This window comes from Enterobacter cloacae complex sp. I1M (genome assembly GCF_014982425.1).
GTDB classification, from domain to species: Bacteria; Pseudomonadota; Gammaproteobacteria; order Enterobacterales; family Enterobacteriaceae; genus Enterobacter; species Enterobacter intestinihominis.
Window position 1 is genome coordinate 57672 of sequence record NZ_JADCLG010000003.1, and the last position, 57671, is coordinate 115342.

Annotated in this window: 52 protein-coding genes and 1 riboswitch (2 of these 53 cut by a window edge); of the genes, 29 read left to right on the forward strand and 23 right to left on the reverse strand. The window is 55.3% G+C overall.

Annotated elements, in window-relative coordinates; translation table 11 throughout:
- On the forward strand, positions 1-1075 hold the 3' portion of the coding sequence (locus INF86_RS01145; RefSeq protein ID WP_022648700.1) for an amino acid permease. Its footprint begins 395 nt before the window's first position; 1075 of the gene's 1470 nt are visible here — the last part of the coding sequence; the start codon falls outside the window, past its left edge; the stop codon is at positions 1073-1075.
- 54 nt (positions 1076-1129) lie between these two features.
- On the opposite strand, the gene INF86_RS01150 is transcribed toward INF86_RS01145, so the two are convergent.
- On the reverse strand, positions 1130-3115 hold the full coding sequence (locus tag INF86_RS01150; protein ID WP_023306610.1) for a ligand-gated channel protein: 1986 nt from the start codon (positions 3113-3115) through the stop codon (positions 1130-1132).
- Positions 3116-3376: 261 nt separating this feature from the next.
- On the reverse strand, positions 3377-4204 hold the full coding sequence (fghA, locus tag INF86_RS01155; protein WP_038416422.1) for an S-formylglutathione hydrolase: 828 nt from the start codon (positions 4202-4204) through the stop codon (positions 3377-3379).
- Between the two features lie 137 nt (positions 4205-4341).
- On the opposite strand from fghA, the gene INF86_RS01160 reads away from it, so the two are divergent.
- From INF86_RS01160 to mglC, 7 genes are all read left to right on the forward strand, one after another.
- The gene (locus tag INF86_RS01160) at positions 4342-5490 is read left to right on the forward strand and encodes a YbfB/YjiJ family MFS transporter (RefSeq protein ID WP_063841547.1); all 1149 of its coding nucleotides are present in this window, start codon (positions 4342-4344) and stop codon (positions 5488-5490) included.
- 102 nt (positions 5491-5592) lie between these two features.
- The gene (gene folE, locus INF86_RS01165) at positions 5593-6261 is read left to right on the forward strand and encodes a GTP cyclohydrolase I FolE (RefSeq protein ID WP_017383384.1); all 669 of its coding nucleotides are present in this window, start codon (positions 5593-5595) and stop codon (positions 6259-6261) included.
- An 18-nt stretch (positions 6262-6279) separates the two neighbouring features.
- Positions 6280-7437 (forward strand): DUF418 domain-containing protein YeiB, encoded by a 1158-nt coding sequence (yeiB, locus tag INF86_RS01170; RefSeq protein WP_193543145.1) that lies wholly within the window; start codon positions 6280-6282, stop codon positions 7435-7437.
- A gap of 155 nt (positions 7438-7592) precedes the next feature.
- The gene (gene galS / locus INF86_RS01175) at positions 7593-8615 is read left to right on the forward strand and encodes an HTH-type transcriptional regulator GalS (RefSeq protein ID WP_003859324.1); all 1023 of its coding nucleotides are present in this window, start codon (positions 7593-7595) and stop codon (positions 8613-8615) included.
- A gap of 295 nt (positions 8616-8910) precedes the next feature.
- Positions 8911-9909, forward strand: a complete 999-nt coding sequence (gene mglB, locus INF86_RS01180) for a galactose/glucose ABC transporter substrate-binding protein MglB (protein ID WP_022648695.1) — start codon at positions 8911-8913, stop codon at positions 9907-9909.
- 79 nt (positions 9910-9988) lie between these two features.
- Complete coding sequence (gene mglA / locus INF86_RS01185; RefSeq protein ID WP_003859320.1) at positions 9989-11509, forward strand: galactose/methyl galactoside ABC transporter ATP-binding protein MglA; 1521 nt, start codon at positions 9989-9991, stop codon at positions 11507-11509.
- Between the two features lie 15 nt (positions 11510-11524).
- The gene (gene mglC / locus INF86_RS01190) at positions 11525-12535 is read left to right on the forward strand and encodes a galactose/methyl galactoside ABC transporter permease MglC (protein ID WP_022648694.1); all 1011 of its coding nucleotides are present in this window, start codon (positions 11525-11527) and stop codon (positions 12533-12535) included.
- Between the two features lie 127 nt (positions 12536-12662).
- Here the strand turns inward: mglC and sanA are convergent, their stop codons facing one another.
- The 4 genes from sanA to INF86_RS01210 form a co-directional block, all read right to left on the reverse strand.
- Positions 12663-13373 carry an outer membrane permeability protein SanA gene (gene sanA / locus INF86_RS01195; RefSeq protein ID WP_022648693.1) on the reverse strand — a complete coding sequence of 237 codons (711 nt, stop codon included), beginning with the start codon at positions 13371-13373 and terminating at the stop codon, positions 12663-12665.
- 127 nt (positions 13374-13500) lie between these two features.
- The gene (gene cdd / locus INF86_RS01200; protein ID WP_022648692.1) at positions 13501-14385 is read right to left on the reverse strand and encodes a cytidine deaminase; all 885 of its coding nucleotides are present in this window, start codon (positions 14383-14385) and stop codon (positions 13501-13503) included.
- A gap of 128 nt (positions 14386-14513) precedes the next feature.
- A complete protein-coding gene (locus INF86_RS01205) occupies positions 14514-15209 on the reverse strand; it encodes a CidB/LrgB family autolysis modulator (RefSeq protein ID WP_022648691.1) in 696 nt (231 codons plus the stop codon).
- Positions 15206-15601: a CidA/LrgA family protein gene (locus tag INF86_RS01210; protein WP_022648690.1), complete on the reverse strand. Its 396-nt coding sequence runs from the start codon at positions 15599-15601 to the stop codon at positions 15206-15208. Before INF86_RS01210 ends, INF86_RS01205 begins: the two co-directional genes overlap by 4 nt.
- Before the next feature lie 168 nt (positions 15602-15769).
- On the opposite strand from INF86_RS01210, the gene dusC reads away from it, so the two are divergent.
- The 3 genes from dusC (at position 15770) to INF86_RS01225 (ending at position 19273) form a co-directional block, all read left to right on the forward strand.
- On the forward strand, positions 15770-16705 hold the full coding sequence (gene dusC / locus INF86_RS01215; protein WP_193543146.1) for a tRNA dihydrouridine(16) synthase DusC: 936 nt from the start codon (positions 15770-15772) through the stop codon (positions 16703-16705).
- Positions 16706-17039: 334 nt separating this feature from the next.
- Entirely contained in the window at positions 17040-18458 is a 1419-nt protein-coding gene (gene mdtQ, locus INF86_RS01220) for a multidrug resistance outer membrane protein MdtQ (RefSeq protein WP_193543147.1), read from the forward strand.
- 50 nt (positions 18459-18508) lie between these two features.
- Complete coding sequence (locus INF86_RS01225; RefSeq protein WP_022648687.1) at positions 18509-19273, forward strand: SDR family oxidoreductase; 765 nt, start codon at positions 18509-18511, stop codon at positions 19271-19273.
- A 101-nt stretch (positions 19274-19374) separates the two neighbouring features.
- Here INF86_RS01225 and INF86_RS01230 read toward each other — a convergent pair whose 3' ends face one another.
- On the reverse strand, positions 19375-19947 hold the full coding sequence (locus tag INF86_RS01230) for a DedA family protein (RefSeq protein ID WP_022648686.1): 573 nt from the start codon (positions 19945-19947) through the stop codon (positions 19375-19377).
- A gap of 157 nt (positions 19948-20104) precedes the next feature.
- On the opposite strand from INF86_RS01230, the gene INF86_RS01235 reads away from it, so the two are divergent.
- Together INF86_RS01235 and pbpG are read left to right on the forward strand one after the other, a co-directional pair.
- Positions 20105-20692: a Yip1 family protein gene (locus INF86_RS01235; RefSeq protein WP_003859296.1), complete on the forward strand. Its 588-nt coding sequence runs from the start codon at positions 20105-20107 to the stop codon at positions 20690-20692.
- Positions 20693-20859: 167 nt separating this feature from the next.
- A complete protein-coding gene (gene pbpG, locus INF86_RS01240) occupies positions 20860-21783 on the forward strand; it encodes a D-alanyl-D-alanine endopeptidase (RefSeq protein WP_006811291.1) in 924 nt (307 codons plus the stop codon).
- A gap of 105 nt (positions 21784-21888) precedes the next feature.
- Here pbpG and INF86_RS01245 read toward each other — a convergent pair whose 3' ends face one another.
- Complete coding sequence (locus INF86_RS01245; RefSeq protein ID WP_022648685.1) at positions 21889-22443, reverse strand: GNAT family N-acetyltransferase; 555 nt, start codon at positions 22441-22443, stop codon at positions 21889-21891.
- Positions 22444-22545: 102 nt separating this feature from the next.
- Positions 22546-24303: a D-lactate dehydrogenase gene (gene dld / locus INF86_RS01250; RefSeq protein WP_023330164.1), complete on the reverse strand. Its 1758-nt coding sequence runs from the start codon at positions 24301-24303 to the stop codon at positions 22546-22548.
- A gap of 189 nt (positions 24304-24492) precedes the next feature.
- Here dld and bglX point away from each other — a divergent pair, with 189 nt between their 5' ends.
- The 5 genes from bglX to INF86_RS01275 all read left to right on the forward strand — a co-directional run bounded on the left by bglX (position 24493) and on the right by INF86_RS01275 (position 30678).
- Complete coding sequence (bglX, locus tag INF86_RS01255; RefSeq protein WP_063146228.1) at positions 24493-26790, forward strand: beta-glucosidase BglX; 2298 nt, start codon at positions 24493-24495, stop codon at positions 26788-26790.
- Between the two features lie 136 nt (positions 26791-26926).
- Positions 26927-27844 carry an ABC transporter substrate-binding protein gene (locus tag INF86_RS01260; protein WP_022648682.1) on the forward strand — a complete coding sequence of 306 codons (918 nt, stop codon included), beginning with the start codon at positions 26927-26929 and terminating at the stop codon, positions 27842-27844.
- A gap of 12 nt (positions 27845-27856) precedes the next feature.
- On the forward strand, positions 27857-29014 hold the full coding sequence (locus INF86_RS01265; protein WP_193543148.1) for an ABC transporter permease: 1158 nt from the start codon (positions 27857-27859) through the stop codon (positions 29012-29014).
- On the forward strand, positions 29007-29957 hold the full coding sequence (locus INF86_RS01270) for an ABC transporter ATP-binding protein (protein WP_022648680.1): 951 nt from the start codon (positions 29007-29009) through the stop codon (positions 29955-29957). Before INF86_RS01265 ends, INF86_RS01270 begins: the two co-directional genes overlap by 8 nt.
- Entirely contained in the window at positions 29941-30678 is a 738-nt protein-coding gene (locus INF86_RS01275) for an ABC transporter permease (protein WP_022648679.1), read from the forward strand. Before INF86_RS01270 ends, INF86_RS01275 begins: the two co-directional genes overlap by 17 nt.
- Here the strand turns inward: INF86_RS01275 and INF86_RS01280 are convergent.
- Together INF86_RS01280 and mlrA are read right to left on the reverse strand one after the other, a co-directional pair.
- Complete coding sequence (locus INF86_RS01280) at positions 30653-30766, reverse strand: protein YohO (protein ID WP_022648678.1); 114 nt, start codon at positions 30764-30766, stop codon at positions 30653-30655. The two genes, INF86_RS01275 and INF86_RS01280, sit on opposite strands and share 26 nt — an antisense overlap.
- 69 nt (positions 30767-30835) lie before the next feature.
- Positions 30836-31576, reverse strand: coding sequence for an HTH-type transcriptional regulator MlrA (mlrA, locus tag INF86_RS01285; protein ID WP_022648677.1), 741 nt, complete (start codon positions 31574-31576; stop codon positions 30836-30838).
- Positions 31577-31794: 218 nt separating this feature from the next.
- On the opposite strand from mlrA, the gene INF86_RS01290 reads away from it, so the two are divergent.
- Genes INF86_RS01290 through INF86_RS01300 form a run of 3 tightly spaced genes read left to right on the forward strand, consistent with a single transcriptional unit; the run spans position 31795 to position 34710 of the window.
- A complete protein-coding gene (locus INF86_RS01290) occupies positions 31795-33480 on the forward strand; it encodes a sensor histidine kinase (RefSeq protein ID WP_063199057.1) in 1686 nt (561 codons plus the stop codon).
- The gene (gene btsR / locus INF86_RS01295) at positions 33474-34193 is read left to right on the forward strand and encodes a two-component system response regulator BtsR (RefSeq protein WP_022648676.1); all 720 of its coding nucleotides are present in this window, start codon (positions 33474-33476) and stop codon (positions 34191-34193) included. Before INF86_RS01290 ends, btsR begins: the two co-directional genes overlap by 7 nt.
- Before the next feature lie 46 nt (positions 34194-34239).
- On the forward strand, positions 34240-34710 hold the full coding sequence (locus INF86_RS01300) for a DUF1456 family protein (RefSeq protein ID WP_015572337.1): 471 nt from the start codon (positions 34240-34242) through the stop codon (positions 34708-34710).
- Between the two features lie 108 nt (positions 34711-34818).
- Here INF86_RS01300 and metG read toward each other — a convergent pair whose 3' ends face one another.
- On the reverse strand, positions 34819-36852 hold the full coding sequence (metG, locus tag INF86_RS01305; RefSeq protein WP_193543149.1) for a methionine--tRNA ligase: 2034 nt from the start codon (positions 36850-36852) through the stop codon (positions 34819-34821).
- A gap of 137 nt (positions 36853-36989) precedes the next feature.
- Between metG and apbC the strand changes: the two genes are divergently transcribed.
- Positions 36990-38099, forward strand: a complete 1110-nt coding sequence (apbC, locus tag INF86_RS01310; protein ID WP_023300574.1) for an iron-sulfur cluster carrier protein ApbC — start codon at positions 36990-36992, stop codon at positions 38097-38099.
- An 89-nt stretch (positions 38100-38188) separates the two neighbouring features.
- Here the strand turns inward: apbC and INF86_RS01315 are convergent, their stop codons facing one another.
- Both INF86_RS01315 and INF86_RS01320 read right to left on the reverse strand, forming a co-directional pair.
- Complete coding sequence (locus INF86_RS01315) at positions 38189-38665, reverse strand: GNAT family N-acetyltransferase (protein WP_045620917.1); 477 nt, start codon at positions 38663-38665, stop codon at positions 38189-38191.
- Entirely contained in the window at positions 38616-38948 is a 333-nt protein-coding gene (locus INF86_RS01320) for an RcnB family protein (RefSeq protein WP_022648672.1), read from the reverse strand. The genes INF86_RS01315 and INF86_RS01320 overlap by 50 nt, the downstream gene beginning before the upstream one ends.
- Before the next feature lie 455 nt (positions 38949-39403).
- Between INF86_RS01320 and INF86_RS01325 the strand changes: the two genes are divergently transcribed.
- From INF86_RS01325 to INF86_RS01335, 3 genes are read left to right on the forward strand one after another with little or no spacing between them, the layout of a single operon-like run.
- The gene (locus INF86_RS01325; RefSeq protein WP_193543150.1) at positions 39404-40534 is read left to right on the forward strand and encodes a polysaccharide export protein; all 1131 of its coding nucleotides are present in this window, start codon (positions 39404-39406) and stop codon (positions 40532-40534) included.
- Positions 40534-40983, forward strand: coding sequence for a phosphotyrosine protein phosphatase (locus INF86_RS01330; RefSeq protein WP_022648670.1), 450 nt, complete (start codon positions 40534-40536; stop codon positions 40981-40983). Before INF86_RS01325 ends, INF86_RS01330 begins: the two co-directional genes overlap by 1 nt.
- Positions 40983-43172 (forward strand): polysaccharide biosynthesis tyrosine autokinase, encoded by a 2190-nt coding sequence (locus INF86_RS01335; protein WP_126315027.1) that lies wholly within the window; start codon positions 40983-40985, stop codon positions 43170-43172. The genes INF86_RS01330 and INF86_RS01335 overlap by 1 nt, the downstream gene beginning before the upstream one ends.
- 52 nt (positions 43173-43224) lie before the next feature.
- Here INF86_RS01335 and INF86_RS01340 read toward each other — a convergent pair whose 3' ends face one another.
- The 4 genes from INF86_RS01340 to INF86_RS22595 form a co-directional block, all read right to left on the reverse strand.
- On the reverse strand, positions 43225-44691 hold the full coding sequence (locus INF86_RS01340) for an aspartate aminotransferase family protein (protein ID WP_193543151.1): 1467 nt from the start codon (positions 44689-44691) through the stop codon (positions 43225-43227).
- Positions 44692-44709: 18 nt separating this feature from the next.
- Complete coding sequence (locus INF86_RS01345) at positions 44710-46086, reverse strand: diaminobutyrate--2-oxoglutarate transaminase (RefSeq protein ID WP_032623920.1); 1377 nt, start codon at positions 46084-46086, stop codon at positions 44710-44712.
- A gap of 311 nt (positions 46087-46397) precedes the next feature.
- Complete coding sequence (locus INF86_RS01350; RefSeq protein WP_022648666.1) at positions 46398-46841, reverse strand: hypothetical protein; 444 nt, start codon at positions 46839-46841, stop codon at positions 46398-46400.
- 206 nt (positions 46842-47047) lie between these two features.
- Complete coding sequence (locus INF86_RS22595; protein ID WP_154051440.1) at positions 47048-48277, reverse strand: YadA-like family protein; 1230 nt, start codon at positions 48275-48277, stop codon at positions 47048-47050.
- A 680-nt stretch (positions 48278-48957) separates the two neighbouring features.
- A riboswitch (TPP riboswitch) is annotated at positions 48958-49054 on the forward strand.
- 35 nt (positions 49055-49089) lie between these two features.
- Here INF86_RS22595 and thiM point away from each other — a divergent pair.
- From thiM to INF86_RS01370, 3 genes are read left to right on the forward strand one after another with little or no spacing between them, the layout of a single operon-like run.
- Positions 49090-49860 carry a hydroxyethylthiazole kinase gene (gene thiM / locus INF86_RS01360; protein WP_046619145.1) on the forward strand — a complete coding sequence of 257 codons (771 nt, stop codon included), beginning with the start codon at positions 49090-49092 and terminating at the stop codon, positions 49858-49860.
- The gene (gene thiD / locus INF86_RS01365; RefSeq protein ID WP_023300565.1) at positions 49857-50657 is read left to right on the forward strand and encodes a bifunctional hydroxymethylpyrimidine kinase/phosphomethylpyrimidine kinase; all 801 of its coding nucleotides are present in this window, start codon (positions 49857-49859) and stop codon (positions 50655-50657) included. The genes thiM and thiD overlap by 4 nt, the downstream gene beginning before the upstream one ends.
- A 41-nt stretch (positions 50658-50698) precedes the next feature.
- Complete coding sequence (locus INF86_RS01370) at positions 50699-51445, forward strand: GntR family transcriptional regulator (RefSeq protein ID WP_022648658.1); 747 nt, start codon at positions 50699-50701, stop codon at positions 51443-51445.
- Here the strand turns inward: INF86_RS01370 and INF86_RS01375 are convergent.
- From INF86_RS01375 to INF86_RS01385, 3 genes are read right to left on the reverse strand one after another with little or no spacing between them, the layout of a single operon-like run.
- Positions 51419-52372 (reverse strand): PfkB family carbohydrate kinase, encoded by a 954-nt coding sequence (locus tag INF86_RS01375; protein ID WP_023306586.1) that lies wholly within the window; start codon positions 52370-52372, stop codon positions 51419-51421. The genes INF86_RS01370 and INF86_RS01375 overlap by 27 nt on opposite strands.
- Positions 52369-53373: an ADP-ribosylglycohydrolase family protein gene (locus tag INF86_RS01380; protein ID WP_023300562.1), complete on the reverse strand. Its 1005-nt coding sequence runs from the start codon at positions 53371-53373 to the stop codon at positions 52369-52371. Before INF86_RS01380 ends, INF86_RS01375 begins: the two co-directional genes overlap by 4 nt.
- A complete protein-coding gene (locus tag INF86_RS01385) occupies positions 53370-54647 on the reverse strand; it encodes a nucleoside permease (RefSeq protein WP_022648655.1) in 1278 nt (425 codons plus the stop codon). Before INF86_RS01385 ends, INF86_RS01380 begins: the two co-directional genes overlap by 4 nt.
- 248 nt (positions 54648-54895) lie before the next feature.
- Here INF86_RS01385 and fbaB point away from each other — a divergent pair, with 248 nt between their 5' ends.
- Positions 54896-55948: a class I fructose-bisphosphate aldolase gene (gene fbaB, locus INF86_RS01390; RefSeq protein ID WP_022648654.1), complete on the forward strand. Its 1053-nt coding sequence runs from the start codon at positions 54896-54898 to the stop codon at positions 55946-55948.
- 88 nt (positions 55949-56036) lie between these two features.
- Here fbaB and yegS read toward each other — a convergent pair whose 3' ends face one another.
- Together yegS and yegQ are read right to left on the reverse strand one after the other, a co-directional pair.
- Positions 56037-56936, reverse strand: coding sequence for a lipid kinase YegS (gene yegS / locus INF86_RS01395; protein ID WP_038416387.1), 900 nt, complete (start codon positions 56934-56936; stop codon positions 56037-56039).
- 248 nt (positions 56937-57184) lie between these two features.
- A protein-coding gene (gene yegQ, locus INF86_RS01400) for a tRNA 5-hydroxyuridine modification protein YegQ (protein ID WP_038416385.1) crosses the window boundary here: on the reverse strand, positions 57185-57671 show its 3' end. Its footprint extends 875 nt past the window's final position; the window shows 487 of its 1362 coding nt (coding positions 876-1362); its start codon lies beyond the right edge, outside the window; its stop codon occupies positions 57185-57187.

Below are 57671 nucleotides of genomic sequence, written 5' to 3' on the forward strand. Positions count from 1 at the left end.
CTGGAGCGCCCTGTTCCTGGCGGTCATCTTCCTGCTGAACTACATCTCCGTGCGCGGTTTCGGCGAAGCGGAATACTGGTTCTCTTTGATTAAAGTGGCAACCGTCATCATCTTTATCGTCGTCGGTGTGGCGATGATCGTTGGTATTTTCAAAGGGGCCGAACCGGCGGGCTGGAGTAACTGGACAATAGGCGATGCGCCGTTTGCCGGGGGCTTCTCGGCGATGATTGGCGTGGCGATGATTGTCGGCTTCTCCTTCCAGGGCACCGAACTGATTGGCATTGCGGCCGGTGAATCCGAAAACCCGGAGAAGACCATCCCGCGCGCGGTGCGTCAGGTGTTCTGGCGTATCCTGCTGTTCTATGTGTTCGCGATCCTGATTATCAGCCTGATCATTCCGTATACCGACCCAAGCCTGCTGCGTAACGATGTGAAAGACATCAGCGTCAGCCCGTTCACCCTGGTCTTCCAGCACGCGGGTCTGCTCTCTGCGGCGGCGGTGATGAACGCGGTGATCCTGACGGCGGTACTGTCTGCGGGTAACTCCGGGATGTACGCCTCTACCCGCATGCTTTACACCCTGGCCTGCGACGGTAAAGCGCCACGTATTTTCTCGAAACTGTCTCGCGGTGGCGTGCCACGCAACGCGCTGTATGCGACCACGGTGATTGCGGGTCTCTGTTTCCTGACCTCCATGTTCGGCAACCAGACGGTCTACCTGTGGCTGCTTAACACCTCTGGTATGACGGGCTTCATTGCCTGGCTGGGCATTGCCATCAGCCACTACCGTTTCCGTCGCGGGTACGTCAAGCAGGGTCATGATCTGAATAATCTGCCGTACCGGTCAGGGTTCTTCCCGCTGGGGCCGATCTTCGCCTTCGTTCTGTGCCTGATCATTACCCTGGGCCAGAACTATGAGGCCTTCCTTGCGGACACCATTGACTGGGGCGCCGTCACGGCCACCTATATTGGCATTCCGCTGTTCCTGATCATCTGGTTTGGCTACAAACTGACGAAAGGAACGCGCTTCGTTCGCTACAGTGAAATGGATTTCCCGGAACGATTTAAACAATAACCGCACTTCCTCTCTTTTAGCCCGCTCAATCGAGCGGGCTTTTTTATGGGCAGATCAGAAGCTGTAGGTCATGCCAACGGTATAGCGACGGCCATCCAGCACGGTGTCATACGTATCGTAATCAATCTGCTTATCGAGCACGTTATACACACCGGCAGTAACCAGCAGGTTTTTGTTGGCGTTGTAGCGCATACCGACATCCACCTGAGTGTAGGACGGTGTACCCTGGGACATTGACGTGCGGCTCAGGTACTCAGACGTTTTACCGCGCAGGTTCAGACGGCTCCAGAAGCCGACGTCGGGCGTCGCCTGCCAGTCCAGGGTGGTGTTGAACATGTGTTTTGGCATTTTGTTCAGTGGCTTGCCGGAGAACTGGCCGCTCTTCTGCTCGGATTCTGTATAGGTGTAGTTTGCAGTCCAGTTCACATCGCGCGTGATTTTCCAGCCGAAGGAGGACTCCACACCGCGCATATTGGCTTTGTCCACGTTGACGCGATCGCTGACGAAATCATAGCTATGATCGCCAATCGTACAGGCGGGATCGGCGCTGCTGTTACAGCGGCGAACTTCCGTAATTTTATCCTTGAAGTCGGTATTAAACAGCGTCACACCGGCATTAAGGTTATCGTTGTTATCCCAGAGCAGGGCGAGCTCTTCGCTCAGGCTCTTCTCGGGTTTCAGATCCGGGTTGCCGACGATGATACCGTCAAGACGGCCGCCACCTGTCACCTGGCCCCAGCTGGCAGACGACTGACGCAGATCCGGCGCACGATAGCCAGCAGAAACCCCGCCTTTCAACGTCCACTGATCGGCCAGGTGCCATACGCCGTAACCGCGCGGCGTCCAGTTCGTCCCGTAGTTTTGGTCTTTATCCATACGCAGGCCGCCGGTCAACGTAAAGCTTTCCGTCATTGACCATTCATCTTCGGCAAACAGGGCCCAGCTCCAGCGCGTCAGTTTGTTCAGGCCGTCAGCAGCTTCCAGCTGATTACCGTTGTCGCGCAGTTTCTCATAGCGGTACTGCCCGCCGAGGGTCAACGTATGATCGCCGAGGAAGATCTGGTTCTGGTTGTTAAAGGTGGTGTTGTAGGAACGCATTTTGCGACCTGGATTATTGGTCTCTTCCTGCTGGATATAGCTGGTGGTATTGAAGTCGTCGTAATAACCACTGTGGGTTAACGAGTAGGTCGTGTGCTCATAGCGCGAGTCGCTTTTGGTATTTGGCGTACAAGTTGTTCCCCGGCAGGTTTCAGCTGCTTTCGACATCCCCGGGGTGCTGTTTCTGTCCTGAAGCTCGCGAGCAAAGTCGAGGTCGAAATCATTCTTCTCGTCCGGCGTGAAGTTCAGCGTAATGCCACCGTTACGCATTTTCTGCTCGTTATAGCCGTTCACGATTTTATCTTCTGCGCGGCGTGACAACAGCCCCGTCACTTTTGCACCCAGCAGCCCGTCAATCAGGGGACCAGAGGCGTAGGCGTTGGTCTGGAAGATATCGCCGGAGTCATGATTTTCCTGGAAGGTTGCATCGCCATGCAACGAACCGGTCCAGGCTTTGGTGTTCGAGACTTTTTTGGTAATGACGTTAATGACGCCCCCCATAGCATCGGAGCCGTAAAGCGAGGACATCGGGCCGCGGATGACCTCGATGCGCTCAATGGACTCCAGCGGCGGCAGCCAGCCTTGTTCAATACCCGAGTTGTCGCTGTTTGGGCGGGTGCTTCGCGTACTGACGCGTTTGCCGTTCACCAGGAACAGGGTGTACTGAGAGGCCATGCCGCGAATACTGATATCACTGCTACTTCCACCGCCGGTGACGACGACGCCCGGGACATCTCTCAGGGCATCGGTAACATCACGGTAGGCTTTATCTTCAATCTGCTGTTTTGAAATCACAGAGATGGAGGCGGGGGCATTCTGGATCTTTTGTTCAAAACCCGTCGCGGTAACGACAACGGTGTCCTGATCGGCTGCGTGAACGAAGGGGGAACATGTGGCAGCGCCAATGGCGACGGCCAGGAGCTTAATGCGTGGTATTGTCATTTGTACATTCCGTATAAAAATGAAAAAAACTCCATCGGGATAACCCTGAGAACTGTATGTTTTTGTCTTGTAAGAACTCTTTGAGATGGAGAAGAGCCTGGAATTGTACAAAAGAATGTAGAATTGTAAACACAAATGATAATTGAAATCATTTGTGTTTGAGTGAGGGCGACGGAAAACAGGCTGGATTCAAGCGGATAGGATTATGTAAATGAGGGGAAAGGCCCGACAGGCGAGAGGCTATCGGGCAAACAGCTGTATTTACGCGAACAAATGTGTCGCATGGAAGCGAAGATGATCTTCAATAAAGGACGCCATAAAGTAATAGCTGTGATCGTATCCCGGCTGTATGCGCAGAGTCAGCGGCCAGTCCTTCTGGCGCGCGGCTTCCGCCAGCACCGCAGGCTGTAACTGCCCGGCGAGGAACTGATCGGCATCACCCTGATCCACCAGCATCGGGATAGCGTCTTCTGGCTGGCTTGCCAGCAACAGCGCACAGCTGTCCCATTCCTGCCATTTCTCTGCATCCTCACCCAGATAGTGCGTGAAGGCTTTTTGCCCCCACGGCACCTGCGTTGGGTTCACAATCGGCGCAAATGCGGACACGCTGGTGTATTTCCCCGGATTTTTCAGCGCCATTATCAGCGCCCCGTGGCCACCCATCGAATGTCCGCTTATCGCGCAGCGCTCGCTGACCGCGAACTGAGAGTGCACCAGGGCAGGCAGTTCATCGCGAATGTAGTCATACATGCGGTAATGGCTCGCCCAGGGTTGTTCCGTGGCGTTGAGATAGAACCCGGCGCCTTTACCCAAATCGTATCCGGCATCGTCGGCCACGTCATCGCCACGCGGGCTGGTATCTGGCATCACCAGCGCAATGCCCAGTTCGGCAGCAATACGCTGGGCGCCCGCTTTGGTGGTGAAGTTTTCGTCGTTGCAGGTCAGGCCTGAAAGCCAGTACAGCACCGGTGGATTGTCCGCAGGGGGCAGGAAAATACTGAACGTCATAGCACAGTTCAGCGTGGTGGAGTCGTGCCGCCAGCGCTGCTGTCGACCTTCAAAACAACGATGCTCTTCGAGCAGTTCCATGCAGGGCTCCTTATACGAAAGACTATTCATTAAACGCATAATACAGAGTTTTCATTGACCTGTGAGCAACTTTCACTTTCGCAGGACGGCGAGATGTTGCATCATAAATTTACTTTTCTTTAACAATTGGAGCGATCATGGCGCTGCGTATCGCGCTCAGCGGATTTGTGGTTCTGGTCGTGGCGATGGGGATAGGGCGCTTCGCCTTCACGCCTCAGGTGCCGCTGATGATTGCCGCCGGGCAACTCACGCTCACCAGCGCGGGGCTGGTGGCGGCAATGAACTACCTGGGCTATCTGGTGGGGGCATGGGATGCTATGCGCGCTCATCGCTTCGTTGAAACGCGCCTCTGGCTTGGCATCACTGGCGCGGTGGCGCTGACGCTGCTCTCTGCGGCGGCAGATAATGCTGTCGTTCACGGCCTGCTGCGCTTTGTGATCGGCTGCATGAGCGGCTGGTCGATGGTGCTGATTGCCGCCTGGACCAACGAGCGGCTGGGGCAGCTGGGCAAGCCGGGGCTTAGTGCAGCCGTCTTTGCCGGACCCGGGGCCGGTATCGCCCTGAGTGGCCTGCTGGCGGTCTATATTCAGGCGAAATCCTTGTCCGCCGGGGCGGCATGGCAAATCTACGGCGTACTGGCGTTGGTGCTGATTGCGCTGGTGGCGCGCTACCTGCCGCGCGCGGGCCAGCTTCATCGCCCCGGTACCGCGCCTGAGCCGCTGTTGTTGACCGCGGATCTCAGGCGTCTGGTCTGGAGCTACAGCCTGGCAGGGTTCGGCTATATCCTCCCTGCGACCTTCCTGTCGCAAATGGCGGCGGTGCGTTTCCCGGGCAGCCTGTTTGCCCAGTTTGTCTGGCCAATATTTGGCGCCGCCTCGGTGGTGGGGATTGCGCTCAGTATTGCCCTGCGGCATACATCAAGCGCTAACCGCAGGCTGGCGATTGTTCTCTGGTTACAGGGGATAGGCGTGCTGGCGGCCTGGCTGCTGCCGGGCATTGGCGGCTTGCTGACGGGTGGGCTGCTGGTGGGCGGCGGGTTCCTCTGCGCCGTGCAGCTCTCTCTTCTGTACGGTCGCGAGCTGGCGCCAGATCATACGCGTTATATGGCGGGATTGCTCACCACCGGGTATGCCATTGGTCAGCTGATTGGTCCGGTCACGTCGGCACTCTCGACCTGGCTCACGCACCGGCTGGAACCCGCGCTGGGGCTGGCGGGGATCGCGCTGTTCGCTGGCGGAGCGTTAGTCTGGAACCGTCAGGCTGAAAGGCAACAGCAATTGCAATAATTATCGACGTGAATACTGGATTATGTGCGTCGCCTCACGCACAATGAGCGCACACTTTTGCCACAACGAGGGCAAAAGACGCCACACCTGCAGGAGAAAAGAATGTCATCACTCAGTAAAGAAGCAGCCCTTGTCCATGAAGCGCTGGTTGCGCGCGGTCTTGAAACGCCACTGCGCCCGCCCGTGCAGGAGCTGGACAATGTTACCCGCAAGAGTCTGATCGCCGGCCATATGACGGAGATCATGCAACTGCTGAATCTCGATCTGAGCGACGACAGCCTGATGGAGACGCCGCACCGCATCGCGAAAATGTACGTCGACGAAATTTTCTCCGGCCTGGATTACGCGAACTTCCCGAAAATCACCGTCATTGAAAACAAGATGAAGGTCGATGAGATGGTGACGGTACGCGATATCACGCTGACCAGCACCTGCGAGCATCACTTTGTGACCATCGATGGTAAAGCGACGGTGGCCTATATTCCAAAAGATACGGTCATTGGCCTGTCCAAGATCAACCGCATCGTGCAGTTCTTTGCCCAGCGTCCTCAGGTGCAGGAGCGTCTGACGCAGCAGATCCTGACCGCACTGCAAACCCTGTTAGGGACTAACAACGTGGCGGTGTCTATCGACGCGGTTCACTACTGCGTGAAAGCGCGTGGCGTGCGTGATGCAACCAGCGCGACTACCACCACCTCGCTGGGCGGCCTGTTCAAATCGAGCCAGAACACCCGCCAGGAGTTTCTGCGCGCCGTGCGCCACCACAACTAATCAGACAGGGCAGGGACCATGGAGCGAAACGTCACGCTCGATTTTGTTCGCGGCGTCGCCATTCTCGGTATCCTGCTGCTGAATATCAGCGCCTTCGGTCTGCCGAAGGCCGCCTATCTGAACCCTGCGTGGTATGGCGACATCACGCGCAGCGACGCCTGGACGTGGGCAATCCTTGATCTCTTCGCACAGGTTAAATTTCTGACCCTCTTTGCGCTTCTGTTTGGCGCGGGACTTCAGCTTCTCCTCAAACGCGGTACGCGCTGGATCCAGTCGCGTTTAACGCTGCTGGTTATCCTCGGTTTTATTCACGGGCTGCTTTTCTGGGACGGCGATATTCTGCTCGCGTATGGTCTGGTGGGCCTGATTTGCTGGCGGCTGATCCGCGACGCGCCCGGTGTAAAAAGCCTCTTTAACACTGGCGTGATGCTCTATGTCATGGGACTGACCGTGTTATTGCTGCTTGGCATGATCGCTGATGCTTCCACCAGTCGTTCGTGGATCCCGGATGCGGCCAATCTGCAATATGAGCAGTTCTGGAAGCTGAAAGGCGGCATAGAAGCGATCGGCAACCGGGCCGATATGCTCGGCGATAACCTGCTGGCGCTGGGGGCGCAATACGGCTGGCAGCTGGCGGGGATGATGCTGATGGGCGCAGCCCTGATGCGCACCGGCTGGCTGAAAGGAGAATTTAGCCTGCGACACTATCGTCTCACAGGCGCTGGCCTGGTACTGCTCGGCGTGATGATTAACCTTCCGGCGGTGATCTTACAGTGGCATCTTCAGTGGGATTACCGCTGGTGCGCCTTCCTGTTGCAGGTGCCGCGCGAACTGAGCGCGCCGTTCCAGACCATTGGCTATGCGGCGCTGATCAATGGCTTCTGGCCCCGGCTTTCACGCCTGTGGATCGTCAGTGCGGTGGCCTGCGTTGGACGGATGGCGTTAAGTAATTACATCCTGCAAACGCTGATATGCACCACGCTTTTCTACCGATTCGGCCTGTTTATGAAATTCGATCGCCTGACGCTGCTGACGTTTGTTATTCCGGTCTGGATTGTTAACGTGGTGTTTTCAGTTATCTGGCTGCGTTTTTTCCGCCAGGGCCCGCTGGAGTGGGTATGGCGACGGTTAACCGCCCTTGCGTCGGGCGTGTCATTGCGTAATACATCCAGATAACGATCTGGATCACAATCATTAACAAAACGGATGTAAGCGTTTTCATCTGTGTGAGCTTCTTCACGTAGTCTCTTCTCTCTCGCTGCCAGAATAGCCACCTTGCTAAACACAGGGGGTGTCTGTGAGTTGCTGCAATCCTTTTAAGGGTGGTGAATATGATCACCATTCGTGACGTCGCCCGCCAGGCGGGTGTTTCTGTTGCTACTGTCTCCCGCGTGCTGAACAACAGTGCGCTGGTCAGCCCTGAAACGCGTGAAACCGTAATGAAAGCCGTGACCCAGTTGGGGTACCGGCCAAACGCCAATGCTCAGGCGCTGGCGACGCAGGTCAGCGATACCATTGGCGTCGTGGTGATGGACGTGTCGGACGCCTTCTTCGGCGCGCTGGTCAAAGCGGTGGACGTCGTTGCTCAGCAGCACCAGAAATATGTGCTGATTGGCAACAGCTATCACGAGGCTGAAAAAGAGCGTTATGCCATTGAGGTACTGATCCGCCAGCGCTGTAACGCCCTGATTGTGCACTCAAAAGCCCTGAGCGATGAAGAGCTGGCCGGGTTTATGGAGCAGATCCCCGGTATGGTGCTGATCAACCGTATCGTCCCCGGTTATGCGCACCGCTGTGTCGGTCTGGATAACATCAGCGGCGCGATGATGGCGACGCGGATGCTCATCAGTAACGGCCATCAGCGCATTGGTTATCTGGCTTCCAGCCACGGTATTGAAGACGACATGATGCGCCGTGAGGGCTGGCAAAACGCCCTGAAAGAACAGGGCATTGCGCCGCTGGAGAGCTGGGTTGGTACCGGTTCGCCGGACATGCAGGGCGGTGAAGCGGCAATGGTGGAACTGCTGGGGCGTAATCTTCAGCTGACGGCCGTGTTTGCCTATAACGACAGCATGGCGGCAGGTGCGCTTACCGCGCTGAAAGATAATGGCATTGCGGTGCCGCAGCATTTATCGCTGATCGGTTTTGATGATATCCCGATTGCCCGTTACACCGATCCGCAGCTGACAACGGTGCGTTACCCTATTGCGTCGATGGCGAAACTGGCGACAGAGCTGGCGTTACAGGGGGCGGCAGGACTGTTAGATCCTGACGCAACGCATTGTTTTATGCCGACTTTAGTACGCCGCCATTCGGTCGCTATCCGACAAACTGTGGCTCCGATCACTAACTGATAACATCACGTGATGTAACCGTTTTCAATCTGTGAGTAAATTCACAGTATCTTAACAAGCCGCTGTCTATGATGTCAGCGTTTTAGGGGCTGAAACACAATGTAACGGTGATTATTCACTTTTACCGTTACCAGAATGCCTCAAACAACGAATAAAACGCATTTCTGGAGCGTTACCGAACACGGAAGCTGGACATTTTATAAGTGAACTTCGGCGATCAGTAACGTTTTATTAACATCTGCCCGCCGACCGTTTTTCACAAGAACTACCCTGCATAAAAAAAACCGGAGATACCATGAATAAGAAGGTGTTGACTCTGTCTGCTGTCATGGCAAGCATGCTTTTTGGCGCAGCAGCACACGCAGCGGATACCCGTATTGGCGTGACTATCTATAAATACGACGACAACTTCATGTCCGTTGTGCGTAAAGCAATTGAAAAAGATGCTAAATCAGCGCCAGACGTGCAGCTGCTGATGAATGACTCCCAGAATGACCAGTCTAAACAGAACGATCAGATTGACGTTCTTCTGGCAAAAGGCGTGAAAGCGCTGGCTATTAACCTGGTTGACCCGGCTGCGGCAGGTACGGTGATCGAGAAAGCACGCGGCCAGAACGTGCCGATTGTCTTCTTCAACAAAGAGCCTTCCCGTAAAGCGCTGGACAGCTACGATAAAGCGTATTACGTGGGTACTGACTCCAAAGAGTCCGGGATTATCCAGGGCGATCTGATTGCGAAACACTGGGCGGCGAACCCAAACTGGGATATGAACAAAGATGGTCAGATTCAGTTCGTTCTGCTGAAAGGCGAACCGGGCCATCCGGATGCTGAAGCACGTACCACCTACGTTATTAAAGAGCTGAACGACAAGGGCCTGAAAACCCAGCAGCTGGCGTTAGACACCGCAATGTGGGACACCGCTCAGGCGAAAGATAAGATGGATGCGTGGCTCTCTGGCCCGAACGCCAACAAAATTGAAGTGGTCATCGCCAACAACGATGCAATGGCAATGGGTGCAGTTGAAGCGCTGAAAGCACACAACAAATCCGCCATTCCTGTATTCGGTGTGGATGCCCTGCCAGAAGCGCTGGCGCTGGTGAAATCTGGCGCAATGGCCGGTACCGTGCTGAACGATGCTAACAACCAGGCGAAAGCCACCTTCGATCTGGCGAAAAACCTCGCTGATGGTAAAGGCGCTGCTGACGGCACCAGCTGGAAAATTGAAAACAAAATCGTTCGCGTTCCTTATGTGGGCGTAGACCAGTCCAACCTGGCTGAGTTTATCGGTAAATAAGTTATCTGAATTGTCTTCACTGGGCGCAATTCGTTGCGCCCTTTTATAACGCGATATGCGAGGCCAACAAGGTATAATTATGGTCAGCACAACTACTCAGTCGTCCGGTGAATACTTGTTGGAAATGACCGGTGTTAACAAGTCATTCCCCGGTGTTAAGGCGCTCGATAATGTTAATTTAAAAGTTCGTCCTCACTCTATTCATGCGTTAATGGGTGAAAACGGTGCGGGTAAATCAACATTATTAAAATGCCTTTTTGGGATCTATCAAAAAGATTCTGGCAGCATTCTTTTTCAGGGAAAAGAGATCGACTTCCATTCAGCGAAAGAAGCGCTGGAGAACGGTATCTCGATGGTACACCAGGAATTAAACCTGGTTCTGCAACGTTCAGTTATGGATAATATGTGGTTGGGCCGCTATCCAACCAAAGGTGTCTTTGTCGATCAGGATAAAATGTATCGCGACACCAAAGCCATTTTCGATGAGCTGGATATTGATATTGACCCGCGCGCACGTGTCGGGACATTATCCGTTTCCCAGATGCAGATGATCGAAATTGCCAAAGCGTTCTCCTATGATGCGAAAATCGTGATCATGGATGAACCGACATCGTCATTGACGGAAAAAGAGGTTAACCACCTTTTTACCATCATCCGTAAGCTGAAAGATCGCGGCTGCGGCATTGTCTATATCTCACATAAAATGGAAGAGATCTTCCAGCTGTGCGATGAAATTACCATCCTGCGCGATGGCCAGTGGATTGCCACCCAGCCGCTGGAAGGGCTGGACATGGACAAGATCATCGCCATGATGGTTGGCCGTTCATTGAACCAGCGCTTCCCGGATAAAGAAAACAAGCCGGGCGAAGTGATTCTGGAGGTGCGTAACCTGACCTCACTGCGTCAGCCGTCCATCCGCGATGTCTCTTTCGATTTGCACAAGGGCGAGATCCTTGGTATCGCAGGGCTGGTGGGCGCTAAGCGCACCGATATCGTGGAAACCCTGTTTGGTATCCGTGAGAAAGCCGAGGGCACCATTACCCTGCACGGTAAGAAAATCAACAACCACAACGCCAATGAAGCCATTAATAATGGTTTTGCGCTGGTGACGGAAGAGCGGCGTTCCACCGGTATTTACGCTTATCTTGATATTAACTTTAACTCGTTAATTTCTAATATTCGCAATTACAAAAACAAGGTCGGGTTGCTGGATAATTCCCGCATGAAGAGCGATACCCAATGGGTGATTGACTCCATGCGCGTGAAAACGCCGGGCCACCGCACGCAAATTGGCTCACTCTCGGGAGGGAACCAGCAGAAAGTCATTATTGGTCGCTGGCTATTAACCCAGCCTGAAATACTGATGCTGGATGAACCTACGCGCGGTATCGACGTGGGTGCAAAATTCGAGATTTACCAGCTGATCGCAGAGCTGGCGAAAAAAGATAAAGGGATCATTATTATTTCTTCCGAAATGCCGGAATTGTTAGGGATCACAGACCGTATTCTGGTTATGAGCAATGGTCTCGTTGCCGGTATTGTTGAAACCAAAACGACAACGCAAAACGAAATTTTGCGTCTTGCGTCTTTGCACCTTTAAGATCAGGGGCTCCTCATGAGTGCGTTAAATAAAAAAAGTTTTCTCACTTATCTGAAAGAAGGCGGTATTTACGTTGTTCTTTTAGTCTTGCTGGCGATAATTATTTTCCAGGACCCAACGTTCTTAAGTCTGCTGAACTTAAGTAATATTCTGACCCAGTCTTCCGTACGTATTATCATCGCGTTGGGCGTGGCAGGGCTCATCGTTACCCAGGGGACAGACCTTTCGGCAGGGCGCCAGGTGGGTCTGGCGGCGGTTATTGCGGCAACCCTGTTGCAGTCGATGGAAAACGCCAACAAGGTGTTCCCGGAGATGGCGACCATGCCGATTTTCGTGGTGATCCTGATCGTATGCGCCATCGGCGCGGTAATTGGCCTGATTAACGGCATCATCATTGCTTACCTGAACGTGACGCCATTCATCACCACGCTTGGCACGATGATCATCGTTTATGGTATCAACTCCCTGTACTACGATTTCGTCGGCGCGTCTCCAATCTCTGGCTTCGAAAGCGGCTTCTCGACCTTCACGCAGGGGTTTGTTGCGCTGGGCAGCTTCCGTCTCTCCTATATCACCTTCTATGCGCTGATTGCGGTGGCGTTCGTCTGGATCCTGTGGAACAAAACCCGCTTCGGTAAAAACATCTTTGCTATCGGCGGCAACCCGGAAGCGGCGAAAGTCTCCGGCGTCAACGTGGCTCTGAACCTGCTGATGATTTATGCCCTGTCCGGTGTGTTCTACGCCTTCGGCGGGATGCTGGAAGCAGGCCGTATCGGCTCTGCCACCAACAACCTCGGTTTTATGTACGAGCTGGATGCGATTGCGGCCTGCGTGGTCGGCGGCGTCTCCTTCAGCGGCGGCGTGGGTACCGTGCTGGGCGTGGTGACCGGTGTGATCATCTTCACCGTGATCAACTACGGCCTGACCTACATCGGCGTGAACCCGTACTGGCAGTACATCATCAAGGGCGCGATCATTATCTTCGCGGTTGCCCTGGATTCACTGAAGTACGCGCGTAAGAAATAAGTTCTTCAGAATGGAAAGGCCCGCTCACGTAGCGGGCCTTTTTTTGCCCGGTGGCGCGACGCTTACCGGGCCTACAAAATCGCGATCGTAGGTCGGGTAAGGCGAAGCCGCCACCCGACATCAGTTATTACTTCTTCTGCATTTCCAGCAGCTGCTCCGGCGTCACCGCCGGATAACCTTGCGCATTTTCAGGCACTTCGTGCATCGTTGGGATCGGCACCAGCGGGCCTAAAAAGCGCGGTTCACGTTTGAACAGATACAGGTCAGCCAGCGCGCCAAAACGGGCGCCAAACTCACGTACGCGTACGCTCAGCATATCTTTTGGCGACGGCACGGCGTAGCACTGGGCCTGGATCCCCATATGCAGGGCGATAAACAGCGCCCGCTCGCAGTGGAAACGCTGGGTGATGATGATGAAATCGTTGGTGTCGAACACCTTGCGGGTGCGCACGATGGAATCAAGGGTGCGGAATCCGGCGTAGTCGAGCACGATATCGGCCGGGTCGACGCCTGCGGCAATCAGATCTTTGCGCATCGTCACCGGCTCGTTATAGCTTTGCAGGGCGTTATCGCCGCTCAGCAGCAGATAGTTCACCTTGCCGCTGTTATAGGCGTTCAGCGCGCCCTGAATACGATACCGGTAATACTGATTGATGACGCCGGTGCGGTAATACTTGGCGGTGCCAAGCACCACGCCAACCTGGCGGTAGGGGAGGTCCTGTAGGTCGTCAAAAATGTAGGGAGCTGTTTTCCAGCTCATCCAGCGGTCGAGACCCAGCACGATCAACAGCAGTATGCCGACCAGGACAGACAGGCTGTAAAACACGCGCTTTAACATGCAGATGGCTCGTACCGATGATGAAATTTCCCTCAGGCTACTGTACCCGCCTGGTTAGCGCAAGAAACAGCGATTCAACTGAGGGGTTTTTCGTCAGACTGGCGGGCAGATCTGCCCGCCGAACAGATTATGCCAGCAGCACGCGGTCGATGGTTGAACAGCCCAGCGCTTTCAGCGTGGCTGCGGTCGCGTCCCACTGGATCAGCGGTGCATCGGCCTTTTCAGCGAGGATCGCGCGCTGAATATCCGGGTAGTCATACCCGTTCAGGCTGAGCAGGTTCAGGGCGCCCTGGAGCGGAGGCAGCGTCGGGTTAAACGCGGCGTTCTCTGCATAGCTGCCGGTGAAGATGCGGCCGTCGCGGCACTGAAGGGCGACGCCGCTTGGTGATTTGCTGTATGGCGTGTGGCTTTTATTGGCGGCGGCAATGGCCGCTTCGCTGAGCGCATCCCCTGAGAGCGCGTAACCGTGGTCCTGCTCGTCCATCAGCAGGGTTTTGATCTCAAGATCTTTAGGGCCAAAAGCATCCGGCAGGTAATCACCCAGCGTATGCGGCGCGCGTCCCGGCAGGTTGATACGCAGTTCAAGACCGCTGTTCAGCTCATTCATAAACTGGCGGCAGTGGCCGCAAGGGGTATAGTTGACGGTGATGGCGCGCAGGGCCTTTTCGCCGCGCAGCCAGGCGTGACTGATGGCACTCTGCTCCGCATGAACGGTTTGCTGCATGGTCGCACCGAGAAACTCCATGTTCCCGCCGAAGTACCAGGTCCCGCTCACGCCGCGCGCAATTGCGCCTACGTTAAAATGGGAAAGGTCAGCGCGGGCGCAAGCAGCCGCCAGCGGCAGCAGGGCGAAAGCCAGCGCGTCTTCGTCCAGCCCCGTTGCCTGTTTAAGCGTCGTGACCTGATCTGCCGTCAGCAGGGCGGGGAAATGCGCATCCGCCAGAACCGGAGCCAGGGCTGATTGCAAATTCTCTGCAAGCTGAGAGAAAGCAGCTTGAAAACGTGGATGCATGACGTTGCCTCATCAAGGTTAATGGATCGGTAGTGTACGGAGCCGTACGGCCTTTATATGTGATCCAAATCTCATTATGTATGCAACTTATGAAATGAAAATGAAATTTGCGCGACGCATCGCAAATTTTAGCCCATTACTGCCAGAATAATCGGGAAGATAAACGGCGCGAGCAGGGAGGTTATAATCCCGCAGATCACCAGCGCCAGCGAGCTGAATGCCCCTTCCTGATAATCCAGCTCCGCGCAGCGTGCGGTGCCCAGCGCGTGCGAGGCGGTACCCATCGCCAGACCGCGCGCCGCTTTGGTCCGAATTTTCATGATATTCAGCAGTGTATGACCAAACACCGCGCCCAGGATACCGACGAAAATCACGCACACGGCGCTGATGGCCGGAATGCCGCCGATGCTGCCGCCCACGGCCATGGCAATCGGCGTAGTAACGGATTTAGGCAGGATAGAGGCGGCGATCTGCGGCGATGCGCCCATCAATAAGGCCACCGAGGTACCGGTGATCATCGCAACAAGGCTACCCACAAAGCAGATAGTAATGATGGATTTCCAGCGCGCGCGGATCTGATGCAGTTGCTCATATAAAGGAAACGCCAGCGCCACCACGGCAGGCTGCAACAAATCGTTGAGGATCTTGCTCCCGGCGAAGTAACGTTCATAAGAAATGCCGGTGAGCAGCAGAAAAGGAATAATCACCACCATGGCGACCAGCAGCGGGTTGAGCAACGGCATTTTGAAACGAACCGCAAGCTTACGCGCAGCAAAGAACACCACCAGGGTTAACGGCAGGGACCACCAGATATTCGCCATCATTTTTTTGTTTTCTCCCCGATGACCTTACGTTCGCCATGCACAATATGTGAGCTCCAGCTGACGACCAGGAAAACCACCAGCGTACTGATGGCGCAGGAGACCACTATCGGGCCGAACTGCGCCTTAAGCACATCGTAATACTGCATAACCCCAACGCCGATAGGCACAAAAAGCAGGGCCATATAGCGAATGAGAACGAAGCACCCCGGGTTGACCCATTTCGCGGGCAGCACCTGTAATGCCAGCAGCACAAACAGGATCAACATGCCGATAATGCTGCCGGGGATGGTAATAGGCAGCAGCGACGCGATAAAAATGCCGGCGTACAGGCAGGCATAAATCAGGACGAAGGCGCGAAGGTATTGCCAGATAGTATTCAGTGATTTGCTCATGGTGAAAGTCCTTGCTGAGACGTATTCATCATACAATTAAACCTGAAAATGTGCCACGGATCACATCATGAATTTTGGGCATACCAGACATTCCAGAATGGAACGCCGGGCTTTCAACATACATAGAGAGCAGCTACTATAGCGCGTCTTTTTTCACAGGTACTCAGAATGCGTGTTTTACTGGCCCCGATGGAAGGCGTGCTCGACTCTCTTGTGCGCGAGCTGCTTACCGAGGTGAACGATTACGATCTCTGCGTGACGGAGTTTTTGCGCGTAGTCGATATGTTGCTGCCAGAAAAATCATTTTATCGTCTCTGTCCGGAACTGCATCGTCAGAGCCGCACCCCCTCCGGTACGCTGGTGCGCGTCCAGCTGCTCGGCCAGTATCCTGAGTGGCTGGCGGAAAACGCCGCCCGCGCGGTAGCGCTTGGCTCGTACGGTGTCGATCTTAACTGCGGCTGTCCGTCAAAGCTGGTCAACGGCAGCGGCGGCGGGGCGACGTTACTCAAAGATCCGGAATTGATTTATCGCGGCGCAAAGGCCATGCGTGAGGCGGTGCCATCGCATCTACCGGTGACGGTCAAAGTGCGGCTGGGATGGGACAGCAGCGACAAGCAGTTTGAAATTGCCGACGCGGTGCAGCAGGCGGGCGCCACCGAGCTGGTGGTGCACGGGCGAACCAAAGAGGATGGTTATAAAGCCGAGCGCATTAACTGGCAGGCGATTGGCGAGATCCGCAAACGGCTTACTATTCCGGTGATTGCTAACGGCGAAATCTGGGATTATGAGAGCGCGCAGGCCTGCCTCAAAGAGACCGGCTGTAATGCCGTGATGATTGGCCGCGGTGCGCTGAACGTGCCGAACCTCAGCCGGGTGGTGAAATACAATGAGCCGCGGATGCCGTGGGCGGACGTGGTGAAACTCCTGCAAAAATACACGCGGCTGGAAAAGCAGGGCGATACCGGGTTGTATCACGTCGCGCGCATTAAGCAGTGGCTGAGTTATTTACGGAAAGAGTACGACGACGCGCTGGGATTATTTCAGGAGATCCGTACGCTACAGACGTCGGCGGATATTGCCCGTGTGATCCAGTCGAAGCACTGAGCGAAGTGTGAATACGTTTGCCCGGCGCGGAGCCGGGCAAACGTATCAGAAAATCATTTTGAATACACCGGTTACCACCAGCAGCCCTATCAGAAATATAATCAAAATAACCCACAATAATATTTTCATTCGCCTCTCCTGCGTATGTCTGTCGTCAGTAAGTGTAGCAGTCAATTCATAATTGGTATGAATAGGTGAAATTAAATCATTCGCTTGGGGAATAAATTTCCGGATATGAAAATGTATAACAATATGCGGATTGCCACGCGTTACTAAAAAACGGAACGTCAGTAAGCGTAAGTTGCGCCTTTATTTTTTTTGAGTTTATGGCGTAATGAAACGTTCTCTTACTTTATCTCTGAGTGCTCCCCTTATTTTTATGCTGGCCGCCTGCGCGCCGGAACATGCCACGGTGTCTCCAGTGAAAACGCAAGCCGCCGACGCTGCTGTAAATACCCAACTAAGTCATGCCGACTGGCCAAAAAACGAATGGTGGAAAGATTTTAATGACCCTCAGCTCAACGCGCTGATTGCTAAAGCGCTGGCGGATGCACCGGATATGCAAATTGCCCGGCAGCGCATCACCCTGGCAGAAGCACAGGCGAAAGCCGCTGTCGCTGCTGATGGTCCACAAATGGATTTTTCCGCAGATGTGGAACGGCAAAAGATGTCGGCAGAGGGGCTGATGGGGCCATTCGCCCTGACTGACCCGGCGGCGGGGACAACCGGACCCTGGTACACCAACGGCACCTTTGGTCTGACGGCCGGATGGGATCTGGATTTATGGGGTAAAAACCGCGCCCAAATTGAGGCCCGCATCGGTAAAGTGAATGCGCAAAAAGCGGAGCTGGAGCAGACCCGACAGCTGCTCGCCAGCAGCGTCGCGCGGCTGTACTGGGACTGGCAGACCGAGGCCGCGGTGGGTGACGTGCTCGCGCAGATCAAACGGGAGCAGGAAAATATCATCGGTGCCGATCGTGAGCTTTATCAACACGGCATTACCTCCTCGGTGGAAGGCGTTGAAACAGATATCAATGCCAGCAAAACCGATGAACAGCTCGCTGACGTGCACGGCAAAATGAAGGCCATTGAGGCGCGTCTGAATGCATTGACCAATACCCCTTCAGTCACGCTCGCCCGGCATGCCTTACCTGACGCAGAGGCGTCGCTGCCGTCAACGCTCGGTTATGAGCTGCTGGCTCGCCGCCCGGATTTGCAGGAGGCGCACTGGTATATCGAAGCGTCCATGAGCGAAGTGGATGCCGCCAGAGCCGCGTTCTACCCTGACATCAATTTGATGGCGTTCTTGCAGCAGGATGCATTGCACCTTAGCGACCTGTTCCGCTCATCTGCTCAGCAAATGGGCGTAACCGCGGGGCTGACGCTGCCAATTTTTGACAGTGGTCGGTTGAATGCGAACCTGGATATCGCCCAGGCACAAAACAACCTCTCCGTGGCGAACTACAACAAGGCCGTAGTGGACGCCGTAAACCAGGTTGCCCGGACGGCCAGCGAAGTGGAAACCCTGACCGCCAAAAATCAGCACCAGCAGCAGATCGAAAAAGATGCGGCGCGCGTCGTTGCGCTGGCACAGGCGCGCTTCAGCGCGGGGATCATTGCCGGCTCGCGGGTGAGTGAAGCAAAAATTCCGGCGCTCAAAGAGCGTATTGCCGGGTTGATGCTGAAAGGTCAGTACGTGGATGCTACGCTCCAGCTCACCTCCGCGCTGGGTGGCGGATATCATCACAGCTAAAATCGCGCATTATCTATACTTACCTCTTTGCAGATTTTCAGGAGGTGAGTATGACGCGAGTCGCAATTGTTACCGCATCGGATTCAGGAATTGGCAAAACGACGGCCCTGATGCTGGCCGAACGCGGGTTTGATATCGGGGTGACCTGGCATTCAGATGAGGAAGGGGCGCTGGCAACCTGCCGTGAAATTGAAGCGCGCGGGCAGCGTGCCGAGGCCATCCAGCTCGACTTAAGCAATTTGCCGGAAGGCGCAAAGGCCATTGAAACCCTGATTACGCGTTTCGGGCGGCTGGATGTGCTGGTTAACAATGCCGGGGCGATGAACAAAGCGCCATTTCTGGACCTGTCGTTTGACGACTGGCGGCACATATTCACCGTTGACGTGGACGGCGCGTTTCTCTGCTCGCAAATCGCGGCGCGTCAGATGGTGAAGCAGGGAGAAGGGGGGCGGATCGTGAACATCACCTCGGTGCATGAACATACACCATTGCCGGACGCCAGCGCCTATACGGCGGCCAAACATGCCCTGGGCGGATTAACAAAATCGATGGCGCTGGAGCTGGTTAAACATAAGATTCTGGTGAACGCCGTTGCGCCTGGTGCGATCGCCACGCCGATGAATGATATGGACGACAGCGAAGTGAAAGAAGGTTCAATGCCGGAAATCCCGCTGGCACGGCCAGGGCATACCAAAGAAATAGCCAGCCTGGTGGCGTGGCTGTGTGACAGCGACGCCAGCTACACCACCGGGCAGTCGTTTATCGTCGACGGCGGTTTTATGCTGGCGAATCCGCAGTTTAAGCCAGCAGAATAAACATTCCCCTCACCCCAGCCCTCTCCCCAAAGGGGAGAGGGTGTATAGAGTTCCCTCTCCCCTTTGGTGAGAGGGGTAGGGTGAGGGGCAGCAGGCCGCACTCACTCTTCATCCCGCCGCTTTTCACGATGCTTGAGCCACAGCCGTACCCCAATCACCACCGCAACAACCAGGATCAACCAGGCCCAGTGTTTAAGATGCTGATCGAGATTATGCAGCCACGGGCCTATCACTTCGCCACCCACGTAGCCAAGCGTGGTAAAAATCAGCGCCCAGGCAATCGCCCCGATAATGTTCAGCGGCAGGAAAATTTTCGGCGGTAAGCGGCTCGCGCCAATCAGTATTGGCCCAATGATGCGAAAGCCATACATAAAGCGGGTGCCAATCACAAACATATAGGGATGCCGCTGGATAAGCCGCTGAGCACGACGAATTTTCTTTTGATGCTTAGCAAAACGTTGTAAAAGCGTCGGACCAAAGCGCAGACCCAGAAAGTAGAGCAGCTGGTCGCCAATCATACCGCCCAGTGCGACGGCGGCGACCACCAGCGGGAATTTCAGCAATCCCTGATGTGCGGCCACTCCGCCCAGCAGCGTGATGGTTTCACCCTCTGCCACGCTGCCGATGACCAGCGCGGCGTATCCATATTGTTCAATAAGACCGTTGATATCCATTAAGTAAATGTCGTCTCCCTTACTGTGCCTGCGTTAATCATATACCCCATCCATCAACCACGCGGCAATCAACGGAAATTTCCCACTGTACATAAAATAATCTAAAGCCTGCATTATACTTTAGCTATCGCTGACGGGCCGACAACAAGGGGGCGTTATGAACCATGTCTGGGGACTTTTCTCCCATCCCGATCGTGAAATGCAGGTCATCCGTAACGAGAACGAAACGGTCGCGCATCACTACACCCACCACGTCCTGCTGATGGCAGCGGTGCCGGTGGTCTGCGCGTTTATTGGTACTACACAAATAGGCTGGAACTTTGGTGACGGCACCGTGGTTCAGCTTTCCTGGTTTACCGGACTGTACCTGGCCATTCTGTTTTATGGCCTGATGCTGGCCGGGGTGGCGGTAATGGGGCGGGTCATCCACTGGATGGCGCGCAACTATCCGCAACGCCCGTCGCTGGCACACTGTATGGTCTTCGCCGGATACGTCGCGACCCCGCTGTTCTTAAGCGGTATTGTTGCGCTCTATCCACTGGTCTGGCTGTGCGCGCTGATCGGTACGGTTGCCCTCTTTTACACCGGTTATCTGCTGTATGTAGGAGTGCCAACCTTCCTCAACATCAATAAAGAAGAGGGCCTGAGCTTCTCCAGCTCTACGCTTGCCATCGGCGTGCTGGTCCTTGAGGCGCTACTGGCCCTGACAGTTATTCTTTGGGGTTATGGATACCGTCTCTTTTAAGTCCCCTGCATTGCTGGCGTAAATGCCAGCAATGCAGCATCTGGTTATGATTCTCCGCTGGCGACAACGCACGGTGACCGCTATGATGCCGAAGCCAGCCTGTGTTTATCCGTCGACACAGGCGGTGTACGTCATAACGTGCGTGAATCATTATCAGAAGTCTCATCATGCTGAAATTTCGAGTGTCACTCCTTAGTCTTGCGCTACTGTTGGGCGTCTCCGCTACCGCGCCAGCCATCGCCAAAACGCCCGCAGTTGCCACCGCTGCTGCGCAACCCCAGATTGCGTCCGGCAGCGCGATGATCGTTGACCTGAATACCAACAAGGTGATCTACGCCAGTCACCCGGATCTGGTGCGCCCGATCGCTTCCATAACCAAAGTCATGACCGCGATGGTGGTGCTTGATGCACGACTGCCGCTGGACGAAAAGCTAAAAGTGGATATCAGCCACACGCCAGAGATGAAAGGGATCTACTCTCGCGTGCGTCTGAACAGTGAAATCAGCCGTAAAAATATGCTGCTGTTGGCGCTGATGTCCTCAGAGAACCGCGCGGCGGCGAGCCTTGCCCACCATTATCCTGGCGGTTACGACGCGTTTATCCGCGCGATGAATGCCAAAGCCAAAGCGCTGGGGATGAAAAATACCCATTTCGTGGAGCCAACCGGTCTGTCGATCCATAACGTCTCGACGGCGCGTGATTTAACCAAGCTGCTGATCGCCAGTAAGCAATACCCGCTGATTGGTCAGCTCAGCACCACGCGTGAGGAGATGGCGACATTCTCGAACCCGGCGTATACGCTGCCGTTCCGCAACACTAACCATCTGGTGTATCGCGATAACTGGAATATTCAGTTAACCAAGACCGGATTCACCAATGCGGCAGGGCACTGCCTGGTGATGCGCACCGTGTTTAACGGTAAACCAGTGGCGCTGGTGGTGATGGATGCCTTCGGCAAATATACCCACTTTGCGGATGCCAGCCGCCTGCGCACCTGGATTGAAACCGGGAAAGTGCAGCCGGTGCCGGCTTCAGCGCTGGCGTATAAAAAGCAGAAAGCGGAACAGATGGCGACGGCGCAGAACGACTGAATCGCCTGTCTGTGCCGGGTGGCGGCTTCGCCTTACCCGGCCTACGGCCCTAAAGCGGCCCCGATACGTAGGCCCGGTAAGCGGAGCGCCACCGGGCGAAAGCGCCTACTCCGGCAGCGTCCAGTCACCATCGTTGAGTGGACGCTGCATGATCAACGTATCCCGCCAGTCGCCCTTCTTATACCCTACGCTGCGCAGTTGACCGACAACCTCGAAGCCATGTTTTTTATGCAGCCGTAACGATCCCGCATTATTGTTTCCGTCACCGACCACAGCAATCATCTGCCGCCAGGGACCTTGCTCACACCGTGCAATCAGGGCATCCATCAGCGCCGAGCCAAACCCGCGCCCGGTGGTGCTGGCATCCACATAGATGGATTCCTCAAGGGTGTACCGGTAGGCCTGACGTGGACGATAAAACGTGGCGTAGCAGTAGCCGACGACAATGCCGCGATACAGCGCAACCAGCCACGGTAAACCGCTGTCGGTCACACTCTTCATCCGCTGACGCATCTCATCGACGGTGGGGGGAACTTCCTCGAAGGACGCACGGCCATGAAGCACATGCCAGGCGTATATCGCCGAGATGGCATGTGCATCGTCAGGAAGGGCGTCGCGCACCTCGATTTCAGTTTCGGGTAAAATCTCTACAGCCGACATGTTCTGCCCGCTCCTTGTTTGGAAAGCCAGAGAAACGTTTCTCTGGCAACAGGCAGATACTCTAGTACGATTGAGGAGAGCTTAACAATCTCTTAAATTTGGCTATAGGCGTTCATCAGAGGCTTGCGTATTGTGCTCCTCTGTTTCGGCACTCTCTTTCCAGTATTTCTTCCGCGTTGTCTTACCAATGCCGGGGTTCATACTGTTTGTAGGGTCATTTTTGCGATAAAACTGTTTAAGCGTCTCCGGCGCTTTGTACAAATGCCCCACGTTGTGCTCGGCAGGATATTGCGCGCCACGCTCGTGCAGCAACGCCAGCATCTGCTCTTTCAACGCATGCGCATCCACCCCTTTTTTGACGATGTAATCCTGGTGGAAGACATAGCACATGAAGTGGCCGTAATAGAGCTTGTGCACCAGCTTGCTGTCAATCTCCGGCGGCAGATGTTCAAACCACTCGGTATCGTTGCGACGCAGGGCAATATCCAGCGCCAGAATATCCTCTACCTCTTCGGAATGCACAGCCTGATAACGGATAGCCGCACCCGCCGCGGCGAAGCGGTGCAGGAAGGCTTTGCTGCCTTCTTCCGGCGTGCAGGCGAAGAAATCCCCGTCGGCAGTTTTGAAGAACTCGGTGAGCCAGCTCTGCGCTTCGGCAATTCCGTCCCCGGCCATTTTCAGCAGCAGGTGGTGCTCATACTTATCGCGCCAGGTCTTCATCCGCTCCGGTAAATGCGCCGGGAAGGCGTTGCCCAGTTTCTGCATAAAGCGGTCGGTGAAGTGCGGTTTGAACAGCGATACTTTCTCCAGCATCGCGTCGGTGCGGCCCTTCATGGTGAAGAAGAACGGCATTTTGTCGGTGCCGAGCTTGTCGATCATCAGGAAGGTATCTTTGCCGTAGCGCTCAGCGATGTCATAAATGTCCCGGTGCATATACTCGCCCGCCACCGGCAGGTGAGTGAACTCGGCCAGAATATGACGGCGGATCTCCGTCAGCACCTCCGGCTGATTGGTGCCAATGTAAAACACCTGCTGCTTTTTCTCTGCCGGGAAGGTATCGAGGCGCACCGCAAAAACGGCCAGCTTGCCCGCGCAGCCGGAGGATTCAAACAGGCGATCCGGATCGGCGTTATAGCGCGCTGGCGTATCGGCATTGATATCGCGCACGCGGGTGATGTAATCGTGGTCATGCGCGTGACGGCCATCGTGCTGAACGTCTTCGTCCTTCACGCGGTCATCGTCAAGTTTGCTGAGGATCTGCTCTGGCGTTACACCCAGATCGATCCCCAAATGGTTAACCAGCGTCAGCTTGCCGTTTTCATCGATACGGGCAAACAGCGACATCTCCGTGTAGGCCGGGCCGCGCTGCACCAGCGAGCCGCCGGAGTTATTGCAGATCCCGCCGATCACCGAGGCACCAATGCACGAAGAGCCGATCACCGAGTGCGGTTCGCGACCCAGCGGCTTAAGCGCCTTTTCCAGCGAGTAGAGCGTGGTGCCGGGGAAGGCGAGTACCTGTTCACCCTTGTCCAGCAGGTGCAGTTTGTCGAGGCGCAGGGTGCTGATAATCACGATGTCACGATCGTAATCGTTGCCGTTCGGCGTGGAGCCTTCAGTCAGGCCGGTGTTAGCAGCCTGCATTAAAATAATCTTGTCTGCCGCAACGCAGGCGCTGAGCACGCGCCACAGTTCGAGCAACGTACCGGGGAAGACCACCGCCAGCGCGTCGCCCTGGCCGGAGCGAAAGCCCTTACGGTAGCGGGCGGTTTTGGCCGGGTCGGTAAGCAGGTGAGAGTGACCAACCAGGCGCGACAGTTCGTTAATAAAAGTAGTGTTATCGTTAGTTCGAACAGAAGACATCTTCCACTCCTTGTGGTGGGGCAAATTTCTCGCTGTAAAGCATAGCGCGATTAGCCGTTGAGCGGTCGGGTATTCATGAGAAAAATCAGAGAATAACCCTGCAAGGTTTTCAGGCTTTGTGGCACACTGCGCTTTTCGCACGGTCTGGCCGGGTGCTTCCCGCGGTTATTGATGAGAGAGAATAACAACATGAAATGGCTATGTTATGTAGGTGTCGCCGTCAGCCTGGCGCTCCAACCTGCGCTGGCAGAGGATTTGTTTGGTAATCACCCGCTCACGCCTGAAGCCCGCGACGCCTTTGTCACGGATTTACTCAAAAAGATGACGGTCGATGAGAAAATCGGCCAGCTGCGCCTGATCAGCGTCGGCCCGGAGAACCCGAAAGAAGCCATTCGCGAGATGATCAAAGACGGGCAGGTAGGAGCCATTTTTAACACCGTTACCCGCCAGGATATCCGCAAAATGCAGGATCAGGTGATGGAACTGAGCCGCCTGAAAATTCCGCTGTTCTTCGCCTACGACGTGGTGCACGGCCAGCGTACCGTCTTCCCGATTAGCCTCGGCTTAGCCTCCTCCTTTAACCTCGATGCGGTGAAAACCGTCGGGCGCGTATCGGCATATGAAGCCGCAGACGACGGCCTGAACATGACCTGGGCGCCGATGGTAGACGTCTCCCGCGATCCGCGCTGGGGCCGTGCTTCGGAGGGCTTTGGGGAAGATACTTATTTAACCGCTACGATGGGCAAAACCATGGTGGAAGCGATGCAGGGCAAAAGTCCGGCAGATCGTTACTCGGTGATGACCAGCGTCAAGCACTTCGCCGCCTATGGCGCGGTGGAAGGCGGCAAAGAGTACAACACCGTGGACATGAGTCCGCAGCGCCTGTTTAACGACTATATGCCGCCGTACAAAGCGGGGCTGGACGCGGGCAGCGGCGCGGTGATGGTGGCATTGAACTCTCTCAACGGCACGCCTGCCACCTCCGATTCGTGGCTGCTGAAAGATGTGCTGCGCGACCAGTGGGGCTTCAAGGGCATCACCGTTTCGGATCACGGGGCGATTAAAGAGCTGATCAAGCACGGCACAGCGTCTGACCCGGAAGATGCGGTACGCGTGGCACTCAAGTCCGGCATCAACATGAGCATGAGCGACGAATACTACAGCAAATACCTGCCGGGGCTGGTGAAGAGCGGCAAGGTGACGATGGCGGAGCTGGACGATGCCGCTCGCCACGTGCTGAACGTGAAATATGACATGGGGCTGTTTAACGATCCTTACAGCCATCTGGGGCCGAAGGAGTCTGACCCGGCAGACACCAATGCTGAAAGCCGCCTGCACCGCAAAGAAGCCCGCGAAGTGGCGCGCGAAAGCCTGGTGCTGCTGAAAAACCGTCTCGACACGCTGCCGCTGAAAAAATCCGGCACCATTGCCGTGGTCGGTCCGCTGGCCGACAGCAAGCGTGACGTCATGGGCAGCTGGTCCGCCGCAGGCGTGGCGGATCAGTCCGTTACCGTGCTGACAGGCATTAAGAGCGCTGTGGGTGATAATGCAAAAGTGGTTTACGCCAAAGGCGCAAACGTCACCGACGATAAAGACATCGTGACCTTCCTCAACCAGTATGAGGAAGCGGTGAAGGTGGATCCACGCACGCCGAAAGAGATGATCGACGAAGCGGTTAACGCCGCGAAGCAGTCCGACGTGGTGGTCGCCGTGGTGGGTGAAGCGCAGGGGATGGCGCACGAAGCCTCCAGCCGGACCGACATCACGATCCCGCAAAGCCAGCGTGACCTGATCGCGGCCCTGAAAGCCACCGGCAAGCCGCTGGTGCTGGTGCTGATGAACGGGCGTCCGCTGGCGCTGGTGAAAGAAGACCAGCAGGCTGACGCCATTCTGGAAACCTGGTTCGCCGGTACCGAAGGCGGTAACGCCATTGCCGACGTGCTGTTTGGCGATTACAACCCGTCCGGCAAGCTGCCGATGTCCTTCCCGCGCTCCGTCGGGCAGATCCCGGTTTACTACAGCCACCTGAACACCGGTCGTCCGTACAACGCCGACAAGCCGAACAAGTACACGTCCCGTTACTTCGACGAGGCTAACGGCCCGCTCTATCCGTTTGGCTATGGCCTGAGCTACACCACGTTTAAGGTCTCTGACGTGAAAATGTCGGCGCCGACCCTGAAGCGTGACGGCAAAGTGACCGCCAGCGTGGAAGTGACCAACAGCGGCAAACGCGAAGGTGCGACGGTGATCCAGATGTACGTTCAGGATGTCACGGCCTCCATGAGCCGTCCGGTGAAACAGCTGCGCGGCTTCGAAAAGGTCAACCTGAAACCGGGCGAAACCAAAACGGTCAGCTTCCCGATTGACGTAAATGCGCTGAAGTTCTGGAATCAGCAGATGAAATACGATGCCGAGCCTGGCAAATTCAACGTCTTCATCGGCGTGGATTCCGCCCGCGTGAACAAAGCCGAGTTCGAACTGCAATAATCTTACCTTTCTCCCTATCCCCCGCCTGGCGGGGGATGCCTCTCATCTGGTACGAAAAACGGTTAAATTCACTGTTTTAAGCTACGCTTTTCTCTCAAGCCTATGAAAAAGGCCACAAAATAATGAGGAAAGCAGAATGACGATTATTAAGGGGATAACAGGGTCGGCGGTGCTTCTGGCGGCGCTGAGCCTGCCGTTACAGGCCGCAGAGCCGGTTAAGGTGGGTTCCAAAATTGATACCGAGGGCGCGTTGCTCGGCAATATCATTTTGCAGGTACTCGAAAGCCACGGCGTGAAAACGGTCAATAAAGTGCAGCTTGGCACCACGCCTGTCGTGCGCGGTGCTATCACTTCCGGCGAGCTGGATATCTACCCGGAATACACCGGCAACGGGGCATTCTTCTTCAAGGATGAAAACGATCCGGCCTGGAAAAATGCCAAAGCCGGGTACGAAAAAGTCAAAAAGCTGGACGCGGAAAAAAATAAGCTGGTCTGGCTTACACCGGCACCGGCCAACAACACCTGGACCATCGCGGTGCGCAAAGATATCGCCGAGAAAGGCAAGCTCACCTCGCTTGACGATCTCAGCCGCTACCTGAAAGAGAAGGGCGAGTTTAAGCTCGCGGCCTCGGCAGAGTTTATCGAGCGCGCTGATGCCCTGCCAGCGTTTGAAAAAGCTTATGATTTCAAGCTCGATCAGGCACAGCTGCTCTCTCTGGCGGGCGGCGACACGGCGGTGACCATTAAGGCGGCGGCGCAGAAAACCTCCGGCGTCAACGCGGCGATGGCTTACGGCACCGACGGCCCGGTCGCGGCGCTTGGTCTGCAAACCCTGACCGACCCGAAAGGCGTTCAGCCAATTTACGCCCCAACCCCGGTCGTGCGCGAGGCGGTGCTGAAAGCCTACCCGGATATCGACGATTGGCTCAAACCGGTGTTTGAAAAACTGGATGCGAAAACGCTGCAACAGCTGAATGCCAGCATTGCCGTAGAGGGGCTGGATGCCAAAAAAGTGGCTGCCGACTTCCTGAAACAACAAGGGCTTGTGAAGTAACGGGATAAGGCTGTGCCAATAAAATGTCATAACCGCGTCCTGCTGCTGTTGGTCTGTGTGGCCATCGTGGCGGTCGCGTTACCTTTTGTGAATGTCGCGCCAAACCGTCTGGTGTCGGGCGAACCGCGCGCGCTGTGGCAGATCTGGGCATTTACGCCGCTGCTGCTGGGCGCGGCGCTGGCGAGTACCGTAGTCTTAGCCTACTGGCCGGGGCGAACCGCGCTGTGGCTAACGCTTCTGCTCAGCGAAGCGCTGTTTATCGTACTGTTCTGGAGCGCAGGACAGGCGGCAACGCAGATGGCCTCGGTTGAAAGCCCGCTGGCGCGCACGTCGATTGGCAGCGGCCTGTGGCTGTGGCTGGCACTCTGCCTGCTGGCCTGTAGCGATGCCATTCGCCGCCTGACGCCGATACCTGTGTGGCGCTGGCTGCTGAACGCGCAATTCTGGGTTATCCCCCTGCTGATCCTCTTCAGCGGCGATCTGAATCAACTCTCGCTGTTAAAAGAGTACGTCAACCGCCAGGAGGTGTTTGACAACGCACTGGCGCAACATCTGACGATCCTGTTCGGGACGCTGGTCCCGGCGCTGCTGCTGGGCGTGCCGCTGGGCATGTGGTGCTACCGACATCCCTGCCGCCAGGGTGCCGTCTTTACCGTGCTCAACGTTATTCAGACCATCCCCTCCGTTGCCCTGTTTGGCCTGCTGATTGCCCCCCTCGCCGGTCTGGTTAAATCCTTCCCTGCGTTGGCCGCGGCAGGCATTGCCGGAACCGGGCTGACCCCGGCGCTGATTGCCCTTGTGTTGTATGCGCTGCTGCCACTGGTGCGCGGCGTGGTGGCGGGCTTAAGCCAGGTTCCGCCCGACGTGCTGGAAAGCGCCCATGCGATGGGGATGAGTGCGCGCCAGTGTTTCTGGAAAATACAGCTGCCGCTTGCGCTTCCGCTGCTGGTTCGCAGCCTGCGGGTGGTGACGGTGCAAACCGTGGGGATGGCGGTGATTGCCGCGCTGATCGGGGCGGGCGGCTTTGGGGCGCTGGTGTTCCAGGGGCTGCTCAGCAGCGCGCTGGATCTGGTGTTGCTGGGCGTTGTGCCCACGATTGCGCTGGCGGTCGTGCTGGATGCCTTATTTGCCCTGTGGCTCGCGCTGCTCAGGAGAAGAGCCAATGATTGAATTTCATGATGTGAGTAAAACCTTTGCGGGCCGTCCGGCGGCAAGCCATCTCAATCTGCATTTTGCCGAGGGGGCGTTCTCGGTATTGATCGGGACGTCGGGGTCGGGAAAATCGACGACGCTGAAGATGATCAATCGGCTGGTGGAGCACGACAGCGGGACGATTCGCTTTGCCGGAGAGGAGATCCGCAGCCTGCCGGTGCTGGAGCTGCGGCGGCGTATGGGCTACGCCATTCAGTCCATCGGCCTGTTTCCCCACTGGACGGTGGCGCAGAACATTGCCACCGTGCCACAGCTGGAAAAATGGTCCCGGGGGAAGATCAATGAGCGTGTCGACGAGTTGATGGCGCTGCTGGGCCTGGACGCGTCGCTTCGCGACCGCTACCCGCACCAGCTATCCGGCGGACAACAGCAGCGGGTCGGGGTGGCGCGCGCGCTGGCCGCTAACCCGCAGGTACTGCTGATGGATGAGCCCTTCGGCGCGCTGGATCCGGTCACCCGCGGCGCACTTCAGGCCGAGATGAGCCGCATCCACCGTATTCTCGGGCGCACCATCGTGCTGGTGACGCATGATATCGACGAAGCACTGCGGCTGGCCGATCGTCTGGTACTGATGGATCACGGCGAAGTCGTCCAGCAGGGTACGCCGCTTGAGCTGTTAACGTCGCCGGCAAACGATTTTGTGCGTGAGTTCTTTGGCCGCAGCGAGCTGGGTGTCAGGCTGCTCTCGCTGCGCACCGTCAGGGACTATCTGCGTCCGCAGGATGCGCAAATCGGTGGTGAACCGCTGCATGACGGGATGAGCCTGCGCGATGCCCTGTCGGCGTTTGTCGCCCGGCAGTGTGAGGTGTTACCCGTTGCGGACGGGCAGGGGACACCATGCGGGACGATCCATTTTCGCGATCTGCTGGCGGGGGAGGTGACGCGTGAAGTGGGTCCGTGATCCGTTACTCTGGCTGACAGGGCTGTTTATCGCCTTACTCTACCTGATGCCGCACAGCGCGGCGCTGTTTAATGCGCTTATTCCCGGGCTGCCGCGCCCGGTGTACCAGCAGGAGAGCTTTGTTAATCTCACCCTGGCGCACTTCTGGCTGGTAGCGGCGTCAAGCGTGATTGCCATCGTGCTGGGCACAGGTGCCGGTATTGCGGTGACGCGGCCTGCGGGCAGGGAGTTCCGTCCGTTGGTGGAGACCATCGCCGCAACGGGGCAGACCTTCCCGCCGGTGGCCGTGCTGGCGATTGCCGTGCCGGCGATCGGTTTTGGGCAGGAGCCTGCCATCATTGCGCTGATCTTGTACGGCGTGTTGCCCATTCTGCAAGGGACGCTGGCGGGCATTGCGGCGGTGCCTGCATCGGTGCTGAGCGTAGCGGAAGGGATGGGAATGAGCGCCTGGCAGCGGCTACTGAAGGTTGAACTGCCGCTGGCCGCACCGGTGATTATTGCCGGTGTGCGGACGTCCGTGATCATCAACATTGGTACGGCAACCATCGCGTCGACGGTCGGGGTCAATACGCTGGGGACGCCAATCATTATTGGGTTAAGCGGGTTTAACACGGCCTATATTATTCAGGGGGCGGTTCTGGTTGCGCTGGCGGCGATTGTGGTGGATCGCCTGTTTGAACGCCTGGCCGGATACCTCAGCCAACACCGCCGCGAACAATAAACGAGTAACCTGCAAGCATAACGCCACCGATACCGCTGACGGCCATCAGTGCAAAAAGGGTAATTACGGCCAGTTTCGTTGCCTTCATCATGTGCTCCTGTTGTTAACGGAACAATTATACGGTGAAGCGCAGCTGTTAATGAACCATTAAATGCCGTTACAACGCATTTGGCCCCAGCGAGTAAACGGGATAACCATGTTCGCGCCATTCCGTCAGGAGCTGCTGCTGGGAAGCGGAGGGGACTTCGCCACACCAGACCAGCAGCGTCTGCCCCTCAAACAGTTCCGGCCTGAGCTGGGCCAGGGAGTGTGCAAGCACGTCAACGCGCCAGCCCTGCTGGGTGGCAATCCAGGCTTCGAGCCACAGCCGGGTGGTATCGTGGACGTTCCAGCCGATCACCAGCGCATCTTTGCTGTTTTTATTCCGCGCTGAGGCAAGACAGACGGAAATATAGTTAATAAGCACGCCATCAAGCATGCTGAGCAGTGCCTGTAAGGTGGTTTGCTGACACTGAAGCCGACGCCGTAGGGGAATAAAAAGATGGGTGATCAGGGTTTGCGCGGGGTAGTCTCGACCCTGTTCTTTGATCCAGCCGCGCAGACGCTGCAAATTGCCGGTCTGCAACAGCCTCAGCAGCGTTTCCTGCTGCTCGCGCCAGAGATGCTGCGTATCAGGATCGTCCTGGCTCAGAAGCGATTTCACCTTGCCTACCTGTACGCCATTGTCGATCCAGCTTTTGATCTCGCGGATCCGGTCAATATCCGCATCGTTAAACAGGCGGTGCCCGCCGTCCGTTCTTTGCGGCTTAAGCAATCCATACCGTCGCTGCCACGCCCGTAGCGTAACGGGATTGATATCACACAGGAGTGCCACTTCACCTATCGTGTAAAGCGCCATTTTCGCCCCCAGGCTTGCGCGTCCCCAGCTTAACTGTAGACCCACTTTGCGGAACCAGGAAGATTTGATTCTTTTTTGTACAAATTATACGAAAGACAGGTTATCTCCGGCAAAAGGTGTGATGACGGACACGATTTATCGCTTTTTTGGCACGTTTCAAAGAAAGTTAACCGCCATCAGTGTATGTTACGCGTTTTTAGAATGTGCGGTTTGTGAGTATGTACGAGTTTAATCTGGTGCTGCTGTTGCTTCAGCAGATGTGCGTGTTTCTTGTCATCGCCTGGTTGATGAGCAAAACGCGCCTGTTCATTCCGCTGATGCAGGTCACCGTCCGTCTGCCGCACAAATTCCTCTGCTACGTCGTATTTTCCATATTCTGCATTATGGGGACCTGGTTTGGTCTCCATATTGAAGATTCCATCGCCAATACGCGCGCCATTGGCGCGGTAATGGGCGGGCTGCTCGGAGGCCCGGTCGTGGGCGGTCTGGTGGGGTTAACCGGCGGCCTGCACCGCTATTCGATGGGCGGTATGACGGCACTAAGCTGCATGATCTCCACCATTGTCGAAGGGCTGCTCGGTGGTCTCGTCCACAGCTATATGATTAAGCGCGGACGGCCGGATAAAGTGTTCAGTCCCCTTACCGCCGGGGCGATCACCTTCGTGGCGGAAATGGCGCAGATGGCGATCATCCTGCTGATCGCGCGCCCGTTTGACGATGCGTTACATCTGGTCAGCAGCATTGCCGCACCGATGATGGTCACCAATACCGTTGGTGCGGCGCTGTTTATGCGCATTCTGCTCGACAAACGCGCCATGTTCGAAAAATACACCTCGGCATTTTCTGCCACCGCCTTAAAAGTTGCGGCGTCGACGGAAGGGATCCTGCGGCAGGGATTCAACGAGGAGAACAGCATGAAGGTGGCGCAGGTGCTGTATAAAGAGCTGGATATCGGGGCCGTGGCGATTACCGATCGCGAAAAGTTGCTGGCGTTTACCGGTACCGGGGACGACCACCATCTTCCAGGTAAGCCGATCTCCTCGGCCTACACTTTGCGCGCTATTGAAACGGGTGAAGTGGTGTATGCCGACGGGAATGAAGTGCCGTACCGCTGTTCCCTGCATCCGCAGTGCAAACTTGGCTCTACGCTGGTCATTCCCCTGCGGGGCGAAAACCAGCGCGTCATGGGCACCATTAAGCTTTACGAAGCCAAAAATCGCCTGTTCAGCTCCATCAACCGCACGCTGGGGGAGGGGATCGCCCAGCTGCTTTCGGCGCAAATCCTGGCGGGGCAGTATGAACGGCAAAAAGCGCTGCTGACGCAGTCAGAAATTAAGCTCCTGCACGCTCAGGTGAATCCGCATTTCCTGTTTAACGCGCTCAACACGCTGAAGGCGGTGATCCGCCGCGACAGCGATCAGGCCGCGCAGCTGGTGCAATTTCTGTCGACATTTTTCCGCAAAAACCTGAAGCGTCCCTCGGAGATCGTCACCCTCGCGGACGAGATTGAGCATGTAAACGCCTATCTGCAAATTGAAAAAGCGCGCTTCCAGTCACGTTTACAGGTGTCGTTATCCGTCCCGGATGAGCTGGCGTATCAGCATCTTCCGGCCTTTACCCTGCAACCGATTGTGGAGAACGCCATTAAGCATGGGACGTCGCAGCTGCTGGGAACCGGAGAAATCATGATTTCCGCTTCCCGTTTTAACCACCATCTGGTGCTGGATATTGAAGATAACGCGGGGCTGTATGAAGTCTCCGCGTCAGGCGGTCTGGGCATGAGCCTGGTGGATAAGCGCCTGCGCGCACATTTTGGTGATGACTGCGGTATCACCGTCGCCTGTGAGCCAGACCGCTATACCCGAATTACCTTACGATTGCCGCTGGAGGAGAACGCATGTTAAGAGTGCTGATTGTTGATGATGAGCCGTTAGCACGGGAAAACCTGCGTGTCCTGTTGCAGGAGCAGAGTGATATTGAGGTCGTGGGGGAATGCGCCAATGCCATTGAAGGCATCGGTGCTGTGCATAAACTGCGCCCGGACGTGCTGTTCCTCGATATTCAGATGCCGCGCATCAGCGGGCTGGAGATGGTCGGCATGCTCGACCCGGAGCACCGTCCCTATATCGTCTTTCTGACGGCCTTTGATGAGTACGCGGTAAAGGCGTTTGAAGAGCACGCGTTTGATTATCTGCTGAAACCGATTGAAGAGAAACGCCTTGAAAAGACCCTGACCCGTCTGCGCCAGGAGCGTACCGCGCAGGACGTGACGCTGCTGCCGGAGCATCAGCAGCCCCTGAAGTTTATCCCCTGTACCGGGCACAGCCGGATTTACCTCCTGCAAATGGACGACGTTGCCTTTGTCAGCAGTCGTCTGAGCGGGGTATACGTCACCAGCGCTGAAGGCAACGAAGGCTTTACCGAGCTTACGTTACGCACGCTGGAGAGCCGCACGCCGCTGATTCGCTGTCATCGACAGTATCTGGTGAACATGGCGCACCTGAAGGAGATCCGCCTGGAAGATAACGGCCAGGCCGAACTGGTGCTACGTGCAGGGCAAACCGTGCCCGTCAGTCGTCGCTATCTGAAAAGTTTGAAAGAGGCGATAGGGCTGTAAAACTGGTACACTGCGCGCCATTGCATCATCGACATTCGAAGGCTCTATGCTAAGTAACGATATTCTTCGTAGCCTGCGCTACACCCTGAAAGCGAACAATAATGACATGGTGCGCATTCTTGCGCTCTCCGACATGGAATCCACGTCCGCCGGGTTCGACACCTGGATGACTAAAGAAGATGAAGAGGGTTTTGTTCGCTGCCCGGACATCATTCTGTCGGGCTTCCTGAACGGCCTGATCTACGACAAGCGCGGCAAAGATGAATCTGCGCCTGAGCTGGCGCTGGAGCGTCGGGTGAATAACAACACGGTGCTGAAAAAGCTGCGTATTGCGTTCTCCCTGAAAACTGACGACATTCTGGCGATCATGACCGAGCAGAAATTTCGCGTGTCGATGCCGGAAATCACCGCCATGATGCGCGCGCCGGATCATAAAAATTACCGCGAGTGTGGGGATCAGTTTCTGCGTTATTTCCTGCGTGGGTTGACGCAGCGGGTGCATAACCAGAAGGGGTGATTTTTAGCCGGGTGGCGGCCTCGCCTTACCCGGCTTAAAAACTCGTAGGCCCGTGCAAGCGTAGCGCCGTCGGGCAAAAAAAAGCCGGATTCTCATCCGGCTTATTTATTACTTCACCTGCTGACCCGGCTTCGCGCCTTCGTCAGGGCTTAACAGGAAGATGTCTTTTCCGCCCGGGCCTGCGGCCATCACCATCCCTTCAGAGATGCCGAAGCGCATTTTACGCGGCGCCAGGTTTGCCACCATCACGGTCTGACGACCGATCAGCACCTGCGGATCAGGGTACGCGGAACGAATGCCGGAGAAGACGTTACGTTTCTCGCCGCCCAGATCCAGCGTCAGACGCAGCAGTTTGTCAGAACCTTCAACGAACTCCGCGTTTTCGATCAGCGCCACGCGCAGGTCGACTTTGGCGAAATCATCAAAGGTGATGGTCTCCTGAATCGGATCGTCCGCCAGCGGGCCGGTCACCGGCGCGGCAGCCGCTTTCACCTCTTCTTTTGATGCTTCCACCAGCGCGTCAACCTGTTTCATCTCGATGCGGTTATACAGCGCCTTGAAGGTGTTCACCTTGTGGCCGAGCAGCGGCTGCTGGATGGCATCCCAGGTCAGTTCGGTGTTCAGGAATGCTTCCGCGCGGGCTGCCAGCTGCGGCAGAACCGGCTTCAGCCAGGTCATCAGCACGCGGAACATGTTCAGACCCATGGTGCAGATCGCCTGCAAGTCGGCGTCGCGGTCTTCCTGTTTCGCCACCACCCATGGTGCCTGCTCGTCGACATATCGGTTGGCCACGTCTGCCAGCGCCATGATTTCGCGAATGGCTTTACCAAATTCACGACTTTCCCAGGCTTCGCCAACCGCAGCGGCGGCGTCGGTGAAGGTTTTATACAGCTCAGGATCGGCCAGTTCGGCAGAGAGCACGCCGTCAAAGCGTTTAGCGATAAAACCTGCGTTACGGGACGCCAGGTTCACCACCTTGTTGACGATGTCCGCGTTCACGCGTTGCACGAAATCTTCCAGATTCAGGTCGATATCGTCGATGCGGGAAGAGAGCTTCGCGGTGTAGTAGTAGCGCAGGCTATCCGCATCGAAGTGGTTCAGCCAGGTGCTGGCCTTAATAAACGTCCCGCGAGATTTGGACATCTTCGCACCGTTGACCGTTACGTAGCCGTGTACGAACAGGTTAGTCGGCTTGCGGAAATTGCTGCCTTCAAGCATCGCTGGCCAGAACAGGCTGTGGAAGTAAACGATGTCTTTGCCGATGAAGTGGTACAGCTCGGCGGTGGAATCTTTCTTCCAGTACTCGTCGAAGCTTAGGGTATCGCCGCGCTTGTCACACAGGTTCTTGAAGGAGCCCATGTAGCCGATTGGCGCATCCAGCCAGACGTAGAAATATTTGCCCGGCGCGTTCGGGATTTCGAAGCCGAAGTATGGCGCATCGCGGGAGATATCCCACTGCTGCAGACCGGATTCAAACCACTCCTGCATCTTGTTCGCCACCTGCTCCTGCAGCGCGCCGCTGCGGGTCCACGCCTGCAGCATTTCGCTGAACGACGGCAGGTCGAAGAAGAAGTGCTCGGAGTCACGCATCACCGGCGTGGCGCCGGAAACCACGGATTTCGGCTCGATAAGCTCGGTCGGGCTGTAGGTCGCGCCACACACTTCGCAGTTATCGCCGTACTGGTCCGGGGATTTACATTTCGGACAGGTGCCTTTGACGAAACGGTCCGGCAGGAACATGCCTTTTTCCGGATCGTACAGCTGAGAGATGGTGCGGTTTTTAATGAAACCGTTCTCTTTCAGACGGGTGTAGATCAGCTCTGACAGCTCGCGGTTCTCGTCGCTGTGCGTGGAGTGATAGTTGTCATAGCTGATGTCAAAGCCAGCAAAATCGGTCTGATGCTCCTGACTCATTTCGGCGATCATCTGTTCCGGGGAAATTCCCAGCTGCTGCGCTTTCAGCATGATTGGGGTGCCGTGGGCATCGTCCGCACAGATGAAGTTCACCTCGTGGCCGCGCATTCGCTGGTAACGGACCCAGACATCAGCCTGGATATGCTCCAGCATGTGGCCGAGGTGGATTGAGCCGTTGGCGTACGGCAGGGCGCACGTTACCAGAATTTTTTTCGCGACTTGAGTCATAGTAGGCATTACTTCTTTTAACTGTGAAAAGGGTTTTCGATATTACCAAAAGGGGCATTATTAAGTAAGCACAAACCACGGCCTTTCAGGTAAACTTGTTCATCTAAGGTCTTATTCACAAGAACAAAGGAGTCGGGATGAGTTCTCAATCCCAGGCCAAATCACCGGAAGCCTTACGAGCAATGGTCGCCGGGACGCTGGCTAATTTTCAGCATCCAACCCTGAAGCACAATCTCACGACGCTGAAAGCGCTTCATCATGTCGCATGGCTGGACGATACGCTGCACATTGAGCTGCAGATGCCGTTCGTCTGGACCAGCGCCTTTGATGCCCTGAAAGAGCAAACCAGCTCTGAGCTGCTGCGCATTACTGGCGCAAAAGCAATTGACTGGAAGCTAAGCCACAGCATCGCCACGCTCAAGCGCGTGAAAAATCAGCCGGGCGTTAACGGCGTGAAGAACATCATCGCCGTCAGTTCTGGCAAGGGCGGGGTGGGTAAATCGTCGACCGCCGTGAACCTGGCGCTTGCGCTGGCGGCAGAAGGGGCGAAAGTCGGCATTCTGGATGCTGATATTTATGGCCCGTCCATTCCGAACATGCTGGGTGCTGAAAACCAGCGTCCAACTTCGCCGGACGGTACCCACATGGCGCCGATCGTGGCGCACGGTCTGGCGACCAACTCCATTGGTTACCTGGTCACGGACGATAACGCAATGGTCTGGCGCGGCCCGATGGCCAGCAAAGCTTTGCTGCAAATGTTGCAGGAGACGATGTGGCCTGACCTCGATTATCTGGTACTGGATATGCCGCCGGGCACCGGTGATATCCAGCTGACGCTGGCGCAGAACATTCCGGTCACCGGCGCCGTCGTGGTCACCACGCCGCAGGATATCGCGCTGATCGACGCCAAAAAAGGCATCGTGATGTTCGAGAAGGTGGAGGTGCCGGTACTCGGCATCGTCGAGAACATGAGCATGCACATTTGCAGCAACTGTGGACACCATGAGCCGATCTTCGGTACCGGCGGTGCGGAGAAGCTGGCGGCGCAATATCACACCCAGCTGCTGGGGCAACTGCCGCTGCATATCACACTGCGTGAAGATCTGGATAGCGGTAAGCCGACGGTGGTCAGCCGTCCTGATAGCGAATTCACGGAAATCTATCGTCAGCTGGCGGGGCGCGTTGCGGCGCAACTGTACTGGCAGGGGGACGTGATCCCGAGCGAGATCGCCTTCCGCGCGGTGTAACGCCTCTGCGCGTTAGTGCCGGGTGGCGGCTTCGCCTTACCCGGCCTACCTCGATTTTGTAGGTCAGGTAAGCGTAGCGCCACCTGACTTTACCCAAGCCGATAGTGCATCAAATAATACTCTCCTTCCGGAGAATCCCCCGTCGCCTCAATGTGCCAGCCGTGGCGCTGGTAAAACGCAACTGCCCGCTCATTCTTCACCAGACACTTCAGGGCGCCTGTACTGGTAAACGTCCTCTGTACTTGTTCCAGTAACAAACGGCCAACTCCCAGACGCTGATACAGCGGGTCGACAAACAGATTGTGCAAAAAGTTATCATTTTCCCAGACGGAGGCAAACCCTACCCGGTGACCGTCGTGAATCGCAACCCAGATCTGCTCGTCACGCGTTGCGGCGTCAAAATCCTCAAGCTGCCATTCAGAATTGTCCAGCCATGGCCAGGCCACGCGTCGTGCATGCAGGTACAGCGTGCGCAGAAATGGCCGGTCGTCCTCCTGCCAGGGCCGGATCATCGTATCAGCGGTGATAGAAAATATCTCCGTTATAGGCTTTGTAGATTTTGCCATCAGCATCGCCAATCAGAACGTAATTTTCACCCATGTAGGTCCAGTGCGTACCGGCATCGGGCGCGGGAAGGTTACGTAGCTGGTACTGTTTGATGGTGTACTCTGGCGTCTGATACTGCGCGGGCGCGGTATCGCCAATCTTAAATTTGGTGAAGTCGGCGATGAACTCCTGTTCTTCATAAGCCTTAATGCCGGAAGGCGCGGCGGCCGTTTGCGGGGCTGCGAATGCGGAGCCCGCCAGAGACAGTAATACACCCAGAAGCACCAATTTACGCTTAGCCATTTTTTCTCCAGTGATATCGTTACGGATACGCTTGTCTGCGGGGGACAGTGCGGCAGACAGCCCATTTTAAGTATCAAAACAGGGTGTGTTTGAAAAAAAATGTAACAAAAGTGAACGGTTTTGTGTAGTGCCAGCGGTTGTGAGTATTTTTGATATGAATGCGAGCTGACGGGAATAATTCATTGTAACTATCGTTTTGCTGAATTAATTCTGAAAATACATTGTTGCCGTAATTTTATAAACTGTAGATCGTGCTTTTTTTTGCCACAGGCTTTAAGATTTTCAGGAAGATTATATTTTAATTAATTGCCCGTCACAGATCGGGCAATTCGTGTCTTCACTTTTAGATTACGTTTTAGTATTCCCTTGAAAAGAAACTTATTTCAAGCGTGGGTTAGCGCAGGGCTGCGCCCCGTCGGGCGTTCGCTACGAGCAGGGATGATAAGTATATATAAATGAAAAACACAACAGCATTATCTGTAATATTCTTAGCAATAAGTCAGTTGGCGGGGTGCGTAATTTCTCCTGGCCAAACGTTAAGTACCGCAGGCAAAAAAATAATTGCGCCGGCTGATCTCAATAATAGCTTAGATAAACAAATCGAAATTTATCCACTTACGCCCGGATTAATTGAGAAACTACGTCCCGCAGCAGCTAAATCTCAGGCAAATCCTAATCTTGATGAGCAGGTCAAAAAGTGGGAATACCGTATTGGAATCGGTGACATCCTGACGGTCACCGTCTGGGATCACCCGGAGCTGACTACGCCCGCGGGACAGTATCGCAGCGCAAGCGATACGGGAAACTGGGTCAATGCCGATGGCACGCTCTTTTATCCTTACGTGGGTAAACTGCACGTGGCGGGAAAAACGGTTTCCAGAGTGCGCGAGGAGATCACCGCGCGGCTGGATAACGTCATTGAAAGCCCCCAGGTCGACGTCAGCGTTGCCGCTTTCCGTTCGCAAAAAGCCTACGTTACGGGAGAAGTGGCGAAATCTGGCCAGCAGGCCATCACCAACATTCCGCTGACGGTTATGGATGCCGTTAATGCCGCAGGTGGGCTTACTGCTGATGCGGACTGGCGGAACGTGGTGCTGACTCACAACGGTCAGGATTCCCGAATTTCCCTGTATGCCCTGATGCAGCATGGCGATTTAACCCAGAATAAGCTGCTCAACCCTGGCGACATCTTGTTTATTCCCCGCAACGATGCGCTGAAAGTATTCGTGATGGGCGAAGTTGTTAAACAGAGCACGCTGAAGATGGATCGCAGCGGCATGACGTTGGCCGAAGCGCTCGGCAATGCCGGTGGCCTGGACCAGAATATGGCTGATGCGACGGGTATTTTTGTTATCCGCTCGGTACGCGAGTCCGGGAAAATTGCGAATATCTATCAACTGAATGCAAAAGACGCTTCGGCCATGGTGCTGGGCACCGAGTTTCAGCTTGAGCCTTACGACATTGTCTATGTCACCACTGCTCCACTCTCCCGCTGGAATCGCGTAATAACACAGCTTGTTCCGACAATCAGCGGGGTGCATGACCTCACCGAAACGGTTCGTTATATCAGATCGTGGCCGCAATAATGTTCGAATCAATACTCGTGGTATGTACCGGAAATGTCTGCCGTTCTCCGATTGGAGAACGGCTTTTGCGCCAGCACTTGCCCGACAGACACATCACCTCGGCGGGAATACTCGGCCTTGAGGGGTATCCGGCGGATGAGTGCGCCCAGGACGTGGCCTGGCGGCATGGGATCTCCCTCGACGGTCATGTGGCGCGCAGGCTGACACGCAGGCTGATGCAGGGATCCGATCTCATCCTGGTTATGGAGCCGGAACATCTTCGCTTCATTGCAGCCATGGCACCGGAAAACAGGGGGAAGTCGCTGCTTTTTGGGCAGTGGCTGGAGCCGCAGGATATCCCAGACCCCTATCGTAAAAGCCGTGAAGCGTTTGAATATGTGTTCGGGCTATTGGGTAAAGCCAGCCAGGAATGGGCACGTCGTTTAGGACAGAAAGGAATAAAGCATTAATGTCGTCTTACACAACAGACAGTTATGGTGCAGGGGCACCCGAACAAAATGAAATCGATCTCGTTCGTTTGCTCGGCGAAATGATCGACCACCGCACGATGATATTGTGCGTGACTTTCCTTTTCACTTTATGCGCGGGCCTCTATGCCTGGGTTACGCCACCTGTTTATCAGGCGGATGCTATGGTGCAAATAGAAAGCAAACAGGATAACGGCCTGCTCAAAGGCTTGAGCCAGCTGGGCACCGATATTTCGCCGGATGTTGCCCCTGAAATTTTACTGTTGAAATCTCGCATGATCCTCGGCGAGACCGTCGACAAATTAGATCTGACGTATCAGGCAAAGCAGCGCGTTTTGCCTGTGGTGGGGCGTCTCTGGCAGCGTCTGCAAGGGCGTGGCCAGGGCAACATAACGTTAGGCGAACTCCAGATCCCGCAGGTGGAGGGCAAAGCGCAAGAACTCACGCTGACCGTACAGGAAGCGGGAAGGTATCACCTGACGGGCGAAAACATTGAGGCAGACGGCCAGGTGGGTAAAACGCTGGTTACGCAAGGGATCGTGCTGCGGGTGACCTCGATTGAGGCGACGCCAGGCACACAGTTTTCGCTTAAGTCGTTGACGCGCCTGGAGACGATCAATGCACTGAAGAAGCGTCTGACGGTCGTGGAATCGGAGAAACAGAGCGGTATTGTGACCTTAACCCTGACGGGTGAAGATCCTGACAAAATCGCCCGGGTGCTGAATGCGATAGCTGAAAATTATCTTCAGCAAAATATCGCGCGCCAGGAGGCTCAGGATTCGCGTAGTCTGGATTTTTTACAGGAGCAGTTACCGAAAATCAGAGCGGACCTGGATCAGGCTGAAGCGCGGCTGAATGCCTACCGGGCGCAGCGCGACTCTGTGGATCTGTCTTTAGAGGCAAAATCCGTCCTGGATCAGGTTGTGAACGTTGAGAATCAGCTAAATGAGCTGACGTTCCGGGAGGCAGAAATTTCCCAGCTCTTTAAAAAGAGTCACCCTACTTACCGTGCATTGCAAGAAAAAAGACAAACCCTTGTGCGGGAACGGGATCGTCTTAATAACCGAGTGTCCTCGATGCCCTCCACGCAGCAGGAGATTTTACGCCTGAGCCGCGATGTTGAGTCGGGCCGCACGATTTATTTACAGCTTTTGACGCGTCAGCAGGAGCTGAATATTTCCCGCTCCAGCGCTGTCGGGAACGTGAGGATCATTGATGAGGCGGTTACACTCCCGGATCCGATAAAACCGCGAAAAGCGCTAATCATTGCGCTTGGCGCGCTGTTCGGGCTCATCCTTTCAATGGGGACCGTACTGGTACGTCAAGCGTTCAAACGTGGGATCACGCTTTCCGAACAGCTGGAAGCGCAGGGGATGCCGGTTCTGGCGACGTTACCACGTTCACAGTGGCTGTGGAGTAAAACGCATTTGCGCAGAAAAAATCCGTTTTCTCGTCGCTGGACACACAAAACCTCGGATGTGCCTTTCCTGCCAGTCGATCGCCCTGCTGATATGTTTGTTGAAGCGGTACGCGGGCTGCGAACCAGTCTGCATTTCACCATGATGGAGGCTGAAAATCGCATTGTGATGATTTCTGGCCCCACGCAGGACTGCGGAAAAACACTGGTGGCGACGAACCTGGCGGCCATTGCCGGGCAGAGCGGTCAGCGGGCGCTGTTTATTGATGCGGATATGCGCCAGGGTTATGTGCATAATATTTTTGGCCTGGAGAACCGCCACGGATTATCCTGCCTGCTGGAGGGGAAGCGCGACTTTGGGGAGGTCATTCAGCATGCTGAAAAAGGGGGAATTGACGTCATCACCTGCGGCCCGGAACCCCTGCGTCCGTTAGAAATGCTGTTAAGCGAACGGTTCATTGACATCATGTCCTGGGTTAACGAGCACTATGACATTGTCATCATCGATACACCCCCAGTTCTTGCCGTCAATGATGCTGCGCTGGTTGCCAGAGCAGCCGGAACAACGCTAATGGTTGCCCGTTACGATAAAACCAGCGTGAAAGAGATGGAGAATACCGTTAAACGTCTACAGCACGTTGGCGTGAAGGTCAGCGGCACAATCCTCAACGATATTGTTAAATCCGCAGCGCTGTTTTACAGCTCGGGGTACAGCCAGTATGACTACGGTTATGCTTCGAGGAAAAAAGGATAGGGGCGTCAGGACGGGATAATAAACCCTCTCCCGGATGGGAGAGGGAAAAGCATTACTTCGCCATCACTTCCTGCGCGGTACGCTCAACCAGAGACAGCAGGACTTTAACGTCCTCCAGCGTCACGGTTGGGTTCAGCAGGGTCAGCTTCAGGCAGGTGACGCCGTTATGCTCGGTCACCCCGACGTTTGCGCGGCCGGATTCCAGCAGCGCATCGCCAATTTTCTGGTTCAGCAGGGCGATACCGGCGTCATCCATCTGGGTCTGCGGACGGAAGCGGAACAGCACGCTTGCCAGCTGGGGTTGCATAACCAGTTCCAGAGTAGACTGCTCTTTTACGTAAGCCGCAACCTGCTGTGCCAGCGTCACGCCGTGATCGATAATTGCCGCGTATTGCTCCTGACCCAGCGCTTCCAGGCTCATCCACAGTTTCAGCGCGTCGAAACGACGGGTGGTTTGCAGAGATTTGGAAACCAGGTTAGGCACGCCCGCTTCTTCATCGAACTCAGAGTTCAGGTAAGCCGCCTGATAGCGCATCAGCTCATAATGACGTGCTTCTTTCAGCAAGAAGGCACCGCAGCTGATGGTCTGGAAGAACTGCTTGTGGAAGTCCAGCGTTACGGAGTCCACAAGTTCAATGCCGTCCAGATAGTGACGATACTGCTCAGACATCAGCAGCGCGCCGCCCCAGGCCGCATCAACGTGTACCCAGATATTCTGTTTCGCAGCCAGCTCAGCAATAGCACGCAGCGGATCGATAGCACCCGCATCCGTCGTGCCGGCCGTGGCCACAATCGCCAGAATCTGTTCGCCGTTCGCGTTGCACTGTTCGATTTTCGCCGCCAGATCGGTGAGATCCATGCGGGAGAATTCATCAGTTTTCACCTGCACCACGGACTGGTAGCCCAGGCCCATCAGCGCCATGTTTTTCTGCACGGAGAAGTGGGCGTTTTCAGAGCACAGCACGCGAATTTTGCGCAGATCGCCCACCAGACCGTCCTGCTGTACCGAGTGGCCCTGACGCGCGAAGAACGCATCACGCGCCAGCATCAGGCCCATCAGGTTACTCTGGGTGCCGCCGCTGGTGAAGACGCCTGCGTCGCCAGCCTGATAACCCACGCGGGTACGCAGCCATTCGATCAGCTTGATCTCAATAATGGTTGCGGACGGGCTTTGATCCCAGGAGTCCATACTCTGGTTGGTGGCGTTAATCAGCACTTCCGCCGCCTGGCTTACGACCAGGCTTGGGCAGTGCAGGTGCGCCACGCACTGCGGGTGATGAACGGACAAACTGTCTTTCAGGAAGAACTCCACGGCGCGTTCAATCGCCGCTTCGTTGCCCAGCCCTTTCGGGTTGAAATCCAGCTTAATACGGTCGCGCAGCTCCGCGACCGTTTTGCCCTGGTACATCTCAGGCTGTTTCAGCCACTGCATCACAGCCTGAGTGCTTTGTTCAATCGCCTGCTGGTAAGCTTCAATGCTCTGGGCAGAGGAGAACAAAATTGGGTTTGAATCAGACATCGTAATCAACAACTCCGGTTACGCCGGGCGAACGCCCGCAGCAAGCAGTGCCTGCTCGAATTTATCCAGGAAGACTTTCAGCTCGTCATCGCTGATCAGCAGCGACGGCAGCAGACGCAGAACGATACCGTTACGGCCGCCACGCTCCAGAATCAGGCCTGCTTCGAAGCACTTCTTCTGGATCAGTGCAGACAGCTCGCCATCGCCCGGGAAGCAACCCATGTGGTCGGCGGCTTCATGTGGCTTAACGATTTCAATACCGATCATCATGCCCAGACCGCGAACGTGGCCGATAACCGGATAGCGTTTCGCCATCTCTTTCAGCTGGCCTTTCAGCCATTCGCCCTGTGCGGCAACTTTGCCCGCGATATTCTGGTCTTTCAGGATCTTCAGCGTCGTCAGACCGGTTGCCATCGCCAGCTGGTTGCCGCGGAAGGTACCGGTGTGGTGACCAGGCGCCCACGCATCGAACTGCTTCTTGATACCGAGCACAGCCAGTGGCAGACCGCCGCCAACTGCTTTGGACATCACGATGATGTCAGGCTCAATGCCTGCGTGTTCGAAGGCAAAGAATTTACCGGTACGGGCAAAGCCAGCCTGAACTTCGTCGAGGATGAGCAGAATGCCGTGTTCCTGAGTCACTTTACGGATGCGCTGCAACCACTCAGCCGGAGCCGGGTTCACGCCGCCTTCGCCCTGAACAGCTTCCAGGATCACCGCGGCAGGTTTACGCACGCCGCTTTCAACGTCGTTGATCAGGTTATCGAAGTAGTAGGTCAGCGCCTTCACGCCCGCTTCACCACCGATACCCAGTGGGCAGCGGTACTCGTGTGGGTAAGGCATGAACTGGACTTCTGGCATCATACCGTCAACCGCTTCTTTCGGAGACAGGTTACCGGTGACGGACAGTGCACCGTGGGTCATACCGTGGTAACCACCAGAGAAACTGATGATACCGCTGCGACCGGTTACTTTTTTCGCCAGCTTCAGCGCCGCTTCAACGGCGTCAGCCCCGGACGGGCCAGTGAATTGCAGACAGTACTCTTTGCCCTGACCAGGCAACAGAGAGAGGAGGTATTCTGAAAACGCGTCTTTCAACGGCGTAGTCAGATCCAGGGTATGTAACGGCAAGCCGCTGGTAATGACATTTTGGATGCTTTTCAGCACATCAGGATGATTGTGGCCAAGCGCGAGGGTGCCTGCGCCTGCTAAACAGTCAAGGTATTCTTTATTATCTGCATCGGTGATCCACACGCCTTCTGCTTTCGTGATCGCTAAAGGCAGTTTGCGCGGATAACTCCTGACGTTAGATTCAAACTCGGCCTGACGGGCCAGATAGGTTTCGTTGCTTTTGTGGGCATCTACGGTGTCAATACGGACTTTATCCGTCATCATATCACTCCTACAACCGCCGCTTCGTTATGAGCAACGATTGAATAAAAAGTTAAAAAACAGATGGGGCCTGAAAAAAACGCCGCCAATATAGAGCCTTTTGTCACCGGGCTCAATGGTTAATTTGTTTACTGTTTTGTGACACAGGGCACAGGGGAGGGGATAACCTCATTTTCCGGCAAAAATATGCAGTTTATTCTCAATAAAAACAGGGGTTTATATATGGGTTGTCAGCATTGTAAAATCAGATGAAAGAGTGTGGCAAATTGTGCGCCTGGCAGGCTAAAAGGAGGCGGAGAGCCTCCTTAGACTGTTTATTTTTGGGTAACGCGTAAAACGCCGTGTTCACGTCCCTTTGTTTTATTCCATGACGCGTCCGTAATACCGTTTTCATCCAGGCTTATCGATATCACAAAACCGTTACCATGGATCTCATAGAAATTCGCATTCAGACGTTTAACGCTGGCTTTTTTGCCGTTCACGGTAGCGCTAAAAAAGCCGTTAGAAAGGGTAGCGTTAACCGTATCCGACGAGAACGAGGCTTCGCGAAGGGGATCGTGAACGGATGCCGTTGGTTCGTGTTGTGCCGCGTTTTCCGCTTTGGTTTTGCTGATATCGCAAGATCCATCGCCAGCGCTAATTTGCGTGCATCCCGAGCGCTCTAACTGAGCACGATAGTGTGCGCTAATGGCGTGTGCAGGCGAAATACACCCAGCAAGTACGGCAGCGCTTAACACTAGCATCATTGATTTTTTCATTTTATCACCTTAAAAACGACACAAATAATAAGAAACGTACATAATGCCGATCCAGACCCCGACCGAAATAAGCAATAGATACAGGGCAGCTGAAATAAAAATGTGTTTGAGCATGTTATTGGCCATCATCATACTTTCCATCAGCGAAGTACTGTCGCCCTGAAAAGCTTCCTCTATTATGAATGTAGTCGAGTTACGTGTTTTTCTTAAAAGCCAATCCCGATGCCTGCGCCCATAGCAAGATCATTATTTGTAGAATCGCTTACGCCAGCTTTAACGATGGTGTTGCTACCAACGTGGAAGGATGCACCCACACTAACAGCTTGCTCGTCTTTAAAGCTACCTACACCAGCAGAGAACATGACAGCCTGTTCTTTCTCTACTTGAGGCATAGAGGCGATAGCTACAGCGCTAGCAGCACCTGAACGGGCTTCTTTCTTATTGCTATCAACTTCATCTTTCAGGCTCTTGAATTGAGAGTTAGTGTTAGCTTGCGCTTGTGCGAACACTTGTTGAGCAGCTTTCAGATCTTTAGCTTGTGCTGTAGTTTGGGTATTGAGTGACTTAACCAGATTGATAGTTTTAGTATCAACTTCTTTCTTAGTGATGGTAGTTGTGATTCCGTTAGAGCCAGCTTTACCTGCATCCCCTTTATCACCTTTAGCGCCAGTGTCGCCCTTATCACCTTTGATGGAATCTCCTTTATCTCCTTTCTCACCCTTAACACCTGGAGCACCATCTTTCCCAGCTATACCTTGTGCGCCTGTATCACCTTTTAAACCTTGCGCACCAGTTGCACCTGCAGCGCCTGTAGCACCCGTTGCCCCGTCTTTACCGTCAACACCATCTTTACCATTAACACCGTCTTTAGGTGGTGTTTGGTTCTCTAAAGCGGTGATCCGTTGATCATGGTTAATCAATACAGAACCTTGTAACGCGCTTTCATCTTGCAATGATTTAATATCGGAACCATTGTTAACAACACCTTGTAAAGCAGTGTCTGCTTTGTTTTTAATGTCATTAATCAAAATATTTTGTTTGTTGTCGGTGGAGGTCTGATCAGCTTTGTTGTCATCTACTTTCTGATTCAAAGTAGAGTTAAATTGTGCATTAGCATTAACACCAGCTTGAGCAGCATCAGCTTTATTTACAGCAGTGTTAGCAGTATCTTGCGCATTATTGATAGCAATGTTTGCCTTCTCAACATCCCCTTGCAGATTATAGATTTGTCCGTCTTGTTGAGTGTTGCTAGCCTTGATGTTATCAAGGTTATATGCGGTGTTGTTAGTCCCTTGAACCTGAATAAAAGTACCTGAATTGGTAATATTATCGTTAAGAGTTACATTTACATCAGCAGCTTTAGCTACGTTCATTGAACCAGCAAAAAGAGCACCGATAATAGCGACAGCGATGACGGTTTTACTAACAGGTTTCATTTGAAATGACTCACAGTGTTTGGCAGATAAAATATACGCTAGCGATATTGCTAACGTTTGTTTAAGCAGAGCTGAATGGGTAAGTTTAAGTGTGTCGAATTTTATAGTTGTATTTAATATTTATGTTGGTAACGGAGCGAAACTATAGATATTTCGCGGCGAGAAATATTGATTTTGATCATGTTTCTTATTAATGATAAGAATGATGAGAAATAATGCTCTTGCATTGTTTCTTCTTTAAAATCAATTTGTTGTGATGCGCTTGCGAACTGTCTTAATTTAACCTTATGATTTTTATGAGATTTTATTTTAACACTTATGCGGTTTTTATTTAAGTGATGGAAATTAAGGTTTACACGGGGTTTTCAAATGAAAATCACAACCTTTAAAGCTGAAAGTAAACATTATCGAGCGGGTGTATTTAAATAAAGGGCAAGATATTCTTCCGTAAGATTTCCAATGTAGACATTAAATAAAGATATTTGTAATGTGAATTCAATGTTAGTTATTTATTCAGTACAAATAATACCGGAAAACGAACAATAGAATTTCTCATTTTTATGTAACCTGAACCCGTCTGTACCTTCTGAGGCAGTGAGATAAAGGGAAAATGGTTGTCAGCAGGCTCAACCGCGGGTACACTAAATAACAAAGTATTGTTTAAGCTTTTGTTTTATAGATGATTTGACTCGGGGTGCCCTTCCTTGTGAAGGCTGAGAAATACCCGTATTACCTGATCTGGATAATGCCAGCGTAGGGAAGTCAGATGCCTACCCGGTCATCGCTTCTTTCCGCACGGCAGGAGCGAAACCATGCAGCCTGACCTGCTCGACTCACACGTTTTACATCAATTCCGAACCCGTTCCCCGCTCACGCACTGTATGACCAACGATGTCGTGCAGACCTTCACCGCCAACGTTCTGCTCGCGCTCGGTGCTTCCCCGGCAATGGTGATCGAAGCCGAGGAAGCGGAACAGTTTGCCGCGCTTGCCGATGCCCTGCTCGTCAACGTTGGCACGCTCACCGCGCCGCGCGCCCAGTCGATGCGTCGGGCTATTGAGAGCGCGGTAGCCGCGGGCACACCCTGGGTTCTGGACCCCGTCGCGGTTGGCGCGCTGGCGTTCCGCACCCGTTTTTGCCAGCAAATATTATCCCTTAAACCTGCGGCCATTCGTGGCAACGCCTCCGAAATCCTCGCCCTTGCCGGAATGAGTGCGGGCGGACGTGGGGTCGATTCCACCGATACGGCAGCGAGCGCGTTGACCGCTGCGCAGGCGCTTGCCCGCCAGACCCACGCCGTTGTAGTCGTCACAGGGGAAGTGGATCACATCACCGACGGCCAGCGAATCCGTACGGTCGCGGGCGGCGACCCGCTGATGACCCGCGTGGTAGGAACTGGCTGTGCGCTCTCGGCGGTCGTCGCCGCCTGCTGCTCGCTGCCTGGCGACAGGCTTGATAACGCGGCGGCAGCCTGCGGCTTTATGAAGCGCGCAGGGTCAGTTGCCCTGACTCAAAGCCGGGGGCCCGGCAGCTTTGTCTCCGCGTTTCTGGACGCGCTTTACGCGCTGGAGGAACAGGTATGACGCGCATTAATGCCTTGACTATTGCGGGAACCGATCCCAGCGGCGGAGCGGGGATCCAGGCAGACCTGAAAACCTTCTCTGCGCTCGGCGCATACGGGTGCTCGGTTATCACCGCGCTGGTTGCGCAAAACACGCGCGGCGTACAGTCGGTGTATCGCATTGACCCGGATTTTGTCGCCGCGCAGCTGGATTCGGTATTCAGCGACGTACGTATCGACACCACCAAGATCGGCATGCTGGCAGAGGCGGACATTGTTGAAGCGGTCGCTGAACGTCTCAAACACTACCAGATAAAAAACGTGGTGCTTGATACCGTGATGCTGGCCAAAAGCGGCGATCCGCTGCTCTCCGCCTCGGCTGTCGATACCCTGCGTAAAAAGCTGCTGCCGCAGGTTGCGCTGATCACGCCAAATCTGCCTGAAGCCGCCGCGCTGCTGGATGCGCCACACGCGCAAAACGAACGTGAGATGAAAGAGCAGGGGAATGCGCTGCTGGCGATGGGGTGTCGCGCGGTGCTGATGAAAGGCGGCCATCTTGATGATGCAGAAAGCCCGGACTGGCTTTTCACCCACGATGGCACGCAACGTTTCACCGCGCCACGCGTCCAGACCAAAAACACCCACGGCACGGGCTGTACGCTCTCGGCGGCGCTGGCGGCGCTGCGTCCTCGTCACGCCACATGGGCGGATACGGTGCAGGAGGCAAAGGTCTGGCTCTCGGGCGCGCTGGCAAAAGCCGATTCTCTGGAAGTGGGTCACGGTATTGGTCCGGTTCACCATTTTCATGCATGGTGGTAAGCCGTATACTGGCATGAAACTCATGCCAGAGAAAAACAGAGATGGAACAAGCGCATACCCGGTTAATTGCTCAACTCAAGGAACGAATTGCCGCACCGGACAACACGCCGCTGTATCTGAAATTTGCCGAAACGGTCAAGAACGCGGTGCGCAGCGGTGTGCTCGCGCACGGTAATATTTTGCCCGGTGAGCGCGATCTGAGCCAGCTGGCCGGAGTGTCGCGTATTACGGTGCGTAAAGCCATGCAGGCGCTGGAAGAGGCTGGCGTCGTCACCCGCGCGCGTGGATACGGGACGCAAATCAACAATATCTTTGAATATTCGCTGAAAGAGGCGCGCGGCTTTTCTCAGCAGGTGGTGCTGCGTGGCAAAACGCCCAACACCCTGTGGGTCAATAAACGCATCGTGAAGTGCCCGGAAGAGATCGCCCGCCATCTTTCCCTTGCGCCGGAAAGCGATGTGTTTTTGCTTAAGCGCATCCGTTACGTGGATGACGATGCGGTATCGATAGAGGAGTCCTGGGTACCGGTAGGATTAATTCCCAACCCGGACGACATTGGCGTCTCGCTTTATGATTACTTCCGCAGCCAGAATATCTTTCCGCAGCGCACCCGTTCCCGCGTCAGCGCCCGGATGCCGGACAGCGAGTTTCAGGCGCATATCAAGATGGACGATAAGATACCGGTGCTGGTGATCAAGCAAGTCGCGCTCGATCAACAGCAGCGGCCAATTGAGTACAGCATCAGCTACTGCCGCAGCGACCTATACGTCTTTGTGTGCGAGGAGTAGGGCCTCGCGCGTGGGGGCGCAGTCTCCACCGCGATGGCTGACTACCCAGGCGGCCACGGCATTGCCAAGCTGCACCGACTCTGGCAGTGACCATCCCGCAGCCAGCCCGGCAAGGGTACCTCCCGCATGGCTGTCACCGGCGCCGATGGTATCGACCACGGTAGCAGGAAACGCCGGAACGTGTCCGGAAGCGTCACCGTCGTACCAGACCGCCCCGTCTTTATCATGGCGTACGATTAGCGCAGCGCCAAACCGTTGCTGCCACTGAGTGCCGAGCTGTTCCACGTTCACGCCAAGCCATTCGGCGGCAAGTTCCGCCTCCTGCCGATTGAGCGAGACAACCGGTTTACGGGCCATAATCCGCGCCATCAGCGGGTCGGGAATATCCGCGATGCGCGGACCGAAATCGATAAAGAGCGTCACATCCTGAAGACGTTCCACCCAGGCCGTCAGCAGCTCGCCGCTGGGCGACGCCAGCTGGTAGCCGGACAAATAGATCAGGCTTTTCTCTGGCACGCTTAACCCGTCCAGCCAGCGTTGCTGCCACTGATTCTCCACACCGCTGAACGACATGAAGGTCCGTTCACCATCAGGCTCCACCAGCGCCAGGCACCAGCCGTTATCGCCCGTTTCCGCTTCCACGGCGCTGTGCAGATCCTGCTTCGCCATGGCATTACGGATAATATCGGCCCACACGCCGTGGCCAACGGGAAGCGCGTTTTGCGCTGCAATGCCGAGCCGCTTGAGGGCGATGGCGATATTCAGCGCGCAGCCGCCAATATTCACTCCCTGTTGCTTAAGCTCGATATCACACCCGCGCCAGGGCAGGGCGTAGGCGTCGGCAATCACGTCGATGACCGCCGCGCCGAGCACCGTTACGGGGCGCGTAGCGTGAAGGGTTTCGAGACGGCGGGCAAAAGCACTCATACGCCCTCCCTTTGCTCCCGGAAGTGCAGCAGTTTTTCGCAGTAGCGTCCGAAATCAAGCTGGTTTACGGCATCAAGTTCGCTTTTAAGCGCCGGATCAATGGCCTGTACACCGTGCAGCGCGCCACAGATGGCCGTTGCCATCGCGCCGATAGTGTCAGTATCACCGCCCAGGTTAGCGCATAACACCGCGCAGCGGTTCGGATCGGTGCCCGCGAGTTCGACCATCGCAATCGCCGCCGGAACGGACTCCAGTGTGCTCGTGCCCGCGCCAATAAGCTGATAGATCTGCTCGCTGGCGGACTCCGTACCGTTGGCTTCGCGCACGGTTTTCAGGGCCAGCTCAATACGAGCGGAAAGCGATGCGCTGAAAGTGGTCGTGTTCGCCTCCTGCGCCGCACGGGCAATACCCGGCAGGGCATCGGCGATGTTCTGCCAGCGCTCGCCGTCGATAGCGCGTGAAACCGCCCACGCGATCACCACCGCACCGGCGATGGCGAGATCCGATTTATGGGTCGGGCTGGAGGCTAACGCAACCTGTTCAACAAAATGTGCCAGACGCGTGGCCGGTAGCAGGCATCCCAGCGGGGAGGCGCGCATCGCCGCCCCGTTGGTGACGCCGTTATTTTCCAGCTCGCTCACCGGTTTGCCGTCACGGATGGCGTTCAGGGCAATTTTGGAGGTCGGGCCGAGCACATTCTTATTGAACGCGTCAAAATCCAGCGCCCAGTCCAGAATATGCTTACCGATAACGTCAGGATTAATTTCCCCGTCGCATTCGATAATCGCGTCGGCCAGGCACAGCGCCATCGACGTATCATCCGTAAATTCGGCCTGATTAAAGTAGCAGGCGGCATTATTCTCAGCCGGGCCGGGTAAGAAACGGTCGATCCAGCCGAAGTGCGCTTTCACCCGCTTGCGCGGCCACAGTTCAGACGGCATCCCCATCGCATCCCCTAACGCCTGCCCGTAAAGAGCACCGAGAATACGGTCTTGTTTCATTTAACTTCCCCTCGTGTCAGCGCGGTATCGCCATCAACCACCTCAATTGCGGTGATCTCTTTATCCGATTCGCGGAAAAACAGCATAAACAGCACGGCAATCACTACAATCATGATTGCACCAAACGTCCACATTCCGGCCCAGTTGAAGGTCAGCCCATTCACCGGCTCTTTATAGGCGAACATTTTTTCCATCATCACGCCGCCGAGACGGTAACCCAGCAGGCTACCAAAGCCCTGACAGCACAGCGTGATCAAGCCCTGCGCCGCGTTGCGCATATGCACGGGCGCTTTTTTATCCACGTAGATGTACGCGGTGACGTAATAGAAGTCATAGCTTACGCCGTGCAGCAGAATGCCGAGGAACAGCAGGGCGTAGGTGAAGTATTGTTCGGCGCCGCCGTAAACAAAGAAGCCGTAGCGAATGGCGGCGGTGATCAGGCCCAGCAGCAAGACCTTCTTAATACCAAAGCGTTTGGTAAAGAACGGCAGAGCGAGCATGAAGAAGATTTCAGAGAACTGGCCGAGGGTCATCCAGCCGGTGGCGTTTTTCATCCCCACTTCGGTGAGATAGCCGTTGGCAAAGATGTAGTAGAAAGCCAGCGGCATGGCGAACAGGAATGAGCAGAAGAAGAACACCAGGAAGTTTTTATCGCGCAGCAGGATCAGCGCATCCAGCCCCAGCATCACTTTGATATCCAGCTTGCCGGTGCTCTTAGGCGGGGTATTCGGCAGGAAAAGTGCGAAGACGCCGAGCAGAAGGGAGCTGGCAGCGGTCATCAGCAGCGGGATATTGGTGTCAGAGATGTCGCTATAGCCCATCATCTGCGGCAGGAAGCCGCACGCCAGGCCGGAGGCAATCCAGCCGATGGTGCCCATCACGCGGATGCGCGGGAAATCAGCCTCCACGTCATCGACGTTCGCAAAAGCGATGCTGTTCGTCAGCGCGATGGTCGGCATATAGGTCAGGGAGTAGGCCAGTAACAGCGGGAAGAAGGTGCTGAACTGGGTTTGCTGTGCTGCGAAATACATCAGAATCGCGCCAGCGAACATCAGCACGGCCAGCACTTTCTGGGCGGCGAAGAAACGGTCGGTCAGCGAGCCGACCAGGATAGGAGAGAGGATCGCGGCAATAGCGGTACAGGCATAGGACCAGCCAATTTCCCCGGCGGTAAACCCGCTCTTGCTCAGCCACAGCCACAGCGGCACAAACCACGCGCCCCAGATAAACCATTCAACAAACATCATGAATGACAGTTGGACTTTCGTTTTCATTTTTTAATCCTGCATGTCAGAGGTACGCATGTAACATACCATGTGATAATACCTTTTAAATACCTTTAAGGCGATTGTTTGATCAGTGTAACAAAAATGTTGTACATGAAACGAGCCAGCAGATTGTGCTTAAAAAAGTTGCAAATGGTGGAAAATAGGTTAAGTCGGTACCAGGCTTAGTCTGCCTGCAAAAACGTGGGCTTGGATCACACGCTCCGACATCATGTCGGACATACGGGAGCATCACTATGACTGATATTGCGCAGCTGCTTGGCAAAGACGCCGACAGCCTTTTACAGCATCGTTGTATGACCATTCCAGCCGACCAGCTTTATCTGCCTGGCCATGATTACGTAGACCGCGTCATGGTCGACAACAACCGTCCTCCTGCCGTACTGCGAAACATGCAGACGCTTTATAATACCGGCCGCCTGGGCGGAACCGGGTACCTCTCTATTCTGCCCGTTGACCAGGGCGTTGAACACTCTGCGGGGGCATCGTTTGCCGCGAACCCGCTCTATTTTGATCCGAAAAATATCGTCGAGCTGGCGATTGAGGCGGGCTGTAACTGCGTGGCCTCCACCTACGGCGTGCTGGCCTCCGTGTCGCGTCGCTATGCCCACCGCATTCCGTTCCTCGTTAAGCTGAACCACAACGAAACCCTGAGCTACCCAACCGAATACGACCAGACGCTCTACGCCAGCGTCGAGCAGGCGTTCAATATGGGTGCGGTGGCGGTCGGGGCAACCATCTATTTCGGTTCTGAACAGTCGCGTCGTCAGATAGAAGAGATCTCCGCGGCGTTCGAGCGCGCCCACGAGCTGGGCATGGTAACCGTGCTGTGGGCCTATCTGCGTAACGGCTCGTTCAAAAAAGACGGAGTGGATTACCACGTGTCTGCGGATCTGACCGGCCAGGCAAACCACCTTGCGGCGACCATCGGCGCGGACATCGTGAAGCAGAAAATGGCCGAGAATAACGGCGGCTATAAAGCGGTGAACTTTGGCTATACCGACGACCGCGTCTACAGCAAGCTGACCAGCGACAACCCGATCGATCTGGTGCGCTACCAGCTGGCGAACTGCTATATGGGCCGCGCCGGGCTGATTAACTCCGGCGGTGCGGCAGGCGGTGAAACCGACCTGACCGATGCGGTGCGCACGGCGGTGATTAACAAACGCGCGGGCGGCATGGGGCTGATCCTCGGCCGTAAGGCGTTCAAAAAATCTATGGCCGACGGCGTGAAGCTGATCAACGCGGTTCAGGACGTCTATCTGGACAGTAAGGTCACGATCGCTTAAGTCTTTTCCCCTCACCCTAACCCTCTCCCCAACGGGGAGAGGGGACTGTTCAGTGCATACGGGAAGAGGGCCGCCACCCGGCAACACATCAGCGCAAAAGCTGACAGTCCGGCGGCAACCGGCACTGCAACGCCCCGGGCAACACCTCAATGCGGAATCGCTCGCCGCTGAGCGGCTCTCCGTCGAGGTTAAAGGTCATGCCGTGTGGGGCGATCACTTCAAACCACGCGGATTTCCCGTCGATGATATTGGGGCTCTCCTCTGGCTGCGTCAGCGTCGTAAACAGCGCAGGCAGCAGCCCGTCGCCGGTAAAAATACGCAGCTGTAATTGACCGTCATTAATCAGCGCTTCCGGGCAAAGCTGCTGTCCGCCGCCTGCCTGCCGCCCGTTGCCGATACCAATCACCAGCGCGTCGCCCTGCCAGTGGAAGTTTTCACCTTGGATCTCACAGCTGTCGGGCCTGAGCGTGTCCATGCGCATCAGACCATGGATGAGATACGAAACGCCGCCCAGCGCGGCCTTCAGTTTTTCCGGCGTTTCGCTGGTAATGCGGGTGCCGAAACCGCCCGTCGCCATATTGATAAAGCAGGTTTTTTCATTCACCTGAGCAATATCGACGGCGGTAGCCTTACCGAGAATGGCCAGCTGTAGCGCTTTTCCTACATCCTCCGGAATACCGGCGCTGGTGGCAAAATCGTTGGCGGTACCGAGCGGTAAAATGCCCATCGCCGGGCGAGCTGCGGCGTTGAGGTCAATGAGCGCACCGGCGATCTCGTTGATCGTTCCGTCGCCGCCGCCGGAAATGATGGTCTGAACACCTAACCTGATGCCCTCGTCGATGTAGCGCGCCGCATCGCCTTTTTCAAACGTTACTCGCACGTGTATGCATGCTCCGTCTTCACGCAATTCGGTAATCGCCTGGCGCAGCAGATCGTTGCCTGCACTCTTGCCGTTAAGAATTAATAAACTGTCTGGATAGGTTGCCATCCGGGTTGCTCCCTTTTTTAGCTATAGAAAGAGTGTATCCCAGAGAGGGAAAAAGCGGGTAAGAACAGGATGAAAGGCAAAAAATAAGCCCGCGTAAGGGAGATTACGCAGGCTAAGGAGGTGGTTCCTGGTACAGCTAGCATTTATGGGTTATGTTTTTCAGCGGGGGGATAATACCCGTATTGAACGAAGCGGTATGTGATCCGATTCTAAGAATTATCCCAGCGTGAAAAAATCCCGTTGATTGACTATTTGCCGTGTGGATTTCGGGTATTTTCACCTTCAAAATTGCGCATCAGCAGCGCAAACTCCAGCTCTACTTCTTCAGGAACCGGCAGCCAGACCACATGGCCGTCGCCAGGTGCGACCTCAATCGCCTCACCTTTTTTGTTTTCCAGATGCTCCAGGCGGAAGTTCATGTTGCCCTGCGGTGTCATCAGCTCCAGGCTGTCGCCTTTAGTGAATTTGTTTTTTACGGCGACGGCGGCCAGCGGGCCTTTACGCTCGCCGGTGAAGTCGCCTACAAACTGCTGGCGTTCGGAAATGGAGTAGCCATGCTCGTAGTTCTGGTAGTCGTCGTGGGTATGTCGACGCAGGAAACCTTCGGTATAGCCGCGATGCGCCAGACCTTCCAGCGTTTCCAGCAGGCTGGTGTCGAACGGTTTACCGGCGGCGGCATCGTCGATGGCTTTGCGATACACCTGCGCGGTACGAGCGCAGTAGTAATAGGACTTG

Excerpts from the sequence above, each read along its gene's own strand:
- INF86_RS22595 (WP_154051440.1), bottom strand. The coding sequence starts at position 48,277 with ATGAAACCTGTTAGTAAAACCGTCATCGCTGTCGCTATTATCGGTGCT.
- INF86_RS01150 (WP_023306610.1), bottom strand. The coding sequence starts at position 3,115 with ATGACAATACCACGCATTAAGCTCCTGGCCGTCGCCATTGGCGCTGCC.
- dusC (WP_193543146.1), top strand. The coding sequence starts at position 15,770 with ATGCGTGTTTTACTGGCCCCGATGGAAGGCGTGCTCGACTCTCTTGTG.
- sanA (WP_022648693.1), bottom strand. The coding sequence starts at position 13,373 with ATGTTAAAGCGCGTGTTTTACAGCCTGTCTGTCCTGGTCGGCATACTG.
- INF86_RS01280 (WP_022648678.1), bottom strand. The coding sequence starts at position 30,766 with ATGAAGGCAACGAAACTGGCCGTAATTACCCTTTTTGCACTGATGGCC.
- fbaB (WP_022648654.1), top strand. The coding sequence starts at position 54,896 with ATGACTGATATTGCGCAGCTGCTTGGCAAAGACGCCGACAGCCTTTTA.
- cdd (WP_022648692.1), bottom strand. The coding sequence starts at position 14,385 with ATGCATCCACGTTTTCAAGCTGCTTTCTCTCAGCTTGCAGAGAATTTG.
- galS (WP_003859324.1), top strand. The coding sequence starts at position 7,593 with ATGATCACCATTCGTGACGTCGCCCGCCAGGCGGGTGTTTCTGTTGCT.
- folE (WP_017383384.1), top strand. The coding sequence starts at position 5,593 with ATGTCATCACTCAGTAAAGAAGCAGCCCTTGTCCATGAAGCGCTGGTT.
- mlrA (WP_022648677.1), bottom strand. The coding sequence starts at position 31,576 with ATGGCGCTTTACACGATAGGTGAAGTGGCACTCCTGTGTGATATCAAT.
- INF86_RS01300 (WP_015572337.1), top strand. The coding sequence starts at position 34,240 with ATGCTAAGTAACGATATTCTTCGTAGCCTGCGCTACACCCTGAAAGCG.
- INF86_RS01315 (WP_045620917.1), bottom strand. The coding sequence starts at position 38,665 with ATGGCAAAATCTACAAAGCCTATAACGGAGATATTTTCTATCACCGCT.
- thiD (WP_023300565.1), top strand. The coding sequence starts at position 49,857 with ATGACGCGCATTAATGCCTTGACTATTGCGGGAACCGATCCCAGCGGC.
- INF86_RS01160 (WP_063841547.1), top strand. The coding sequence starts at position 4,342 with ATGGCGCTGCGTATCGCGCTCAGCGGATTTGTGGTTCTGGTCGTGGCG.
- INF86_RS01270 (WP_022648680.1), top strand. The coding sequence starts at position 29,007 with ATGATTGAATTTCATGATGTGAGTAAAACCTTTGCGGGCCGTCCGGCG.
- INF86_RS01330 (WP_022648670.1), top strand. The coding sequence starts at position 40,534 with ATGTTCGAATCAATACTCGTGGTATGTACCGGAAATGTCTGCCGTTCT.
- dld (WP_023330164.1), bottom strand. The coding sequence starts at position 24,303 with ATGTCTTCTGTTCGAACTAACGATAACACTACTTTTATTAACGAACTG.
- apbC (WP_023300574.1), top strand. The coding sequence starts at position 36,990 with ATGAGTTCTCAATCCCAGGCCAAATCACCGGAAGCCTTACGAGCAATG.
- INF86_RS01345 (WP_032623920.1), bottom strand. The coding sequence starts at position 46,086 with ATGATGACGGATAAAGTCCGTATTGACACCGTAGATGCCCACAAAAGC.
- INF86_RS01290 (WP_063199057.1), top strand. The coding sequence starts at position 31,795 with ATGTACGAGTTTAATCTGGTGCTGCTGTTGCTTCAGCAGATGTGCGTG.
- metG (WP_193543149.1), bottom strand. The coding sequence starts at position 36,852 with ATGACTCAAGTCGCGAAAAAAATTCTGGTAACGTGCGCCCTGCCGTAC.
- btsR (WP_022648676.1), top strand. The coding sequence starts at position 33,474 with ATGTTAAGAGTGCTGATTGTTGATGATGAGCCGTTAGCACGGGAAAAC.
- INF86_RS01205 (WP_022648691.1), bottom strand. The coding sequence starts at position 15,209 with ATGATGGCGAATATCTGGTGGTCCCTGCCGTTAACCCTGGTGGTGTTC.
- INF86_RS01210 (WP_022648690.1), bottom strand. The coding sequence starts at position 15,601 with ATGAGCAAATCACTGAATACTATCTGGCAATACCTTCGCGCCTTCGTC.
- INF86_RS01350 (WP_022648666.1), bottom strand. The coding sequence starts at position 46,841 with ATGAAAAAATCAATGATGCTAGTGTTAAGCGCTGCCGTACTTGCTGGG.
- mdtQ (WP_193543147.1), top strand. The coding sequence starts at position 17,040 with ATGAAACGTTCTCTTACTTTATCTCTGAGTGCTCCCCTTATTTTTATG.
- mglC (WP_022648694.1), top strand. The coding sequence starts at position 11,525 with ATGAGTGCGTTAAATAAAAAAAGTTTTCTCACTTATCTGAAAGAAGGC.
- INF86_RS01325 (WP_193543150.1), top strand. The coding sequence starts at position 39,404 with ATGAAAAACACAACAGCATTATCTGTAATATTCTTAGCAATAAGTCAG.
- INF86_RS01385 (WP_022648655.1), bottom strand. The coding sequence starts at position 54,647 with ATGAAAACGAAAGTCCAACTGTCATTCATGATGTTTGTTGAATGGTTT.
- pbpG (WP_006811291.1), top strand. The coding sequence starts at position 20,860 with ATGCTGAAATTTCGAGTGTCACTCCTTAGTCTTGCGCTACTGTTGGGC.
- INF86_RS01340 (WP_193543151.1), bottom strand. The coding sequence starts at position 44,691 with ATGTCTGATTCAAACCCAATTTTGTTCTCCTCTGCCCAGAGCATTGAA.
- yeiB (WP_193543145.1), top strand. The coding sequence starts at position 6,280 with ATGGAGCGAAACGTCACGCTCGATTTTGTTCGCGGCGTCGCCATTCTC.
- mglB (WP_022648695.1), top strand. The coding sequence starts at position 8,911 with ATGAATAAGAAGGTGTTGACTCTGTCTGCTGTCATGGCAAGCATGCTT.
- INF86_RS01370 (WP_022648658.1), top strand. The coding sequence starts at position 50,699 with ATGGAACAAGCGCATACCCGGTTAATTGCTCAACTCAAGGAACGAATT.
- INF86_RS01245 (WP_022648685.1), bottom strand. The coding sequence starts at position 22,443 with ATGTCGGCTGTAGAGATTTTACCCGAAACTGAAATCGAGGTGCGCGAC.
- INF86_RS01320 (WP_022648672.1), bottom strand. The coding sequence starts at position 38,948 with ATGGCTAAGCGTAAATTGGTGCTTCTGGGTGTATTACTGTCTCTGGCG.
- thiM (WP_046619145.1), top strand. The coding sequence starts at position 49,090 with ATGCAGCCTGACCTGCTCGACTCACACGTTTTACATCAATTCCGAACC.
- bglX (WP_063146228.1), top strand. The coding sequence starts at position 24,493 with ATGAAATGGCTATGTTATGTAGGTGTCGCCGTCAGCCTGGCGCTCCAA.
- INF86_RS01380 (WP_023300562.1), bottom strand. The coding sequence starts at position 53,373 with ATGAAACAAGACCGTATTCTCGGTGCTCTTTACGGGCAGGCGTTAGGG.
- INF86_RS01335 (WP_126315027.1), top strand. The coding sequence starts at position 40,983 with ATGTCGTCTTACACAACAGACAGTTATGGTGCAGGGGCACCCGAACAA.
- fghA (WP_038416422.1), bottom strand. The coding sequence starts at position 4,204 with ATGGAACTGCTCGAAGAGCATCGTTGTTTTGAAGGTCGACAGCAGCGC.
- INF86_RS01230 (WP_022648686.1), bottom strand. The coding sequence starts at position 19,947 with ATGGATATCAACGGTCTTATTGAACAATATGGATACGCCGCGCTGGTC.
- yegS (WP_038416387.1), bottom strand. The coding sequence starts at position 56,936 with ATGGCAACCTATCCAGACAGTTTATTAATTCTTAACGGCAAGAGTGCA.
- mglA (WP_003859320.1), top strand. The coding sequence starts at position 9,989 with ATGGTCAGCACAACTACTCAGTCGTCCGGTGAATACTTGTTGGAAATG.
- INF86_RS01235 (WP_003859296.1), top strand. The coding sequence starts at position 20,105 with ATGAACCATGTCTGGGGACTTTTCTCCCATCCCGATCGTGAAATGCAG.
- INF86_RS01375 (WP_023306586.1), bottom strand. The coding sequence starts at position 52,372 with ATGAGTGCTTTTGCCCGCCGTCTCGAAACCCTTCACGCTACGCGCCCC.
- INF86_RS01225 (WP_022648687.1), top strand. The coding sequence starts at position 18,509 with ATGACGCGAGTCGCAATTGTTACCGCATCGGATTCAGGAATTGGCAAA.
- INF86_RS01260 (WP_022648682.1), top strand. The coding sequence starts at position 26,927 with ATGACGATTATTAAGGGGATAACAGGGTCGGCGGTGCTTCTGGCGGCG.